Below are 56966 nucleotides of genomic sequence, written 5' to 3' on the forward strand. Positions count from 1 at the left end.
CGGCGGTGGTCGCCTCGTCGCGCGGGCCGGCCAGGACGCCGGCGACGGAGTACCACTGGTCGGCCAGGTCCCAGACGGCGCGTTCGTTGCCCTCCGGCCATTCCACGCCGACCACCCAGTCGAGCGCCTCGTAGATCCAGCCGGGCACGTCCCAGGGGCAGTAGTCGAGCGGGTGCGGGATCGGGCTGGGCAGCATGCTCACGCGCGGATCCTCCGGTGGTCAGCGCCAGGGCCGATGCGGGTTGTGCCGTTGGTGCGGGATCTTCCCGAGGTCACGGGCGTTGCCCAGATCGGTCTCCACGGTCGCGGTGACCGAGCGGACCACGTCCGACCCGAGCCCTTCGAGCGAGCGGCCGAGCAGCTCCCACGCCCGCAGCAGCGTCTCGGCGTACCCCTGGTAGTGCTTGTCGAACGCGGCGCCGATGTCGTCGCGCCCCCACGGTCGTCGACCACCCGCCGCCGCGATCGGATCGCCGGTCTCGCGCCGGGACGCGGTGACTGCCCTGCCGGTCGCGGCCAGGTCGCTGCCCCCACGCCGGGCGCGGTCCGCGTCCAGCCAGATCCCTTCCCCGGCCACGGTCACTCGCCGCGTGACGCCACGGCGTCGGCCCGCCCGAGCAGCGCGCCGAAGTCATGGGTACGCAGGAAATCGACCGACGACGAGCCGGGCGGCAGATAGCCGGAGACCAGCTCACGGGTGGCGACGGACGCGGCGGCGGAGGCACGCAGCACGGTCTCGGTGATCTTCCGGCTCAGCGCCCGGGCATCCCGATCGTGGAACACGGCGGGACTCACCTCGACGGTGATCAGCTCGCCGCGCGCCCCGACCACGACGGTGACCTGGCCGTCGTCGGAGCGTTCGGTCACCCGCAACTCGGCCAGCCTGGTCTGGAGTTCGTCCAGGCCGGACCGCAGTCGCTGGTACTGGCCGTACACCTCGTCGAACCTCGCCCGCAGCGCACGGTTCGCATCCCGATCGGCACTCTCGGCCACCACCGCTCCCCCTCCGTCACCCTGGGTAGGGCCGACCATACCGGGTGCCACGGAATCCGTGGGGTCCGGTAATTTCAGGTGGTGATCGAGCGACAGCAGGCCGAGCAGATCGCCTCCGTCTGGGCCCGGCGCGACTCCGACCGTCTCGGTTTTCCCTGCACGCCGGTGGTCAAGGAGTTCGACCTGGGTTACGTGGTGCTGTCCACCGTGTCCACCGAGGCGCGGGCCCTGCCCGGCGACCTGCCCACCACGGTCATCGACAAGGAGACCGGCGAAATCTCCACCTGGCCCCGGGTGCCGGCGTCGGCGGTCGAGCAGATGTACCGGCAACGCCGGCCGGCCGCGCCGCGCGCCCCCCGCACGGTCGACCCGGCCGGGCAGTTGCTCCGTGAGCTGACCCGACTGCCCACGCCCGGCGCGGCAGCGCACCTCACCCTGGACGGTCGGCTGCACGTCGCGCAGGGCGCGAAGGGCGACGTCGAGCTGCACCACCACCCGCTCGTTCGGTCCTATCTCGACGAGTTGCCCACCGGTCACCTGGCGCGGGGCGGCGATCGGCACGCGGAGATGATCGTCGTCTCCGACGCGTTGCACGAGCACGACCACCGTCGCGCCGCCGAAGGGCTACCACCACTGACGCTCGACGAGGCAAGGCAGTGGTTGAGGGCGAGCCGCATCGAGTTCTTCCGCGTCCGCGAGTCCGGTGATCCGGCGGGCGGTCCGGCCGACCTGCGATGTGAGTCGTGCATCCGCTTCCTGGTGCACTTCGGCGTGCTGCCCTGGCCGGAGCTGGCGTACGCCGAGGAGTGGCGCCCAGATCCGCAGACGCCTCCCGATTCTGAACGGTTCCCGTCTGAAGTGGCCGACGCGCTTGTGGTCGCCGGCTGGCGTCCGCACTTCGGGGACGAGGTCTCGGCTGCCGCCTCGGTCCGCAAAGTCACCGGAGTCCGTGGGGCCCAGCACAGCCATGCTTCCTTCCCCGCCGCACTGGCGACGCTCACCGCCTATCCGGGGCTGGTCAGCGCACGGCAAGGCCCAGGCGAAGCGGTGTGGATATCCCGCTTCGACGTGCGTCCGCGCAAGGTCGCGCACACCGCCGACACCCTCGCGGACTTCGGCGCGGTCCTGGGTGTCCGCCTCTTCCCGTTGGGCAGCGAACGTCAGGAGAGCATCCTCGCGGTCGACGAGCACGGCCGGGTCTTCGCGCTCGACCAGGCCGGCGAGTGGTTCCTCGGCACCGACGTCGATGCCGCTCTCACCACGCTGCTGCTCGGCCGTGCCGCCCTCCGGGTCCGCGATGACGGCACCTGGTGACCAGCTACAACGCCACCCCGGTGAGCACCAGGACGCGCGGCTCGGTGTAGTCGTCCATCGCGCTGCGCAGCCCCTCCCGCCCGACGCCCGAGCCTTTCACCCCGCCGTACGGCATCTGGTCCGCCCGGTACGACGGCACGTCGCCGACGATCACGCCGCCGACCTCCAGTGTCCGGGCGGCGGCGAACGCCACGTCCAGCCGGTGGGTGAAGACGCCGGCCTGCAACCCGTACGCGGAGTCGTTGACCGCGGCGAACGCGGCCTGGTCGTCCGGGACCGGGGCGACCACCAGCACCGGCCCGAACACCTCCTCGGCGCAGACCTTCGCGTCGGCCGGCACGCCGCTCAGCACGGTCGGCGGATAGGTCGCGCCGTCGCGCCGGCCGCCCACCTCGATGGTGGCCCCGGCGGCGACCGCCTCGTCCACCCACGCCTCCACCCGCTGCGCCGCCTCGACGGACACCAGCGGCCCGACGTCGGTCAGCTCGGCGCGGGGGTCGCCGGTGCGCAGTTCCTCGACGGCGGCGACGAGCCGGGGCAGGAAGCCGTCGTGGAGCCGTTCCTGCACGTAGACCCGCTGCACCGCGATGCACGACTGCCCGGCCTGATAGTTGGAGAACGTGGCGATGCGGTGCGCGGCGAACGCGAGATCCTCGTCGGCCGACCAGTCGGCGCAGATCACCGCCGCCGCGTTGCCGCCCAACTCCAGCGTGACGTGCTTGTCCGGGGCGGCGCGGCGGATGGCCGCGCCGACCGGGCCGGAGCCGGTGAACGAGACCACCGGCAGGCGCGGGTCGGCAACCAGTTCGGCGGCGCGTTCGTTGGGCAGCGGCAGCACCGAGAAGATGCCCTCGGGCAGGTCGGTCTCGGCGAGGAGTTCGCCGAGCAGCAGCGCGGTGAGCGGGGTGGCCGGCGCCGGTTTGACCACGATCGGGGCGCCGACGGCGAGCGCCGGGGCGACCTTGTGGGCGACCAGGTTGAGCGGGAAGTTGAACGGGGTGATGCCGAGCACCGGCCCGCGCGGCACGCGCCGGACCAGCGCGATCCGGCCGGTGGCGGCCGGGTCGGTGTCGAGGCGTTGCAGCTCGCCGGAGAAGCGGCGGGCCTCCTCGGCGGCCCAGCGGAACGTCGAGATCGCGCGCCCGACCTCGGCCTTCGCCCACTTGACCGGCTTGCCGTTCTCGGCGGTGATCAGCGCGGCGACCTCGTCGGCCCGTTCGGCGAGCCGCCGGGACACATGATCCAGAGCGGCGGCGCGGGCGTGCGCGGGCAGGGCCGCGGCCTCCGCGGCCACCCGGGCGGCGCCCGCGACGGCGGCTTCGACCTGGTCGGCCGTGGCGAGCGTGGTACGCCCCACCGCTCGCCCGTCGTACGGGTGGGTGACGGTCAGCTCCGCCTCGCCGTGGGCGGGGCGGCCGGCGACGTAGAAGGCTCTCGGCTCCACGTCCGGCAGCGTAGACCAGGAACGCTCGCGCGGAAACAGTTGCCCAAACCCTTGTCTGCCTCGAATTCAGTAGCCAAGATGGCAGTCAGATTGCGAGAACCTCCGCTGACCTTCCTTCCGGCCACCCTCTCGGAGACTTGAGATGAGCGACCAGCAGCAGCTGCGCAACTTCGTCAACGGCGAGTACGTCGACCCGGTGGACGGCGGCTACGCCGATCTGGTCGACCCGTGCACCGGCGAGGTGTTCGCCCGCGCCCCCGTGTCCGGGCCGGCGGACGTGGACGCGGCGATGCGGGCCGCCTCCACCGCGTTCGAGGGCTGGCGGGACGCCACCCCGGCGGAGCGGCAGCGGGCGATGCTGAAGTTCGCCGACGCGGTGGAGGCCCGGGCCGCCGACCTGGTCGACGCGGAGGTGCGCAACACCGGCAAGCCCCGGCAGCTCACCACCGAGGAGGAGCTGCCCCCGGCCGTGGACGAGCTGCGGTTCTTCGCCGGCGCGGCGCGCCTGCTGGAGGGGCGTTCGGCGGGTGAGTACCTGGCCGGCCACACGTCGTACGTGCGGCGCGAGCCGATCGGCGTGTGTGCCCAGGTGACGCCCTGGAACTACCCGCTGATGATGGCGGTCTGGAAGATCGCCCCGGCCCTCGCGGCCGGCAACGCGGTGGTGCTGAAGCCGTCGGACACCACGCCGGTGTCGACGCTGCTGCTGGCCGAGATCGCCGCCGAGCACCTGCCGCCGGGTGTGTTCAACGTGGTCTGTGGCGACCGGGACACCGGCCGTACGCTGGTTTCCCACCCGACCCCGCAGCTCGTGTCGATCACCGGCTCGACCCGGGCGGGCATGGAGGTGGCCGCCGCGGCGGCGCCGGACCTGAAGCGGACCCACCTGGAGCTGGGCGGCAAGGCCCCGGTGGTGATCTTCGACGACGCGGACGTGGCGGCGGCGGCCGAGGCGATCGCGGTGGGCGGCTACTTCAACGCCGGCCAGGACTGCACCGCCGCGACCCGGGTGCTGACCGGCCCGGGCATCCACGACGACTTCGTGGCCGCGCTCACCGAGCAGGCCCGCAACACCCGCACCGGCGGGCCGGACGACGCGGACGTGCTCTACGGCCCGCTGAACAACGCCAACCAGCTCGCCCGGGTCAGCGGCTTCGTGGACCGCCTGCCGGATCACGCGGACGTCACCACCGGCGGCAGCCGGGTCGGCGAGCGGGGCTTCTTCTACGCCCCGACCGTGGTCTCCGGCGTCCGGCAGGCCGACGAGATCGTCCAGGACGAGGTGTTCGGCCCGGTGATCACCGTGCAGCGGTTCTCCGACGAGGACGAGGCGGTGCGCTGGGCCAACGGCGTCGAGTACGGCCTGTCCGCCTCGGTCTGGACCCGCGACCACGGCCGGGCCATGCGGATGACCCGCCGGCTGGATTTCGGCTGCGTCTGGGTGAACACGCACATCCCGTTCGTGTCGGAGATGCCGCACGGCGGCTTCAAGCACTCCGGTCACGGCAAGGACCTGTCGGTCTACAGCCTGGAGGACTACACCCGGATCAAGCACGTCATGCACCACATCGAGGGCTGACCCGTGGCATCCAGCGAAGAGTTGCGCAAGCGCCGCGCGTCGGCGGTGGCCCGGGGCGTGGGCAGCGTCGTCGACGCGTACGTGGACCGGGCGGGCGGCGGGACGCTCACCGACGTGGACGGGCGGGAGTGGATCGACTTCGCGGCCGGCATCGCGGTCACCAACGTGGGCAACTCCGCCCCGAAGGTGGTCGAGGCGGTCCGCGCCCAGGTCGAGCGGTTCACCCACACCTGTTTCATGGTCGCGCCGTACGAGTCGTACGTGGCGGTGTGCGAGCAGCTCAACGCGGTGACGCCGGGCGGCTTCGAGAAGCGGTCGGCGCTGTTCAACTCCGGCGCCGAGGCGGTGGAGAACGCGGTGAAGATCGCCCGCCACGCGACCGGGCGGCCGGCGGTGGTGGTGTTCGACCACGCGTACCACGGCCGGACCAACCTGACCATGGCGTTGACCGCGAAGAACATGCCGTACAAGCACCGGTTCGGGCCGTTCGCCGGGGAGGTCTACCGGGTGCCGATGTCGTATCCGCTGCGCGACGGCGGGCTCGACGGGGCGACCGCGGCGGCCCGGTCGATCGAGATGATCGAGAAGCAGGTGGGCGCGGAGAACGTGGCCGCGCTGCTGATCGAGCCGATCCAGGGCGAGGGCGGCTTCGTCGTACCCGCCGAGGGGTTTCTGCCGGCGTTGCGCGAGTGGGCGACGGCGACCGGGGTGGTCTTCGTCGCCGACGAGATCCAGACCGGGTTCTGCCGCACCGGTGACTGGTTCGCCTGCCACCACGAGGGTGTCGAGCCGGACCTGGTCACGCTCGCCAAGGGCATGGCCGGCGGGCTGCCGCTGGCGGCGGTGACCGGGCGGGCGGAGCTGATGGACGCGGTGCACGTCGGTGGCCTCGGCGGCACGTACGGCGGCAACCCGGTCGCCTGCGCCGCCGCGCTCGCGGCGATGGAGACGATGCGGGAGCTGGATCTGCCCGCCGCCGCCCGGCGGATCGGCGCGGTGATGGGCGAGCGGTTGCGCGCGATCGCCGCCCGTGACCCGCGGGTCGCCGAGGTACGCGGCCGGGGCGCGATGCTCGCCGTGGAGATCGTGCAGCCGGGCGGGACCACCCCGGATCCGGTGGCCACGGCGGCGCTGTCGGCGGCCTGCCACGCGGCCGGGCTGCTCACCCTGACCTGCGGCACCTACGGCAACGTGCTGCGTTTCCTGCCCCCGCTGGTGATCGCCGACGGCGAGTTGGGCCGGGGCCTCGACATTCTCGATGCCGCGTTCGGCTGACCCGGCCGCCCCTGATCGTGGAGCACCACGGGCCTGATCCCCCCAGGTCCCGCCCGTGGTGTTCCACTCCCCTCGTGGTCAGCGCATCCCCTCGTGGTCAGCGCATCCCCTCGTGGTCAGCGCATCCCCTCGTGGTCAGCGCAGCAACTGCACCGTGTTGCGGCGGACGACGTTCTTGCCCGGCTCGCGAACCAGGTCCATGGCCGCGGCGTTGAGCAGCACGCAACTGCCCGACGGCCCGACCACGGTCACGGTGGCACTCCTGTTGTTGTCCAGGTTCGTCACCCGCAGCCGGGTGCCGACCGGGAACTGTCCGCTGGTGGCGGCCGGTGCGCCGGCCTCGGCGGAGAACGTGATCGCTCCGGCGCAGACGCTGCCGCCGATCGGCTGCGCGTTGCCGGGCCGCGTCTCGACCGGCTGCCCGCCGCCGGGGGCGGGCGCGGCGCCGTCGAGGCGTTCCACCACGTTGCGGCGGATGACGTTCTTGCCCGGCTCGCGGACCAGGTCCATGGCCGCGGCGTTGAGCAGCACGCAACTGCCAGACGGTCCGACCACGGTCACGGTGGCGCTCCTGTTGTTGTCCAGGTTCGTCACCCGCAGCCGGGTGCCCGCCGGGAACCGGTCGCTGGTGGCGGCCGGCGCCCCGCCTTCCGCCGAGAACGTCACCGACCCGACGCAGGCGGACCGCCCGGCCGGCGTGGTCTCCGCGAATCCCATTCCGGTGCCGACCGAGAGGCCCACCGAGGCGACCACCGCCACGGTCGCCGCCAGCACGTGCTTGCGCTGCACCCTCACGTTGTCTCCCGTCGTCGGTGTCCTCGACGCCTGATACGGATGCCGGCCCCGGACCGTTCAGCCGGACCGCCGGTCAAGCGGGGCGCCCCGCTGTGCCGGAGGCGTCACCAGGGGCCCGTCCTTCCTCCTGTCCAAGATCTTGCAGCTTGTGGGCTTCGCGGGGGTGGGATGCTGGTGCCGTCCACATTGGAGTCCTTTGCCACCACCGTCCGGCAGGAGCCGCGCATGCACCAGGTCCGATCGTCCCTGCTCGCCGCCGGCCTCACCACGCTGGCCACCGCTGCCGCCCTCGGACTCGCACCGGGCGCCGCGCTCGCCGCCCCGAGCCCGGCCGCCTCGGCCCCGGCGATCTCCGTCAACTGGTTCGGCGTTGCCGACGTCCACGCGCACACCGGCACGGTGCGGGGTCGGTTCGACTGCGGCGACGAACGCGGCCTGGCCTACATCGAGGTGCACCTGGCTCAGCGGGTGCGGGGCACCGACGTCACCGGCTTCGGGTTCGGCGTGATCGGCGCGTGCACCGACGAGCGTACGGCCGGCACCTGGACGGCGACCGTCCCCGCCGACGCGGGCACCTTCCGCCCCGGCCCCGCCACCGCCACGGCCCGCCTGGTCGTCGAGCCCAACTCCCTCACCGAGACCACCGAGCGCCTACGCCTGCTCCCCCACTGCCCGCGCCCCTGACCCCCGGTGGCCCCGGTCAGGCGATCTGTCGAAGGTCGTCGCCGTAGTCGAAGATGATCCGCAGTCGGGCGCCGAGGGCGTTGGCGTACCGGCTCAGCGTGGCCACCTCGTTGACGTCGAGGTCACCGTTCTCGATCTGGCTCACCCGGCCCGGCGTGACCCCCATGAGCTCGGCGACCTGCCGCTGGGTGAGCCCCAACCGCTTGCGCTCCTCGGCCAGGTGGAAGGCGCTCACCCAGGCCTCGGTCCGGGCGCGCTCCTGCGCGTACGCCTCGTCGTCGCCGCCGAGTTCGGCGCGGACCTCGTCCCAGTCGTGGAACTCCGTCACGACTCCCCCCTTCGCTCACGTTCGTTGTCGAGCCAGGTCTTGTAGGCGATCTCCGCCGCCGGGATGTTCCGCTGGTACCAGCGACTCCAGTCGCCCGCCTTGTTGCCGGCGACCAGGAGGACGGCCTGGGACCACGGGTCGAAGACGAACAGCACCCGGATCGCCACGTCGCGACCGGAGCGGGGCCGCAACTCCTTGAGGTTGCGCAGGCTGCTGCCGCGCAGCGTGTCCACGAGGGGACGCCCCAACCCTGGCCCGACCTCGGCCAGCTTGTCCACCGCCACGCGCACGCTCTCGTAGGACGCCGGGTCGACGTGCCGCAGGTCGCGCAGCCAGTGCCGGACCTCGCCGGTGACCCGGACCGACCACCGCTTCCCGTCAGCGACCATGGCACAACTATAGCCCGGGCTAAACCCGGTGGGCCACGTTCAGCGGGAGTCGAGGAGGGGTTGGGTGGGGTTCCAGGTCGTGCCCGTCTCGGCGTCGCGGCGGCGGCGGGCTATCGCGGACAGGGCCTCAAGGACCACGCGGTTGCCGAGGTAGGCGGTGATGTCGGCGTGGTCGTACGGTGGGGCGACCTCGACCACGTCCAGGCCGACCACGGGCAGTTCGTAGCAGACCCGGCGGACCGCGTCGAGCAGCTCGCGGGAGGTGAACCCGCCGGGCTCGGGGGTCCCGGTGCCGGGAGCCATGCCCGGGTCGACCACGTCCACGTCGACGGAGAGGAACACGCCCTCGCACTCGTCGGTGGCGATGCCGAACGCCTCGGTGAGGCAGGTGTCCAGGCCGCGCGCCACGATCTCGGTCATCTCGTACGAGCGCATCCGCTGCTCCGCCATCCAGGCCAACGTGTCCGGGCCGGGCCAGTAGCCGCGCAGGCCGATCTGGAGGAACCGGTCGCCGCGTACCGCGCCGGACTCGATGAGCCGGCGCATCGGCTGGCCGTGCCCGTGCGGCGAGCCGAACTCGACGTCGCCGGTGTCGGCGTGCGCGTCGAAGTGCACCAGCGAGACCCGGCCGAGCCCGTGGTGCCGGGCTACGCCGGTGGCGTCCGGCAACGCGATGGAGTGGTCGCCGCCGAGCACCACCGGGATCGCCCCGGCGGCGGCGACCGCGTGCACGGCGGTCTCCAGCGCGGCCAGCGAGCGTTCGATGTCGCCGCCGAACATCTCCACGTCCCCGGCGTCGTAGACGCACAGGTCCTTGAGCGCGTCCACGCGCAGCGCCAGCGACGGGCGGGAGCCGTCGTGCGGGAGGTAACACGCCTGCCGGATGGCGGACGGCCCGAACCGGGTACCCGGCCGGTGCGAGGTGCCGCCGTCGAACGGCGCGCCGATGACCACCACGTCGGCGTCGGCGTAGGTGACCGGTTCCTCGACCGTGCACGGCGGCACGCCGAGGAACGTGACGTCGGGGCCGTACATCGGGCCGTAGCGGGTCATCGTTCCTCCATCCCCCAGGGAGAACCGTAGTCGGTGAGCAGGTCGAGGAAGGGCGTCGGCGGTAGCGCCTCCGGCCCGAGCACACCCGTGCCGGACCAGGCGCCGGTGGCCAGCAGCTCCAGCGCGACGACCGGGTTGACCGCGGTCTGCCAGACCACCGCCTGGTGCCCGTACTCGGCCATCGACCACTCGTTGTCGACCACGTGGTAGAGGTAGACCCGGCGCGGCCGGCCGTCCGGGCCGGTGCCGGTGACGTACGTGCCGGCGCAGGTCTTGCCGCTCATCCGGTCGCCGAGCGTGGCCGGGTCGGGCAGCGCGGCGGCCACCACGTCGCGCGGCGACACGTCGACGCCGCGCACCCGCACCGGGGCGGTCGAGTCCAGTCCGAGCTTGTGCAGCGTGCGCAGCACCTCGATGAACTCCGCGCCGAGGCCGTACTTGAAGGTGACCCGCCTCGCCTTCACCCAGCGCGGGATGAGCAGCACCTCCTCGTGCTCCACGTTGACGCACTCGACCGGGCCGATGCCGGCCGGGAAGTCGAACACCTCCGGCTCACTGAACGGCTCGGTGGTGAACCAGCCGCGGTCGGCCTCCCAGATCACCGGCGGGTTGAGGCACTCCTCGATGGTGGTCCAGATGGAGAACGACGGCGCGAAGTCGTAGCCGGCGACGGTGAGGTTCGCGCCGTCGCGTACCCCGATCTCGTCGATCTCGGTGAACAACTCGTCGGCGGCGTAGCGGGCGAACACGTCGGACAGGCCCGGTTCGACGCCGATGCCGCAGAGCGCCAGCCGGCCGGCGGCGGCCCAGCGGTCGGCGGCGGCGAACTGCTCGTCGCCGAGCTTGACGCCGGTCTCCGCGTAGGGGTGGTCGGGGTGCGGTCGGGACAGCGACATGGCCATGTCGAGGTAGTCGGCGCCGGCCGCGAACGACCCGTCGAAGATCGGCAGGACGAAGCGCGGGTCGACCGCGTTGAACACGTGGGTGATCCGGTGTTCCCGGCAGAGCGCGGCGACCGCGTCGGCGTCCGAGGCGTCGACGGTGGCGGCCACGAACCGGTCGCCGTGGCCGGCGACCGCCCGGGCGGCGCGCGCCGGGTCGTGGTCGGCGACCACCATGGTCTCGAAGAAGGAACGGCGGGCGGCGATGGATACGGCGGCGGAGCCGACGCCACCGGCGCCGACGAGGAGGATACGCATCAGGAGTCGAACCCCAGTCCAAAGCGGTCGAGAGTACGGAGCCAGAGGTTGCGCCGCCCGTCCCGCGCGTCGGCGTGGGCGAGCGACCATCGGGTGAGGTTGATGCCGGCGGCCCGGATCGGCTCCGGCGGGAACGGCAGCGGCTTGCGGCGGACCAGGTCGAGTCGGGTGAGCGGGGTGTCCGCGCCGGCGAGCAGGTCGAGTGTGACCTGCGCACCGAACCGGGTCGCGCCGACGCCGAGCCCGGTGTACCCGGCCGCGTACGCCAGCCGCCCCTGGTGGGCGGTGCCGAAGAAGGCGCAGAACCGGGTGCAGGTGTCGATGACGCCGCCCCAGCGGTGGCTGAACCGCAGTCCGTCCAGTTGCGGGAACGTGGTGAAGAAGTGCGCGGCCAGCGTGCGGAACGTGGCCTCGCGCCGCTCCAGCGCGGGGGCCACCCGGTTGCCGTAGTGGTAGACCGCGTCGTAGCCGCCGAACAGGATGCGGTTGTCGGCGGTGAGCCGGTAGTAGTGGAACTGGTTGCCGGTGTCCGCCAGCCCCTGCCGGTTGCGCCAGCCGACCGCGTCCCGCTGGGCGGCGGTCAGCGGCTCAGTCATCAGCGCGTAGTCGTAGACCGGCACGGTCCAGGCGCGCAGCCGGCGCAGCAGCGGCGGGAACGCGTTGGTGGCCAGCGCCACCCGGGACGCGCGCACGGTGCCGGGCGCGGCGTCCGCGCCGCCGGCCATGGTGGCGCGCAGCGCCGGGCCGTCGGCGGCCAGCCCGGTGACGCGGGTGTGCTCGTGGATCCGGACGCCGAGGTCGAGCGCGGCCCGGCGCAGCCCCCAGGCGAGCTTCGCCGGGTCGAGCAGCGCCGTCCGGTCGGTGTCCCACATCCCCCCGAGGTACGTCGGAGAGGCCACCTCGGCGCGTACCTCGTCGCGGTCGAGCAGCCGCACGTCGCGGCCGTGCCGGCGGCCCAGCTCGGCGTCGGCGGCGAGCCCGTCGAGCTGGTACGGCGCGACGGCCACCGCCAGTTCGCCGGTGCGTTCGAAGTCGCAGTCGATGCCGTGCCGGTCGATCGTCGCGCCGATCGCGTCCAGGTTCTCCCGGCCGAGCCGTTCCAGCTCGTCGATCTCGTCGGGGAACCGCTCGACGCCGTTGGCCAGCCCGTGCGTGAGCGACGCGGCGCAGAACCCGCCGTTGCGTCCGGACGCCGCCCAGCCGCAGGTACCGGCGTCGACAAGCAGCACGTCCCGGTCCGGATCGGCCTCCTTGGCCAGCAGGGCGGTCCACAGCCCGGCGTATCCGCCGCCGATCACCAGCAGGTCGGCGGTGGCCGGGCCGGTGAGCGGCGGCAGCGGGTCGGGGCGTGCCGGTCGGTCCAGCCAGTACGGCACGGGCGCGGCGTCGGCCAACGCCCGGCCGGTATGCGGGAGCGTCATGGCCGGCCCGCCGGGGTGGCGATCACCGCGAGCGCCGCCTTGCGGGCCCGCCGGCCGCGCAGCGAGCTGGCCCCGACCAACAGCAGCGCGATGCCGAACATGGCCGTGCCGATGACGTTGACCTGCGGCGGGATACCCCGCTGGGCGGCGCCCCAGACGTACATCGGGAACGTGACCGTGGTGCCGGCGTTGAAGTTGGTGATGATGAAGTCGTCGAAGCTGAGGGAGAACGCCAGCAACGCGGCGGCGACGATGCCGGGCAGCACCAGCGGCAGCGTGATCCGGCGGAACGTCTGCCACTCGCTGGCGTACAGGTCCATGGCGGCCTCCTCCAGCCGCCGGTCCATGCCGGCGAGCCGAGCCTTCACGGTGACCACCACGAACGACACGCAGAACATCACGTGCGCGATGACGATGGTCCAGAAGCCCTGCGGCACCCCGGCGGCGACGAAGAGCGCGAGCAGCGAGGTGCCCATCACCAGTTCCGGCGTGGCCATCGGCAGGAAGATCAGGCCGTTGATCCCGGACCGGCCACGGAAGCCGTGCCGGACCAGCGCGAACGCCATCAGCGTGCCGAGCACGGTGGAGACCACGGTGGCGATCAGACCGATCTCCATGCTGCGCACCACCGCGTCGCACATGTCGGCGGTGGCGCAGGGACGGGCCCAGTTGTCGAGCGTGAACTCGTTGAAGTCGTAGGAGACCCGGCTGGACGGGCGGTTGAAGGAGAGCCCGGCGACCACCAGGATCGGCAGCGTGAGGTAGCCGAGCACGAGCAGGGCCACGCCCATCACCCACCGGTCGGCGAGCCAACGCCTGAACCCGCTCACAGCACCTCCTCCGTGCCGGCCCGGCGCAGGTAGGCGAAGACGATCACCAGGATCGCGGCCATCAGCAGAAACGACAGCGCCGCACCCTGCGGATAGTCGAGCCGGACCAGGAACGCCGAGTCGATGACGTTGCCGATCATGTATTCGTTCGGCGTGCCGAGCAGCTCGGCGTTGATGTAGTCGCCGGTGGCCGGGATGAAGAACAGCAGCGTGCCGGCGATCAGGCCGGGCATCGACAGCGGCAACGTGACCCGGGTGAACGCGCGCAGCGGGCTCGCGTACAGGTCGTTCGCCGCCTCCAGCAGCCGGGGATCGAGCCGCTCCAGGCTCGCGTACAGCGGCAGCACCAGGAACGGCAGGAAGTTGTACGTCAGGCCGAGCACCACCGCGATCGGGGTGGCCAGCAGCCGGCCGTCCGGCCCGAGCAGGTGCACGTCGCGCAGCAGCCCGACCACCGCGCCGTTGTCCGACAGGATGGTCTTCCAGGCCAGCGTGCGCACCAGGAAGCTGGTGAACATGGGCGCGACCACGGCCACCAGCAGCAGGTTCTTCCAGCGGCCGGCCTTCTGCGCGATCGCGTACGCCAGCGGGTAGCCCATCAGCAGCGCCAGCACCAGCGCGATCGCCGAGTACAGGAACGATCGCAGGAACTGCGGCCAGTACGCCTGCAAGGCGTCCGGGTAGTTGCCGACCGCCCAGGTCATCGCATACCCGGTGGAGAGCGAGCCGGCCGGGTCGTAGAGGCTGGCGGCGGCGAGTTGCAGCAGCGGCAGCGCGAAGAAGACCAGCAACCAGGCCGCGCCGGGCAGCAACAGCAGGTACGGCAGCAGCCGGTTCCGGCCGCGCCGCGCCGGGGGCGGCGCGGGTGACCCGGCCGAGGTGGGTACGTGGGCCAGTGCGGTCACGGCAACGCCCCGACCGGCGGCTCGTCGAGCAGCGGCGTGGTCTGGTCGGCCGCGCCACCGGCCCGGGGCAGCAGGAACGCGTGCCGGGGGTCCCAGTGCGCGGTCACCGGCGTGCCGGTGGCGAGCCGACCGCCCAGCCCGCTGTTCGCCGCGAACACGGACAGCTCGCTGCCCCACGCGGTGCGCACCAGGTACTGGGTGCTCACCCCGACGTAGGAGGCGTCGGTGACCACGCCGCCGACGTGCTGGTGGCCGGCGGGCACCTCGTCGGGGCCGTCGACCAGGTGCAGCTTCTCCGGGCGTACGCCGAGGAAGGCCGGCCCGTCGACGAGCCGGGCCCGGCCGGCGGGCACCGAGAAGCGCGCGCCGTGCGCGGTGACCAGCACGTCGTCCCCGGCGTGGCCGCCGGCCTCACCGGCGAGCAGGTTGGACTGACCGAGGAAGTTCGCCACGAACGCGGTGGCCGGGTACTCGTAGATGTCGGCCGGCGCGCCGAGCTGCTCGATCCGGCCGGCGTTCATCACCGCAACCGTGTCGGCCATGGTCATGGCCTCCTCCTGGTCGTGGGTGACGTGCACGAACGTGATGCCGACCTCGGTCTGGATGCGCTTCAGCTCAAGCTGCATCTGCCGGCGCAGCTTCAGGTCGAGCGCGCCGAGCGGCTCGTCGAGCAGCAGCACCTGCGGGTGGTTGATGAGCGCCCGGGCCAGCGCCACGCGCTGCTGCTGGCCGCCGGAGAGCTGGGCCGGCCGGCGTCGGCCGTACCCCTGGAGCTGCACCAGCGCGAGCATCCGCTCGACCTGGTCGCGCACCTTGCGGATGCCCCGGCGGCGCAGCCCGAACGCCACGTTCTCGTGGATGTCGAGGTGCGGGAAGAGGGCGTAGCTCTGGAACACGGTGTTGACCGGCCGCTTGTACGGTCGCAGCCCGGTGATGTCCCGGTCGCCGAGCAGCACCTGCCCGCTGGTCGGCGTCTCCAGCCCGGCGATCATCCGCAGGGTGGTGGTCTTGCCGCAGCCGGACGCGCCGAGCAGGGCGAAGAACGAGCCCTGCGGAACGGTGAGGCTGAGGTCGTCGACGGCGGTGAAGACGCCGAACCGCTTGCTCAGGTCGGCCAGTCGCAGGTCGCCGGCCGGTGTTTCCTGCGCCATCTGCCTCACGCCCCGATGACCTGCTGGAACTTGGTCTCGTACTCCTTCTCGCGTTGCTCGTCGAGGGCCATGAAGACCTTCGACTTCGCCAGCATCGCGTCGTCCGGGAAGATCAGCGGGTTTCCTGCCAGGTCCGGGTCGATCTTCTCCATCTCGGCCTGCGCGCCCTGCACGGGGCAGATGTAGTTGACGTACGCGGCCAGCTTCGCCGCCACCGCCGGGTCGTAGTAGTAGTTCATCAGCGCCTCGGCGTTGGCCTTGTGGGTGGCCTTGTTCGGCACCAGCATGTTGTCCGACCAGAGCATCACGCCGGACTCCGGCACCACGAACTTGACTTTCTCATCCTCGAAACCGAGCTGGATCACGTCGCCGGACCAGCCGATGCACGCGGCGATGTCGCCCTTGGCCAGGTCGGGCGCGTAGTCGTTGCCGGTGAAGCGCCGGATCTGCTTGCTGTCCACGGCCTTCTTGAGCTTGTTCAGCGCGTCGTCGAACTGGGCCGGGGTGAAGTTGGCCGGGTCGTGACCGTTCGACTGGAGCAGCAGGCCCATGGTGTCGCGCATCTCCGACAGCGCGGTCACCTTGCCCTTGAGGTCGGGGCGGGTGAGCAGCTCGTCGACGGTGCGGATCTCCTTGGCCACCTTCGCGTTGTAGGCCAGGCCGGCGAGGCCGGACTGCCACGGGATCGCGAGCTGGGTGTCCTTGTCGAAGGACCGGCCGCGCAGCGACGGCAGCAGGTTCGCCTCGACGTTGGGAATCTTCGCCTTGTCCAGCTTCTGGACCCAGCCGAGCCGGATCATCCGGGCGGCCATCCAGTCGGTGAGCACCATGATGTCCCGGCCGGTGCTCTGGCAGCCGGCGAGCTGGTTCTGCACCTTGCCGAAGAACTCGTTGTTGTCGTTGACGTCCTCGGTGTAGGTCACCTGGATGCCGGTGCTGGCGACGAACGCGTCGAGCGTGGGGCGCTTCGACTCGTCCTTCTCGTCGGTGTCCATGTACTGCGGCCAGTTCGAGAACGCCAGCTTCTTCTCGGTGGCGGACACGTCGTCGCTCTTACAGCCGGCCTCGGTCTGCTGGGCGCCCTTCGTGCCGCAGCCGGCGAGCGTGCCCGCGGTGGCGAGCAGCGCGGCCGAGCCGAGCGTTCCGGTGAGCAGACCGCGCCGGGTGAGCGTCCGGAGGGGACTACGCATGTGACGACTCCTTGGGGGGCATCGTCGGCGGCGGGACGGGGGTGGCTCGCCGGCGGGAGGTCAGTGGCGATGGGGGCCTGATCCTGACATGAGAAACCCTCTCTCACAAGGGATTCCGTTGTGGGAATAGCTAAGGGCCACGAATTACGCCAGACTGCGCCGGGGCACTACGCTTCTGCACAGCGAATCGGACATGGGGAGCGGCGATGGCCAACCGGCAACTGGAGCACGGCAACGGCACCCGCCGCGTCACCGTGCGTGAGGGCTCCAATCACGCTCTGTTGGACGACGTGGCCAAGCAGATCATCGAGCAGCTCCAGGAGGACGGCCGCCGCCCGTACGCGAGCATCGGCAAGGCTGTCGGCCTCTCCGAGGCGGCGGTACGCCAGCGGGTGCAGCGCCTGCTCGACGCCGGCGTCATGCAGATCGTGGCGGTGACCGATCCGCTCCAGCTCGGCTTCCCCCGGCAGGCCATGATCGGGCTGCGCACCGACGGCGACCTGGAGCCGGTGGCCGACCGGCTCGCCGAGTTCGAGGAGGTCGACTACGTGGTGATCACCGCCGGCTCGTTCGACCTGCTGGCCGAGGTGGTGTGCCGCAACGACGCGCACCTGCTGGAGATCCTCCAGAAGCTGCGCGGCGTGCCCGGGGTGCTGTCGACCGAGGCGTTCGTCTATCTCAAGCTGCGCAAGCAGACCTACACCTGGGGCACGGCCTGAGCCCTCGTCAGTCGACGGCCGGCGGCGGGACACTCCGCTCGCCGTCGCGTCGCTCGATGCGCTGCGCCGCGCGATAGCCACGCTGCGTGTGCACGTCTGCGGTCCACCGGCGTGTTGCGGTGGGACGGGTTGGCGGACGTCCCGAACGTCCTCGACCGCTGCCCGAGACCGGACGGGCGGCGCTCCGCGCGGCGTGGGGCTGTCGGGCCCTACGAACTTGATGGCGTGGACGGCTCACGACGGTGAACCGTCCACGCGCTCAAGTTGGCAGCCGGTGAGCGCACTCGCCGTCCGGACGCGCCGGGTGCGCCGAGACGACGAGTCACGAGGGTGCGGTTTCCGTTGTGCGGAAGCCCACAGCGCGCCGAATTCGTCGCGTCAATCGCCCTGGGCCACCGATAACACTTGCCCCGGCCGTATCGACTGTGGGATAACCGTGGGCAGAGCGGCCGGTGTCACCCCTGACCGGCCCGAGACCCGATGGGGCTGACATGGCCAACGCCACCGACCACCTCTGGATGCACTTCACCCGGATGGCCAGCTACTCCGCCGGCGAGGTTCCGACCATCGTGCGGGGCGAGGGCGCGTACATCTGGGACGCACAGGGCCGCCGCTACCTCGACGGGCTCGCCGGGCTCTTCGTCGTCAACGCCGGCCACGGCCGGACCGAGCTGGCCGAGGCCGCCGCCAAGCAGGCCGGCGAGCTGGCCTACTTCCCGCTCTGGTCGTACGCCCACCCGACCGCCGTGGAGCTGGCCGAGAAGATCGCCGCGCTGACCCCCGGCGACCTGAACCGGATCTTCTTCACCACCGGCGGCTCCGAGGCGGTCGAGGCGGCCTGGAAGCTGGCCCGCGCCTACTTCAAGCGCACCGGCCAGCCCAACAAGCACAAGGTGGTCAGCCGCTACATCGCCTACCACGGCACCTCGATGGGCGCGCTGTCGATCACCGGGCTGCCCGGCATCAAGAGCGACTTCGAGCCGCTGGTGCCCGGCGGGATCAAGGTGCCGAACACCAACTTCTACCGCGCGCCGGAGCACGGCGACGACGCCGAGGCGTTCGGCCGGTGGGCCGCCGACGAGATCGGCCGGGCGATCGAGCGGGAGGGGCCGGACACCGTCGCCGCGGTCTTCCTGGAGCCGGTGCAGAACTCCGGCGGCTGCTTCCCGCCGCCGCCCGGCTACTTCGCCCGGGTGCGGGAGATCTGCGACGCGTACGACGTGCTGCTGGTCAGCGACGAGGTGATCTGCTCCTGGGGCCGGCTCGGCGAGTACTTCGGCGCCACCCGGTACGGCTACCAGCCGGACATCATCACCACCGCCAAGGGCATCACCTCCGGCTACGCCCCGCTCGGCGCGATGATCGCCAGCGACCGGCTGATGGAGCCGTTCCTCACCGAGACCGGCATGTTCGCCCACGGCGTGACGTTCGGCGGGCACCCGGTCTCCTGCGCGGTGGCGCTGGCCAACCTGGAGGTGTTCGCCCGGGAGGACCTGGTCGGGCACGTCCGGGCCAACGAGAACGCGTTCCGCGCCACCCTGGAGAAGCTGACCGACCTGCCGATCGTCGGCGACGTCCGGGGCGACGGCTACTTCTACGGCATCGAGCTGGTCAAGGACAAGACGACCCGGGAGACGTTCGACGAGGCGGAGTCCGAGCGGTTGCTGCGCGGCTTCCTCTCCACCGCGCTGTTCCAGGCCGGGCTCTACTGCCGGGCCGACGACCGGGGCGACCCGGTGGTGCAGCTCGCCCCGCCGCTGATCGCCGAGCAGCAGCAGTTCGACGAGATCGAGCAGATCCTGCGCACGGTGTTGACCGAGGCGTGGTCCCGGCTGTAGACGGTGCGCTACCAGGAGTTGTCCCACTGGCTGTCCGACCTGGACGAGCCGCTGAGCCCACGGCCCGGCCTGCCCGGCGACATGGACGCCGACGTGGCGATCGTGGGCGCCGGGTACACCGGGCTGTGGACGGCGTACTACCTGGCGCGGGCCGATCCGACGCTGCGGGTCGTCGTGCTGGAGCGGGAGATCGCCGGGTACGGCGCGTCCGGCCGCAACGGCGGCTGGTGCTCGGCGCTGTTCCCCACCTCGCTGCCGGCGCTGGCCCGACGCCACGGGCCGGACCGGGCGCTGGCCATGCAGCGGGCCATGCACGCCACCGTCCACGAGGTGGGCCGGGTGGCCGCCGCCGAGGGCATCGACTGCGACTGGCGAGCCGGCGGCACCGTGGTGCTGGCCCGCACCGGGGCGCAGCTCGACCGGGCCCGCGCCGAGGTCGCCCAGGCCCGTGCGCACGGGCTCACCGACGACGACCTGGTGCTGCTCGACGCCGCCGAGGCCACCGCCCGCTGCGCCGCCGACGGGGTACGCGGCGGCACATACACGCCGCACTGCGCCACCGTGCAGCCGGCGAAGCTGGTCCGGGGTCTGGCCCGGGCGGTGGAGCGCCGGGGCGTACGCGTCTTCGAACGCACCCCGGTCACCGCGCTGCGGCCCGGCGCGGCGGTGACCCCGGCGGGCGTGGTCCGGGCGTCGGTGGTGGTCCGCGCCACCGAGGGCTTCACGCCGGAGCTGCCCGGTCACCGGCGGACGGTCGCGCCGGTCTACTCACTGATGGTGGCCACCGCGCCGCTACCGGCGGCGACCTGGGCCCGGATCGGCCTGGCCGACCGGGAGACGTTCGCCGACTACCGGCACCTCATCGTGTACGGCCAGCGCACCGCCGACGGTCGGCTGGCGTTCGGCGGGCGGGGCGCCCCCTACCACTACGGCTCCCGGGTGCGCCCCGGCTTCGACCGGGAGCCCCGGGTGTTCGCGGCGTTGCGCCGCACGCTCGGCGAGCTGTTCCCCGCGCTCGGGCCGGACGTGCCGGTGACGCACGCCTGGGGCGGCCCGCTCGGTGTGGCCCGGGACTGGGCCGCCTCGGTGGGACTGGACCGCCGCGCCGGGCTGGCCTGGGCCGGCGGGTACGTCGGCGACGGGGTGGGCACCAGCAACCTGGCCGGCCGTACGCTCGCCGCCCTGATCCGGGACGAGGCGAGCGACCTGACCGCGTTGCCCTGGGTCGGGCACCGCTCGCCGCGCTGGGAGCCGGAGCCGCTGCGGTGGCTGGCCATGAACGCCGGCTTGAAGATCATGTCGTCGGCCGACGCCACCGAGAACCGCACCCACCGCCCGGCCCGCCGCGCCACCCTCTTCAACCGTTTCCTGGGCCACTGACTCCTGGTCACTGACCCGACGGTCAGTGGTTGGGCGGGATCACCCGGAGGTGGCCGCGACGGCCCTGCTGGTGCGGCGGCTGGGAGTTCGGCTTGGGGTGGGGGTCCTCGGGGGGCCGCGGCGGCGCCGGGCGGGCGGCCTCGCGGACCGCCTCGGCCAACGCGACCAGGTCGTCGGTGGTGGGCGGCGGCGGCTCGAACTCGCCCTCGTGCCGTACCACGTCCCAGCCGCGTGGGGCGGTCAGGCTGCGGGCGTGCTGTTCACACAGGTCGTACGTGTGCGGTTCGGCGAACGCCGCGAGCGGCCCCACCACCGCTGTCGACTCGTTGTAGACATAGGTCAATGTGGCGACCGCTTGCCGGGGGCAGCCGTTACGGGAGCAGCGCCGTGGTGACCTCACGTGCGGCAGGGTATCCCCATTACCGGGTCCGGCGCACCGCTTCGCGTTACGACACGCCCGTCACGGTGATCACAATTCGTCCGATCGGCGCACCGGCGCGCCGGGCGTGCCGCGCGACGGCGGGACGGCCCGGTCACCGGGCTACCCTGTGCGTCATGACGAGCCCGCAGAACAGCCGCCCCGGCTCGGGCCGGCGCACCCACCGCGACCGGCACGGTCGCGGGTTGCGCGGGCGGCTGGTGCCGGCCACCGTGCCGCTGGCCCGGACCAAGGCCGAGGTCTTCGACGACCTGGTGCTCGACACCGTGGAGACGCTCGAACGCCGGTTCGCCAAGGAGCTGGCCGGGGTGGAGTTCGCCGTCGAGGACGTCCCACCGGATCTGAACGTCTACGACTCGGACGTGCTGGAGGACGGCGAGGTGCCGCTCGCCCGACTGCTGCCGGGTCGCCCCGGCCGGCAGGAGGTGCCGCCGCGCATCGTGCTCTACCGGCGACCACTGGAGTTCCGCGCGATGGACCGGGAGGACCTCGCGGATCTCGTGCACGACGTGATCATCGAGCAGGTGGCGAACCTGCTCGGGGTCGACCCCGACGAACTGGCCTGACCGCCGGCTCCGTCGCACCCCGCACCCCGCGACCCCACGGACCCGGGCGGCCCCCACCGCCCGGTCCATGTCGGGTCAGGCGGCCACCCGCCGCTTGAGCTTGCGCCGCTCCCGTTCGGAGAGCCCGCCCCAGATCCCGAACCGCTCGTCGTGGCCGAGCGCGTACTCCAGACATTCCGTCTTGACTTCACACCGCGAGCAGATGCGCTTCGCCTCGCGGGTCGAGCCGCCCTTCTCGGGAAAGAACGCCTCCGGGTCGGTCTGCGAGCAGAGCGCCCGCTCCTGCCACTCCGGCGCGTTCCCGAGCAGGTCGGCCACCTCGAGCTGGCCGTCCATCGATTGCCTCCTTGTCGCGCACCGGCGTCATTCGCCGCTGCAACCCCCCACGCGAAAGGCGTGCTTGTCCGTACGGACCCAATTGGTGCGTTCCGCGCGAACAACCCCATTCAAATTACACGCGTGTAATGCGTGCGCCGTCAAGCCAAACTTGATAATGGAGTCGCCCTCCCGACACGTCCGGCGCGACCGCTGCGGCCGTCCGTAGCCTCGCAACCTGCCCTATCGATTCAGACCCCGGGCGAGTAACGCCCTCCCCGGCGAGTTGCCCCAAGTTTTCTGCCGTGGCGCAACACCGGCGGGCCGGCCGGACGCCCCCGTCGGCCGCCGCCCAAGATCACTAATGGTGGGGCAAAGGTTAACGCGCTCGGCGCGGTACCGCCCGTCCAGCCCGCCAACGCCGACCGCGCCCCGTCCAACATGTGGACGGGGCGCGTGGGTCGCTGAGCGTTCGGTCAGTCGGTTCGCGGTGGTGAGCTGGTCGGCCAGACGAATTCGGTGATCGCTCCGCCGGTGACGGAGATCGCGCCGGCCGAGGTGTCATCGTCCCACCAGACGGTATACACGCCCGCCTCCAGGTCCGGGTAGACGGCACTGTGGAAGACCCCGTCCAGGACGTGCCGCTCCCGTACCGCCGAGTGGGTACGCGGGCCCTCCCGGTCCGCGCGACTGATCTCGATCTCCCGGCCGCGCAGCTCCCGGCCGGTGTGGATGATCAGCGCGCCGGTGTCGCCGCCGAGGTCGAGCATCACCGTCCCGCGATACGACGGGCCGAGGTCGTGGTGCCGGTGCATGCCGCCCCCTCCCCTCAGGACCGCTTCGCCTGCGGGTTGCCGAACCCGTCGTACGGGGTGCCGAGGAACGGGAAGTCACCGAGGAACGGCGCGGTCACGTCCGTCGCGTCCAGACCCGGCGTGACGGCCGCCGCCGCGGCGTCCGGCTTGAACGTCTTGTCCACCAGTGGCACGGTCAGCCCGGCGATGGCCCGCAGCGCGATGGTCACCACGTCGTCGGTGACCCGGCGACCGTTGGGGAAGCCGGCCAGGTCGCCGCCGAGCACCCCGAACCGGTCCGGCCGGGCACTGGGCCGGATCGCCGTGTTCAGCCGGAGCATGTCGGCCTGGGTGTCGCCGGTGGTGTTCGCGAAGCCGTCGACCAGCCCGGCCGGTACGCCGGTGAGCAGCAGCGCCACCAGGTCGGCGCGCGGCTTCTTCGCCTTGTTCAACGCGTCCAGGTTGGGAAAGACACCCGGATAGAGCACCGGCAGCAGCGCGGCCAGTTCGGGGCGCTCGACGAACCCGGCGAACCGCTTGTCCTCCGACGGCGGCAGCGTGTTCCACAGGTCCTTCTTCGACATCGGCACGATCACCTCGTTGAACAACGGGTTACCGAGCCGGGACACCTGGACGAAGGGGCCGGTGGCGGTGTCCGCGGACACCCGGTCGCCGAGCACCCGCACCTGCTGCCGGGACGCGGTGGTCCAGACGCCGATCGTCGACGCGCGGTCGGCGTAGCCGTACCGGGCGGCCTTCCGACGCACCTTGCCCAACGGCACCTGGACCGCGATGCTGTGCACGTTCAGCCGGTCCAACGCGTTGACCGGCTCGCCCTCGGTCCGGAACAGCTTCTTGCCGGCCACGTGGAGCTGCTGGAACGGCCGCAGCGTACCCAGGTCGAACACCGCGCCCAGGTCGACGAAGAACCCGTCGGCGCGCTGGCCGGCGAACACCTTCTCGCCGGTGGACAGCTTGAACGTCGCCTGCTTCACCAGGTTCTGGTAGTTCGGCGTGGACAGCGGGCCGACATTGCACGGCGGGCAGGGCAGCTTGTTCGCCAGCACGTGCTCCCGGCCGTCCGCGATCCGGGTCAGCCGGTAGAACTGCCGCCGGTTCCAGTTCTTGCTGTCCAGCGACTCGATCGGCCCGGTGTTGTAGAGAAAACTGTTCTGATTCGTGATCTCGGTGGTGAATTCGAAACGATAGGTGACGTCCGGGTAACCGTCGCCGTCGTTGTCGACGTGGATCTCGTACCGGACGTCGTCACCGAACTCGAAGAAGTTGGGGCCGCCGGAGGGAAGCTGCACCGGCACGTAGTTGGCGATCAACGTGACCGTGTCCGGCCGGGTCGGGCTGACGAACGCGTACAGGTCGGAACTGTCGGCGACCGGATCCTTGGCGATCTCCGGGGCCTCGCGGTGAGAGGACATGGCGGACCACACCTTCGTCGGGAAACGTCTGTCGGACCGGCGCCGGGAGCCCGCGCCGGGAGGAGCGGGGTCAGCGGCGGGCGGCGCGCACCAGACGGTCGGCCAGCCCACGGTCGCGCACCTGGACCCGGGTCGTGCCGACGAAGACGTCCATCGTGCCGGTGGCGGCGTCGCGCAGGTGGACCACGATCGGCTCGTCGCGCCGGCCCGCGGTGGGGGCGTTCTGCGCGGCGGACAGGCCCGGCACGGTGAGCGCCGCCGCGCCCAGCGTGGCGCTCGCGGCGGCGGTCAGCGTCTGCCGGCGGGTCAGCCGCGGCCAGGGCCGCCGCTTCGGCGCGTCGGTGGTCTCGTCAGTGCTCATCGGCAACCTTTCCGCAACCGGCGCCGCAGCGCCGCGGGGGCCGGGCACCCGGACGCCGCCGGATCCCCGGGCTGGGGGTCACCGGCGGCGGTCCTCGCCGCAACCGCCGCCGGCACCCACAGGTACGGGACGGCGCGGCGAAAGGTTCGACGTCAGGCGCGAGCGTGACCGTACGCGGTCGTCCGCTTGCGGAACGGCCGGCCGGCCGCCGTGGCGATCGACCGCAACTGCTCCTCGGTACGGGCCGAACCGTTGCCCGAGCCGGCCATCCGGGAGATGGTCTCCTCCATCAGCGTGCCGCCGAGGTCGTTGCAGCCACCACGCAGCATCTCCACCGTGCCGGCGTCACCGAGCTTCACCCAGGAGCACTGGATGTTGTCGATCCGGCCGTGCAGCAGCAGCCGGGCCATCGCGTGCACCACCCGGTTCTCCCGCCAGGTCGGCCCCGGCCGGGCGATGCCGGCCAGGTAGATCGGCGCGTTGGTGTGCACGAACGGCAGCGCGACGAACTCGGTGAACCCGCCGGTACGGTCCTGCACGCCGGCCAGCACCCGCAGGTGGGCCAGCCACTGGCCGGGATGGTCGACATGCCCGTACATCATCGTGGAGCTGGACCGGATGCCCAGCTCGTGGGCCGTGCTGACCACCTCGACCCAGGCGGCGGCCGGCAGTTTGCCCTTGGTGAGCACCCAGCGCACGTCGTCGTCGAGGATCTCCGCGGCGGTGCCCGGGATGGTGTCCAGCCCGGCCTCGCGCAGCATGCCCAGCCACTCCCGCACCGGCACGCCGGCCTTCGCGGCGGCGGTGACGATCTCCATCGGGGAGAACGCGTGCACGTGCATCCCGGGCACCCGCGCCTTGATCGCGCGGACGATGTCGGCGTAGCCGGTGACCGGCATCTTCGGGTCGATGCCGCCCTGGAGGCAGACCTCGGTGGCGCCGGCCGTCCACGCCTCCTCGGCCCGGTCGGCGACCTGGTCGAGGGAGAGCCGGAACGCGTCCGCGTCGCTCTCCCGCTGCGCGAACGCGCAGAACCGGCAGCCCACGTAGCAGACGTTCGTGAAGTTGATGTTCCGGTTGACCACGTAGGTCACGTCGTCGCCGACCGCGTACCGGCGCACGTCGTCGGCGATCCGGCACAGCTCGTCCAGCGCCGGCCCGTCCGCGCCGAACAACGCCAGCGCCGCCGCCTCGTGCGCCGGCGTCAGCAGCGCGGCCGGGTCGTCCGCCGCCAGCCGCAGGCCGGCGCGCAGGTCGGCGTCCCCACCGGTCCCGGGCGCCGGGCGGGTGACCTTGTTCGCCACCTCGGACCAGTCGCCGTAGACGCTGTCGAAGTCGCCGCGCCGGTCCTCCGTCCGCCCGGTCACGTCGATGGTGACGTGCAGGTCGGTCCGGCCCCCGAAGACCTCCTCCGGCTCCTGCCAGGGCCGTCCCACCGGGCGGGCCGCCTCGACCGCCAGCCCGGTCGCCGGGTCGGCGAGCGCGGTGACGTGCGGTAGCAGGCGCGGGTCCAGCCACGGCCCGCCGGCCCGCACGTACTCGGGGTAGACGGTCAACCGCTCGCGCAGCGTGAACCCGGCGGTCGCGGTCCGCGCGGCCAACTCGTCGAGCTGCGGCCAGGGCCGCTCCGGGTTGACGTGGTCCGGCGTCACCGGGGAGACGCCGCCCCAGTCGTCGATGCCGGCGCGCAGCAGCAGGTCGTACTCGCCGGCGATCAGGTTCGGCGGGGCCTGGATGCGCGCCTTCGGGCCGAGCAGCACCCGGGCCACCGCCACGGTCGCGGCCAGGTCGTACAGCTCCGCGTCCGGCATGCCGCGCATCGCGGTGTCCGGCTTGGCGCGGAAGTTCTGCACGATCACCTCCTGGAGGTGGCCGTACTCCCGCATCGCGCGACGGATCGCGAACACCGCGTCGACCCGCTCGGTGAGGTGCTCGCCGATGCCGATCAGGATGCCGGTGGTGAACGGCACGCCGACCCGGCCGGCGTCGTCGAGCACCCGCAGCCGCACCGCGGGTTCCTTGTCCGGCGAGCCGAAGTGCGGCCCGCCCGGCTCCGACCAGAGCCGGGTCGCGGTGGTCTCCAGCATCATGCCCATGCTCGGCGCGACCGGCTTGAGCCGCTGCAACTCCGACCAGGACAACACGCCCGGGTTCAGGTGCGGCAGCAGGCCGGTCTCCTCCAGCACCGCAACCGCGCAGGCGCGCAGGTAGTCGAGCGTGGAGTCGTAGCCCCGCTCGTCCAGCCACTCGCGGGCCGCCGGCCAGCGCTCCTCCGGCCGGTCGCCGAGCGTGAACAGCGCCTCCTTGCAGCCCTGCGCCGCGCCCTCCCGGGCGATGGCGAGGACCTCGTCGCGCTCCAGGTAGGCGGCGGGCAGCCGGTGCGGCACGGTGGCGAACGTGCAGTAGTGGCAACGGTCCCGGCAGAGCCGGGTCAGCGGGATGAAGACCTTCTTGGAGTACGTGACCACGCCCGGCCGGCCGGCCTCACGCAGCCCGGCGTCGCGGATCTCCCCGGCGATGCGGAACAGTTCGTCGAGCGCCGCGCCACGCGCGGTGAGCAGGGCCGCCGCCTCGTCCGCGTCCAACGCCCGGCCGGTGGCGGCCCGGCCCAGCGCCCGCCGGACGCTCGCCTCGGTCGGTTGGAACTCGCTGCGCTCACCCATCCCCCCAGCCTATAGGGGTAAGGAGGGGCCCCCGCTTAACGCTTTCGGTAGCGGCGGGGGTCCCGCTTCACACCTGCCGCCAGGCGGAGTGCCGGCGCGGGCGGCGGAAGTGGTATCCGCCGCCCGCCACCGCACTCACCGGGGCTGGTTCGGGTCCTCGCGGTCGAAGCGCTGGGTGCGCTCGTCGTCGGCCGGGGACGCCGGCTGGCCCGGCTCGGTGCTCTGGCGCGGGATCGCCTGGGTCGGGTCGGCCGACGGCGGCTGACCGAACGGCGGCGCAGACGGCGCCGAACCGGCCGGCGGGGCGCCGAACTGCGGGGCGCCGAACTGCGGACCCCCCGCCTGCGGGCCACCGAACTGCGGGCCGGGCTGCTGGCCGGCGAACGGCGGGGCCGACTGCGGGGCGTGCGGCGGGGCGGTGTTGAACGGCGGCGCCGACTGCGGCTGGCCGTACGGACCGGCCTGCGGCCAACCGGGCTGCGGGGGCGCGCCCGCCGACGGGTAGCCCGCCGGGGCCTGGCCCGGCTGGGGCGGCGCCCCGGCCGGCGGGTAGCCGCCCTGGGCGGGGTAGCCGCCGGGCTGGCCGGGCTGCTGCGGCCAGCCCGGCTGGGCCTGACCGTAGACGCCGGGCTGCGCCTTGGGCTTCGGCACGTAGTAGAGCGTGCGCCAGATCTTGAACACCACGAACCCGGCGATCGCGAAGACGGCCAGCCAGGCCACCCGGGTGAGCAGCCCGAGGAACGCGTCGAGCACCTCACCGTCGGCGAGCCGGTTCACCAGCCAGATCAGGAACGTCAGCGCACCGAAGACGGCGGAGACGGCGAACTCGATCAACGCCACCTGGGTGATCAGTTTCGCCTTCGGCAACACCGGCCGGATGTGCGTGGCGAGCAGCACGGCCAGCAGCGGCAGGACCGTCGACTCCAGCCCGACGAAGGTGAAGTAGGTGCTGCCGGCCCGACCGCCGAACGTGCTGTAGTCGTCGACCGGCACCAGCAGGCGCAGCAGGCCGACGAAGAGCAGCACGGCGTTCGCGCCGAGCAGAACGAGCGCGGCCAGTTCGCGCAGCGGCTTGGTCAGTTGGCTGGCCTGCGCGGCGTCACCGGACGCGGGCTCGGTGGGGCTGGTCACGGACTCCCCCAGGGGACGAAAGCGGACAGTTGGCGACGTGAGCCTAGTCTCTCCGGCCACCGGGCGATCCACGGCGGCATGTGCGGAAGGATGGACGGCATGCGCATCGTGGTACTGACCGGCGGCATCGGGGGCGCCCGGTTCCTGCTCGGCGTCCGGGCGTACGCCCGGGAGACCGGCGCCGACGTGACCGCCGTGGTCAACGTCGGCGACGACCTGCTGCTGCACGGGCTGAAGGTCTGCCCCGACCTGGACAGCGTGCTCTACACGCTGGGCGGCGGCGCCGATCCGGAGCGTGGCTGGGGGCGGGTCGGTGAGACCTGGACGGTGAAGACCGAGCTGGCCGCGTACGGGGCGGAGCCGAGCTGGTTCGGCCTCGGCGACAAGGACCTCGCTACCCATCTGGTGCGCACCTCCATGGTCAACGCCGGTTACCCGCTGTCCCAGGTCACCGAGGCGCTGGCCACCCGCTGGCAGCCCGGCGTACGCCTGCTGCCGGCCACCGACGAGCGGCTGGAGACGCACGCGGTCATCTCCGACGAGCAGGGGCGACGGGCGGTCCACTTCCAGGAGTGGTGGGTGCGGTACCGGGCCGAGGTGCCGACCGAGCAGTTCGTCTTCGTCGGCGCGGAGGCGGCGACGCCCGCGCCCGGTGTGGTCGAGGCGATCGCCGCCGCGGACGTGGTGCTGATCGCGCCGAGCAACCCGGTGGTCAGCGTCGCCCCGGTGCTGGCCGTGCCCGGCCTGCGCGACGCGGTGGTCGGCGGTCCGGCCCCGGTGATCGGAGTGTCGCCGATCATCGGCGGCGCGCCGGTACGCGGCATGGCCGACCGCTGCCTGGCCGTGCTCGGCGTGGAGTGCAGCGCGGCCGGGGTGGGCGCCCTCTACGGCAGCCGGTCCGGCGGCGGGCTGCTCGACGGCTGGCTGGTCGCCCCGGAGGACGAGGACGCCGTGGTGCCGGGCGTGACCGTCCGCGCGGCGCCGCTGCGGATGACCGACGAGGCGGCGACCGCCGCGATGGTGCGCGCCGCGATGGAGTTGATGTGAGGCTGGAGATCCTGCCGGTGCCGGGCATCGGCCACGTGACCGAGGGCGACGACCTGGCGGCGCTGATCGCCGGCGCGGCGCCCTGGCTGCGCGACGGCGACGTGCTGGTGGTCACCAGCAAGATCGTGTCGAAGGCGGAGGGTCGACTGGTCGACGTGCCCGCCGACGGTCCGGAGCGCCTCGCCGCGCGGGACCGGGTGCTGGCCGCCGAGACCGCCCGGGTGGTCGCCACCCGGGGCCCGACCCGGATCGTGCAGACCCACCACGGCTTCGTGATGGCCTCCGCCGGCATCGACGCGTCCAACGTGGACAAGACCCGCCTGGTGCTGCTGCCGGTCGACCCGGACGCGTCCGCCAGGGCGTTGCGGGCCGCGCTGCGCGAGCGGCACGGTCTGGACGTGGCGGTCGTCGTCAGCGACACCATGGGCCGCCCGTGGCGCAACGGCCTGACCGACGTGGCGCTCGGCGTGGCCGGCATGCCGGCGATCCGCGACCACCGGGGCGAGGTCGACCCGTACGGCAACGAGCTCCAGCTCACCCAGATGGCGGTGGTCGACGAACTGGCCGCCGCCGGTGAGCTGGTCAAGGGCAAGTGCGACCAGGTGCCCGTCGCCGTGGTCCGCGGTTACCTCGGCGCGACCCGGGACGACGACGAGGGCGCCCGCGCGCTGGTGCGGGACGCCGCGCTGGACCTCTTCGCGCTGGGCACCGCCGAGGCGCACGCCGCCGGCCTCCGGGCGGCGGCCACGCTTCCCGACGGGACCGGCCCGACGCCCCCCGACCCGGCCGCGGTGGACCGGGCGATCGCCGCGGTCGCCGACGTGGTCGCCCCGGGCACCGTGTTCACCCACGTCACCGACGACGAGGTACGCGCCGGGTTCGCCGCCACGGTGCCCGACTGGCCGGCCACCGCCACCGGTCTGCTGCTCGGCGCCGCGCCGACGCCTGTCGACCGGCCGGACCTGGTCCGGTTCGGCGCGGACCTGCAACGCCTGCGCACCGCGCTGGCCGCCGAGGGCATCGGGTCGGTGCTGCTGCCACCGCCGGCGGGCAGCACCGCCAGCGCCACGCTGGCTCTCTGACCACCCCGGCGCGGTCCAGCGTCGAGGGCAGCGCGCTCAGGTGTCGCGGACGGCGCGGTCCAGCGGCGAGGGCAGCGCGCTCGGGCGTCGCGGACGGCGCGCTCAGGCACGGCGGACAGCGCGCTCAGGCACGGTGGACAGCGCGCTCAGGCGTCGAGGACGGCGCGGCCCAGCGGGGTCAGCGTGTGCAGCACGGTGTTGCGGTCCCGGTGGCTGACCAGCAGCCCGGCGTTGCGCAGCACGGTGGTGTGCTGACTGGCCGCGGCGGCCGAGATGCGCAGCCGCCGGGCCATCTCGCCGGTGGTGCAGCCCTCGTCGGCGACCTGGAGCACCGCCGCGCGGGTGCGGCCGAGCAGCGCGGCGAGCGCCTCGCTCTGCCCGGCGTCCGGGCCGGGCGTGAGGCCGCCGAGCCGGTCGACCGGGTAGACCAGCACCGGGGGCAACGTCGGATCGACGAGCGCCACCGGAGTGCGGGAACAGAAGAAGGACGGGACGAGCAGCAGCCCCCGGCCGTCCAGGTGCAACTCCCGGCTGTCCGGGTAGTCGAGCACCTCGAGCACCCCGCCGCCCCACCGCATGGCCGGTCGCAGGCTGGCGAGCAACCCCTCGGCGCCACCGTCGAGCATGGCTCGGGCACGGCGGGCCCGATCCGCCTCGACGGCGGCCTGGACCCGGGCCCAGTAGGGCGTGACGGCCAGGGACTGGTAGCGCGCCATGGTGTCGGTGAGGTTCTGCAACACCTCGGGTTCGCCCCGGGCCAGCGTGTTCGCCGAGGGCGGCAGCGGGGTCTCCGCGCCCAGCATGGTCAGGTCACGGCGCAGCATGCCACGCGGGGTGCCGCGGACCGCCTCCAACCCCGCCTCGATGCCGTCCTTGCTGGCGGACGGCGTGAGGAAGTCGGGAAAGTAGCCGCGCGGTGGATTGAGCGCCAGGAGCAACCGGTAACGCTCGGCGCTGTTGTCGGCCCGCAGCCCCTGCGCGACGGCGCGCCGCCAGGTGGTCATCATGGGGTCACGACCGCGCCCCTGGAGCAGGTGCAGGCTGAGGACCAGTTCCCAGAGCGGATCCGCGGCCGGGGCGACCCGGGTCCGCAGAATGTCCTCACTCGAGAAAATAATCTTCAGCATGGAGAGCGCTCCCGGGTGGACGGCGGAGGTGCCCGCCACCCCTCGCACTTTACCCGCCGGCAGTAATCTCCATCTTTAAGCGTGACGTGAAAGACCTCGACGGTGGGGCGGCCGGTTCGGCAGACTCTTCCTTGCCCGCCGACGCCGGGGCGCAGTGTCGACCCGGGCGCCGGCTGACGGGCGTGGCCGGGCGGCACCACGAGGGTCTGCGGATTCGTTCCGCAGGGGTGCCGCCCGGCCCTCGCTCATCCGATCCAGAGCGCCACCCGGTGGTCCTCGTCGGTCACGTAATAGCAGCGTCCCGCCTCCTCGGCCAGCCCTTCCACGTGATGGAACGGGGCCAGCTCCGCCACCAGCTCCGCGCCCACCCGGGCGTCGTCCGCGGCACAGTGGCGGAACCGCACGTGGCGGGACGTCACCCTCCCGCCGTGCGGGTGGTCGTCGAGCAGCACCGAACCCTTGCCCAGCGCGTCGATCGACCCGATCACCGCCGCGTAGCCGCCGTCGTCGGTCGGCGTGATCGCGCGGAAGCCGGCCAGCGCGCCGGCCGGCGTCACCCCGGTCAGCGCGTACGCCCCGAGCGCCCGGGGCCAGCTCGGCGCGGCCCGGTCGAACATCCCCGCCACCCCGGCCAGCTCCACGTAGATCGGCTCACCGGCGGCGGTCACCGGGAAGCGCAGCCCGAGCAGCGCCGTCCCGGCCGGTGTGAACGCCGCCGCCTCCACGTTCAGCGGCAGGTCGTCCTCGGCCAGCCGGCTCACCCAGCCCTTGGCCCGGGCGGTGCCCCGCGCCACGGTCTCCGTCACGAACCGCTGCCGGACCCGCTCGCCCGGCGGCAGCGTGGCCAGCGGCGCGGCGACGAGCGCGTCGTTGATCGCCCGGTGCAGCCGGAACCGGTTGCGGACCACGTGCACGGCGAGCGGCCCGGACACCGCGTCGTCCTCCCGGAACCGGGCCACGAACGCGCGCCGGGGCCGCAGCGGCCCGGCTTTGGACCCGAAGTGCGAGCCGAAGACGTACACCCAGCCGTCGTGGTGGGCGAGCGCCTCGCCGTCCTCGGTGCGGCCGTTCTCCGGGCCCGCGTCGGCGGGCACGTGGTGCGCCACCCACTCACCGTCGTCGCGTTCCAGCAGCAACGCCAGGCACTGCTCGACCGGCCCCTCGTCCAGCACGGTCCAGAAGCCGCGCCGTGCGCCGTACGCCCGCAGCAGCGTCGGCGAACGGACCGGCAGCAGGTCGCTGGCCTCGTTGCCGGCCACCAGGAACTCGACGAGTCGAAGGGTCACCGGGTCAGGGTACGGAGGCCGCGCTCGTACAGTGTCCGGGTGCCCGACACCGATCACACCGCGTATGCCGACCTGCACGCCGACGCCACGACGACGCTGAGCCGCTGGACGGCGACCAGCCCGGCCGCCGCCGCCAACCGGGACCGGACGCTGGCGCTGCTGGCCGCCGGGCCGGTGGCGTTGAGCCGCGCGCACCGGCCCGGGCACGTCACCGCCAGCGCGTTGGTCCTCGACCCGACCGGCGCTCGGGTGCTGCTCTGCCTGCACGGCAGGTTCCGCAAGTGGGTGCAGCTCGGCGGGCACTGCGAGCCCGGCGACCGGACGCTGGCGGCGGCGGCGCTGCGCGAGGCGACCGAGGAGTCCGGGATCACCGGCCTGACCCTGGACCCGGAACCGATCGACGTGGACGTCCACCAGGTCGCCTGCCAGGGCGGCTCCCTGCACTACGACGTCCGGTACGCGGTGTTCGCCCCGGCCGGCGCGGTCGAGCGGGTCAGCGACGAGTCCGAGGCGCTGGGCTGGTTCCCGCCGGACCGGCTGCCGGAACCGCTGGCCGGCGGGACCGCCCAACTGGTGACGCCGGCGCTCGCGGCGCTGGCCCGTCGCGCCACCGGGTGACGGGACGGGCCGACGCCGCGGCGGCTCAGACCAGGCCCTCCTCGCCGCGCTCCTTGAGCTGGTCGACGATCTTCTTCACGTCCTGTGCCCGGTCCCGGGGGCAGACCAGCAGCGCGTCCGGGGTGTCCACCACGATCAGGTCACGCACGCCGACGGTGGCGACCAGACGGCCGGAGTGCGGCACCACCACCGTGCCGGCGGTGTCGTGCAGCAGCACGCCCGGCTTCGCGTCGCCGCCGAGCACCACGTTGCCGGCGGCGTCGGTCGGCAGCACCTCGCTGAGCGTGTGGAAGTCGCCGACGTCGTTCCAGCCGAAGTCGCCGGGCACGGTCGCCACCCGGCCGGCGGTCGCCGCGCCCTCCATCACCGCGTAGTCGACCGAGATCTTCGGCAGCGTCGGCCAGACCGTGCCGAGCACGTCGTCCTGCTCGGGGTTGCCCCAGGCCGCCGCGATCGCGGTGATCCCGGCGTGCAGCGCCGGCTGCTGGCGGGCCAGCTCGGCCAAGAAGACGTCCACCCGCCAGACGAACATGCCGGCGTTCCAGAGGTGCCGGCCGGAACGGAGGTACCCCTCGGCCACCTCGGCCGCGGGCTTCTCCTTGAACTCGTGCACCGGGCGCAGCGGCCCGGCGCCGACCGGATCGCCGGTCTCCAGGTAGCCGTAGCCGGTCTCCGGGCGGGTCGGGGTGATGCCCACCGTCATCAGCAGCCCCTGCTCGGCCCCGTGGATCGCCTGCCGCACCACCTCGGCCCAGCCGGCCGGGTCGGCGATCAGGTGGTCGGCGGCGAACGCGCCCATCACCGCGTCCGGGGCGCGGCCGGCGATCACCGCGGCGGCCAGCGCGATGGCCGCGCAGGAGTCCCGTGGCGACGGCTCGACCAGGATGTTCTCCTCCGGCAGGCCAGCCAGTTGCCGGGCCACCGCCGCGGCGTGCGCGGCCCCGGTGACCACCAGTGTGCGTTCCGGTGTGGTCAGCGGCCCCAACCGGTCCACCGTGGCCTGCAACAGCGAGGCGGAGGTGCCGGTCAGCGGGTGGAGGAACTTGGGATGGCCGGCGCGGGACAGCGGCCACAACCTTGTGCCGCTGCCGCCCGCCGGGATGACGGCGTAGAACATCAGCACATCATGCCCGAAGCGGGCGAGCCGCCACGGCGGATGAGGCGGCGCGCCGCCCGCCGGTCAGGCGCGGGCCCGCCGCCAGGCGGCGATGTGCACCTCGGCGCTGGACTCCCAGGTGAACTCCTTGGCCCGGTCGAAGCCCGCCTTGGCCAGCGACAGCCGCCGCTGCTCGTCGTCGAGCAGGGCGCCCAGGTCGGCGGCGATCTGATCCGGGTCCTCGCTGGTGTACGCCACCGCGTCGCCGCCCACCTCGGGCAGGGAGAGCCGCGGCGTGGTGAGCACCGGCGCGGCGCACGCCATCGCCTCCAGGATCGGCAGCCCGAAGCCCTCGCCGTAGGACGGGTAGGCGGCGACCAGCGCGCCACCGAGGAAGCCGGGCAGGTCGGCGTAGCGAAGGTATCCGGGGCGTAGCAGCCGCAGGTGCGACGGAACCTCGGCGACCGCGCGGTCGATGTCGTCGTCGTGCCCCTGGCCGCCGGCCACCACCAGCACCGGCGGGTTCGGCCGGTCGGCCACCGCCCGGGCCCAACCGCGGATCAGGTTGGGCACGTTCTTGCGCGGCTCCTTGGCGCCGAGGAACGCGATGTAGCTGTTGTCACCCAGCCCCAGCCGGGCCCGCACCCGGGCCTTCTCCTCGTCGCCCGGAGCGTGGAAGGCGGCCTGGTCGACACCGTGGTAGGCGACGTCGATCCGGGTCGGGTCGGCGTCCAGCAGCCGGATCAACTCGTCCCGGGTGGCCTTGCTCGGCACGATCACCCGGGCGGCGCGACGCAGCGAGGTCTTGATCGCGCTGCGGAAGAACGTCCGGCGCGACTTGTCGTAGTGCTCCGGCTCGGTGAAGAACGTCGCGTCGTGCACGGTGACCGTCACCGGACACCCGGCCCGAAGCGGACAGGTGTAGAACGGCGAGTGCAGCACCTCCGCGCCGACCTGCTGGGCCAGCAGCGGCAGGCCGGTCTGCTCCCAGGCGAGCCGCGCGGGCCGGTGCGCCACCGCCGCCGGCGCCGGGACGATCTCGGCCCCGGGCAGCATCCGGGTGTAGCGCTCCAGGTCGGTGCGGAGACTCACCACCGCCAGGTCGACGCCGTCGCCGCAGACCCGGCCGAGCGCGCCGAGCAGGCCGTCGACGTATCGACCGACGCCGCCGCGATCGGCGGGGACACTCGTGGCGTCGATGAGAACGCGGGGCGGGCGACCGGCGGTCACGGGGCGACTCCTCAGGTGGCGCGGTTGTGGGGAAGAACACTGTCGGCAAGCCTACGCCGCGCGGGCCGTCCGACGCTGACTGCGACCCGACGGTACGCCGACTTGTCGCCGTCATCGAGTACGCGGTCCGGGCGCGTATCGTTCGCTCCGATGGCCGACAACATTGCCCGGGTCTTCGCCGACGCGATCGCGCCCGACCCCACCCGACCGCTGCTGACCTGGTACGACGATGCCACCGGCGAGCGCACCGAGTTGTCCGGCGCGACGCTGGCGAACTGGGTGGCCAAGACCGCCAACCTGCTCGTGGACGAGGTCGGCACCGCACCGGACGAGATGGCCGGCGTGTTGCTGCCGCCGCACTGGCAGACCGCCGCGGTGCTGCTCGGCTGCTGGTCGGCGGCGTTGACCGTGGTCGACGCGCCGGGCCCGGTGGAGGTGCTGTTCACCGCCGTCGACCGGGTCGACGAGGCGGCCCGCTGGCCGGCCGGCGAGCGTTACGCGCTGGCGCTGGACCCGTTCGCGCTGCCGATGCGGCAGGTGCCGGCCGGCTGCACCGACTTCGTGTCGGCGGTACGCGGGCACGGCGACCACTTCACCGCGTACCCCTCGGGTGGCGCGGGGGACGCGGCGCTGCTGGCCCGCGCGGAGGCCCGCGCCACGGAGCTGGGCCTCACCCCCGGCGACCGCCTGCTGGTCGACGTGACCCGGCATCCCGACCCGGTCGACTGGCTGCTGGCCCCGCTGACCGCAGGCGCCACGGTGGTCGCCTGCGCCCACCCCACCCCGACCCACCTGCCCGCCCGCGCCAACACGGAACGAACCACCCACACCCTGCCCTGACCCCCACCCCTCCCCGCGATCTTGCAGTTGCGGCCCCCAGGTTGAGGCATTCACCCCGTTTGCCGGGGCAGAGAGTGCAAGATCGACGAGGTGGGGTGGGTGGGGTGGGGTGGGGTGGGTCAGGAGGCGCGTTGCTGGGCCAGGGTGGCGAATGCGTTGAGGGACTCGGGGTTGGCCAGGGCGCCCTTGGCCGCTGCCGCGTCGACCGGGGTGCCGGTCAGGATCTTCTTGACCGGGACCTCCAGCTTCTTCGCGCTCAGGGTGCGCGGGACCGCGCGGACCTGGTGGATCTCGTCGGGCACGTGCCGGGGCGACAGCGCGGTCCGCAGTTCGCGGCAGATCTTCTTCCGCATCGCGTCGTCCAGCTCCAGGCCGTCCGCGAGCACCACGAACAGCAGCAGTTCCCCCGCGCCGCCCTCGTCGTCCTCCAGGTGCACCACCACCGAGTCGACCACCTCGTCGAGCCCCTCCACCACGGAGTAGAACTCGGCCGTGCCCAGGCGCACGCCGCCCCGGTTCAGCGTGGCGTCCGAGCGGCCGGTGATGACGCAGCCGCCGCGCTCGTTCACCGTGATCCAGTCGCCGTGCCGCCACACCCCCGGATAGACCTCGAAGTACGCCTCCCGGTAGCGGGCCCCGTCCGGGTCGTTCCAGAACCCGACCGGCATGCTCGGCATCGGCTCGGTGATCACCAGCTCGCCGAGCTGGCCGACCACCGCCGAGCCGTCGGCGGAGCGGGCCTCCACCTTCGCGCCGAGCGCCCGGCAGGCGATCTCACCGGCGTACACCGGCAGCAGCGGCACGCCGCCGACGAACCCGGTGCAGACGTCCGTGCCGCCGGAGAGCGACTGGAGCTGGAGGCGGTCGCTGACGTTCTCGTACACCCAGGTGAAGCCCTCGGCGGGCAGCGGCGCGCCGGTCGAGCCGAGGCCGCGCAACGCGGACAGGTCGGCGATCTCCCGCGGCACCAGCCCGGCCTTGCGGGAGGCCAGCAGGAACGGGGCCGAGGTGCCGAAGTAGGTGGTGCCCGTCTCCGCCGCCAGCCGCCACAGCGCGCCCAGGTCTGGATGGCCCGGATTGCCGTCGAACAGCACGATCGCCGCGCCCACCGCCGGCCCGGAGACCAGGAAGTTCCACATCATCCAGCCGGTGGTGGTGAACCAGAAGAACCGGTCGGACGGGCCCAGGTCGTGGTGCAGCGCCAGCATCTTCAGGTGTTCCAGCAGGATGCCGCCGTGGCCGTGCACGATCGGCTTCGGCAGGCCGGTGGTGCCGGAGGAGTACAGCACGTACAGCGGGTGGTCGAAGGCGACCGGGGTGAAGGACAGCGGCTCGTCGGTCTCCGCCGCCAGCTCCGCCCAGGTGATCGCGCCGTCCGGGGCCGGGCCGGCCGGATCGAGGTACCCGACGGCGACGGTGTGCCGCAACGAGGGCAGCGCGGCCCGGATCGCGGCCACCTCGGCGCGCCTGTCGATCGGCTTGTCGCCGTACCGGTAGCCGTCCACCGCGACCAGCACCGTGGGCTCGATCTGCTGCCAGCGGTCGGTGACGCTGCGGGTGCCGAACTCCGGCGCGCAGGAGGAGAAGATCGCGCCCAGGCTGGCGGTGGCGAGCAGCAGGACGTACGTCTCCGGGATGTTCGGCGCGTACGCGGCCACCCGGTCGCCGGGGCCGACGCCGAGCCGGCGCAGGCCGGCGGCCACCCGGCGGACCCGCTCGCGCAACTGCGCCGCGGTCAGCGTCTCCGCCGCGCGGGTCTGCCCGTGCGCGATCACCGCCGGGTCGTCGTCGCCGAGCCCCGGCATGCGCAGCACGTTCTCCGCGTAGTTGAGCGTCGCGCCGGGGAACCAACGGGCGCCGGGCATGGACCTCCCGGCCAGTGTTGCGGTCGGGGGCGTGTGCGCGAGCACGTCGAAGTAGTCCCAGATCGAGGACCAGAACCCGGTCAGCTCGGTCACCGACCACTGCCACAGCGCGTCGTAGTCGGCGAACTCCAGCCCGCGGTGCTCGGCCAGCCAGCGCAGGTAGTCACCGATCCGGGACCGCTCGCGCACGTCGGCCGGGGGCGTCCACAGCACGTCAGACACGTTCCACCCTCCCCTGGGGCCCGGCACGACACTGTGCATGGGCCGTGGCGCCATCTTGCCCTACCTCGTACCGCCATTCTCCGCACCCGGTGCCGCCCACGGGGCGTGCCCACCCCACACCCCATCCCCCGCCCCCATGTGGGCCCCGCGCTCAAGCGGGGCGCGTATCTCTACCGGAGGCGTTGAAAGGGGCCCTCCTTGCGCCTCAGGTGGCGCGGTGGGCCTGGATGGCACGCCGGCGGGCCAGCCGGTGGGCGCGCCGGATCTCCGCCTCCCGGAAGCGGCGTTCGTCGTCGGGCGTCTCGGGCAGCACCGGGCGGACCGGGCGGGGCGCGCCGCCGACGTCCACGCCCACGAAGACCAGGTACGCGGTGGCGACCCGGACCGGCTCGTCCTCGGCCGAGTCCCAGCGTTCGGCGACCACCCGCACCCCCACCTCCATCGAGGTGCTGCCGGTCCAGTTGACCTGGGCGTGGGCGTGCACGAGGTCACCCACCCGGACCGGCTCGGAGAAGACGATCTCGTCGATGGAGGCGGTGACCGCGGTGCCGCCGCTGTGTCGGGCCGCCGCCGCGCCGGCCACGTCGTCGACGAACTTCATCAGTACCCCACCGTGCACGGTCCCGTACAGATTGACATCGACGGCGGTCATGATGCGACTCAGCGTGACGCGGGAGTACGAGGTCGGCTTACCCGACGGGACCGCGGGATGATCTGTCATGCCGAAAACGGTACGGTGCGCGGATGCGACATCTCTGGAGCTTCCTCGCCGGGTTGGTGGTGGCACCCGTCACCTGGGTGCTCGTCACCCTCGGTCAGGACGGATCTGGGCGGACCGTCAACCGCTGGGTGGAGATCGGTACGTACAGCACCCCCAACCTGATCGAACCGGCCGTCTACCTGGGCGTCGCCGGCATCCTGCTCGGCCTGCTCGGCACGCTGCGTTTCTCGCCGCTCGGCCCGCTGGTGGCGGGGCTGCTGCTCGCGGCCCCGTACGTGGGGCTGTTCGTCGCGCCCTTCACCGTGCGGGACCGGATCCCCGGCGACCTGAAGCTGCTCGGCGACCCGCTGCCGCTGCGCCAGCCGCTGGACAACGGCACGCTGTTCCTCATCGGCCTGCTGCTGCTGATGGCCGTGTTCAGCGGTGGACGCTGGCGTCGCCGGCCCGCGCCGGAGGGAGCCGGGGCGGAGCTGACCCCGGCCGGCGCTCCGGCCGAGCCCGAGCCCGCGCTCACCGGCTGGTCCGCGCCGGGCCCGGCGAAGGACCCGGACACCGCCCCGCTCACGCTGGCCTATCCCGAATCCCCCACCGAACCCCTGCCCCGCCGCACCGGCGGCGAGTCGCCCTGGTCGGCGCCGCCGCGCGCCGGCACCCGACCGGACAGCCCCGACAACCTCCGCTGACCACCCCGGGTGGGCCGCCGGTCCCCGGTCGGCCCACCCCTCCGGGGACCGGCGACGCATCGGCCGAGTCGGATCTCGGACCCCGACCGCGGTACCCACGAACAAGTGACTGTCACTACAGTCAGCCGTTATGCCGATGCCTTCCGTCAGGACGCGACGGGCCGTCGGCGTGGCCACCGTCGTCCTGGCGTCGGCGCTCCTGGTCACCGGCGTCCGCCTGGCCACCCGGGGCGACCCCCCGGTCGACGACGCCACCCGCGTCTGGTGCCTGTCGGCGGCCCACCGGCCGGGCCTGGTGGACGCCGCCCGCGCGCTCGGCCTCGCCACCCCCGGTCCCGCCGAGGGGCAACTGAGCTGGTCCGGCCGTCAGGGCAGCCCGGAGCAGTGGCAGGCCGACCGGCGGGCCGACTTCGACCGCACCTGCCGGGCGCTGACGGCCGCCGCCCGGTTGGACCGGGCCGGCGCCGGCACGCCGCCGCCGTCGCCCTGGGCCACCCTCCTCCCGTCGATCCTGCTGGCCGCCGCCAGCGCCACGCTGGCCGCCTGGTTCAGCCGCCGGTCGGCCACCGCCGGCACCCGGCGGACGGAGGCGGACGCGCTGCGCGCGGCGACCCGGGAGTACGCGCTGGCCGTCGAGTCCCTGCTGTCGCACGTGGAACGGGTCACCCCGGGCCCGTTCCCGGGGGTGGACGACCTCCGGGCCCGGCGTCGCGAGCTGGCCAGCCGACTGCACACGGTGACCGGCGCGCGTCCGCGTTGGCGGCTGGCCCACCGACTGGGTGACGCGCTCGACTCGTCCGCGGGCCCGCTGCACGACGTGCCGCGCGGTGGCGCGGCGGACGATCCCCGGCGCGCCGAGTGGGTGCGCGGGCAACGCACGGAACTGAGCCGGCTGGAGGCGCAGGTGGCCCAGGTGGCCCAGGCGGTGGAGAATCCCGGGCTGGTCCCGGGCCGCACCCCGGCGGCCGTACGGTGAACCCCCAGCCGCCCGACGCGCCGCCACCCGACGCGCCGCCGCCGCCCGACGCGCCGCCGCCGGGTCATCCGCCGAACCCGTTCGCGGTGCCCAGGTTGGGCAGCACCGACCCGCTCAACCCGCTCTGGTACGCCGAACACGTCAACTACTACGTCCCGGTGGACAACACCGAGGCGTCCTTCGAGCAGTGTCAGGGACGGTTCGCCGACGTCGCCCACCTGCACCACGAGGGGCGGCTGGTGCTGGTCCGGGGCGAGCGGGGGTGCGGGAAGACCGCGCTGGTCAACCGCTGCGCGCACTGGCTGCGCGATCGGCTCGGCCGGGACGGGCTGCGCGCGGAGGTGGTCAACCTGCGCCAGGAGGCCCACGAGAACGACCCGATCCCCACCCGGCGGGAGCACACCTGCCGGGCGCTGCTCGACAAGCTGAACGAGCTGCAACTGCTGCGCCACAACCTGGCGTACGAGATGCGCGACCGGCCCGACGACGCGTACCGCAACCTGCCCGGCTGCCTGGACACCCACCAGGCGCTGATCGTGCTGCTGCCGCCGGTGGAGCTGATCGAGGAGCTGCACTACTACGCCGCGCGGGCGCCCCGGCGAATGGTCTTCTTCGCCGAGACCACAAGCGCGCTTGATCGCCGGGACCGGGACGTGCTGGGGCGCAACACCGTGCACCTGGAGGTCGACGGCTTCGACCACCAGCACGCGGCCCGTTTCGCCGCCGACCGGCTCGGCCGGCTGACACCCGGGCTGCTGCCTCCGCTGGCGGATACCGCACTGGAGGAGTACATAGACGACGGCAGATTGGCAACGATCCGCGAGATGCAATGGTTACTCTTCGGCGTGTACGAGACACTACGTGTGCAAGATGAGCGACCCAACCAGGTGACCTGGCAGGATCTGGCCCGACACTTCATGAGAGAAGCCCGCCGCCTCAGGGAGCAGCCTTGATGGACGCGTACGACCCGGCCCCGATCGGCGAGGCGAACCCCTATCCGTCGAGCGCCGTGGCGCAGGTCGCCGACACCGGGTCGACCGTCTACACCATTCCCACCGCGGCGGTCCGCCGGGCCACCGACGCGATGAACGGCTACCTCGACGCGCTGCACGACGCGCCGCAGACGCCGGCCGGTCGGGTGGTCGCCGTGGTGGGCGACTACGGCACCGGCAAGACCCACCTGGCGTCCTACCTGGTCCGACACGCCACCGAGCGCCTCGACGGCGATCTCCAGTCGATCTACCTGACCGCCCCGCCGGACACGTTCGTCTCGCTGTACCGCACCTTCGCCGACAAGCTCGCCGACCGCCGGGAGGTGGTGCACCGGCGCGTCCGCGGCCTGTACGCCGACATCCTCGCCGTCGAGTTGCGCCGGTCCCGGGTCACCGAACCGCTGGCGGAACAACTGCTCGCCGGCACCCTGGACCCGGTCGCCGTGGTGGACACGTTCAACATGATGGAGAGCCAACTGCTCGGGCAGTTGCGCGACCGGCTGCGGAAGGTCACCGAGAACGCCGAGTTCGCCCGCGCGCTGACGCTGCTGCTGCGCGGCGGGTTCGAGGACCCGGTCTGGGAGTGGATCGCCGGCCGGCCGCCGGCCGACGTGCTCCGCGAGCGGGGGATCACCGGCACGCTCACCGGCAGCGAGGCCACCGCGCTCCAGGCGATGGGCGTCTTCGCGCTGCTGATCGGGTACGGCCCGAACCCGTTCGTCCTGGTCATCGACGAGTTGGACCAGCTACTCACCGCCGCCGGCCGGCGGGAGGACGAAGCCCTCGACGCGTTCAAGGAGATGCTGCGGGTCTTCGCCGCCTCCAACACGTTCCTCCTGCTCGCCGGGCTGCCCGACCTGCTCAGCACGCTGCGCCGCGACGTGCGGGACCGCAGCGGCGAGCAGATCACGATGACCCCGCTCAGCGCGGCCGACGTGCTCGACTACGTGCTGCGGCGGCAGCGGGGCCGGCTGGAGCCGTTCAGCGAGGCGACCGTCGGGCAGCTCGTCGAGCTGGCCAACGGCGTCCCCCGGGGCATCATCTCGCTCTGTCACCGGCTCTGGCGTCGGGCCCGCGACCAGGGCCGCCAGGTCACCTCCGGCATGGTCCGAGAGGCGGCCCGCGAGCTGTACGGGGGCGTCGGCGCGCAGCACATCCTCGCCGAGATCCGGCGGGTGCTGGTCAGCACCGGCCACGAGAACTTCCAGCCGGACTACTTCCCCATCGACCACCCGGACAGCCGCGTCGACTACTGGATCCCGGCCGGTCGGGACGACGCCGGGTGCGGCATCCTGTTCTCCGGTCCGCTGCTGGAGGAGAGCGACGCCGCCCGGGTGGAGACCCGGGCCCGGATCAGCCACGCGCACCACGACTGCGAACTGCTGCTCGTCGTGCTGGAGCCGGTGCCCGAGCGCTTCCTCCCCCGGATCCGCGAGGCCGTCGGCCGGGAGCCGCTGCTCTACCGCCCCCGGTCGTTCGCCGACCAGCTCGCCGCCGAGGTGACGTCGATGACCGGGCGGCTCAAGGAGCGTTACCCGGCCGACGGGCCGCTGGTGCCGTTGGCACCGCACATGGCCCGGCTGGACCGCCGCCAGTCGGCCACCCAGCACCTGCTCGGCCTGCTCAACGGTTCGCTCAGCGACCTGCGGGCCCAGAACGACGAGCACCTGGCGGCGATCCGCCGGGAGCTGCGCGAGCTGCAACGCTGGCCGGTCCCGCCCGGCGACCACCGCAACGGCGACGACCTCGCCGACCTGCCGACGTCGGTGACCGAGCTGTTCGACCGCGCCTTCGCCGTGGTGGACCTGCGGACGCCGGTCGGCGTGCTGTTCCGGCGGGCGTTCGTCGAGGACGAGGGCGGCCGGGGCGCGCGGCAGGCGGTCCGGGCCCGGGTCCGGACCCCGGAGGTCCAGTCGGCGGTCGGCGTCGCCGCGCTGCTGAACGCGCTCGTCGAGGCGTTCGGGCTGGCCGTGGCGGAGTGGTACCGTGCGGCCCGCCAGCGTCCCGGCGGTCCCGCCCCCTTCCAGTGGGACCGGTTGAACGAGATGTGCCAGATCTTCGACGCCGTGCACGAATACCTGCCCGTGCGGCAGCTCCGCGGCGCGCGGGACCTCGTGGACGACGACATCCGCCGGGCGGAGACGGCGAGCGACGTGCTGACCGACTTCAGTGCGCGGGTACGTCGGGAGCTGGTGACCGCCCTGACCGACGACGCGGCCTGACCGCCGGCGCCGGCCCGGCCGGGGCCGTCCGCGGACCGTCCCGGCCGGACGCCTCCCGCAGGCCGTTCGTCAACGCGTGCACCAGGTTGACGACGAGGATCGCCGGCGCCACCACGGCGACCGTGCCGACGAACTGCCGTTCCAGCACCAGCGCCAGGATCACGGCGGTGATGCCGTTCTGCTGGCCGAGCAGCACGTCGAGGCGATCGGCGGCCGGGAGCCGGGCACAGATCACGGACGCCACCACCACGTGCGCCGCCACGGCGGCCAGCCCCAGCACCACGCCCGGCACCGGGTCCACGCCACCGACCAGCACCAGCCCGAGCGCGAACGTGGCGGCCAGGAACGCCCAGCGGGTCAGCAGGTCGAGCACCCGCCCGATCGGCGGGCGGTAGAACAGCCCGGCCACGGCGAGCCCGAGCAGCAGGAACTGGGTGACCGCCAGCGCCGCGAGCCCGAGCAGGACCACGAGCTGACCGACGGTCACCGCCCGGCCGACCCACCGGGCGCGGGTGGCCGCCCACCGGTGCAGGGCCCGGGTACCCCACCAGGCCACCGCGGCCCCGGCGGCGAGCAGCGCGTTCCGCGCCAGGGAGAGCGTGAACCCGCCCAGCTCCGCCGTCGTCGGGCCGGCCGGATCGCCGGGCAGCGCGGGGACCACCCAGGCGGCGGCGTACACGGTCAGCAGCACGGTGACCGGGTCGTCGAACGACGCCCACGCGGACAGGATCGACTGTGCCTGCCCGGACATCCGGGAGCGCAGCCGGGTCGCCGCGAACGACAACGGGTCGATCTGGGCGACCGCCACCCCCAGGACCAGGAACGCCGGCCGACCGAACGCGAGGTACATCACCGCCGAGATCAGCGCCGCCTTGACCAGCACGCCGACGGTGACCGCCAGCAGCACCAGCCGCAGGTTCCGCCGGGCCGCCGCGAGGTCGATGCCGTGGGTGCTGGCGAAGAGGCCGACCGCCAGCAGCGCGGTGGCCACCGTCAGGTAACCGGCGGACCGGTGGACGTCGGTCCAGCCCCGCCCGGCCGCCAACGCCCAACCGGCGGCGGCGACCAGCACGAACAGGGCGCTGCGGCGCAGCGAGGGCAGCACCGCCTCGACCACCCGGGCCCGGCGGTCGGCGGGAGCCGGCCCCGCCCCGCCCGGCGGCGCGCTCACCCGGCCAGCTCGGCGCCGAACACCGCCGCCTTCTCGTCCCCCTCCGCCACCCGGTCCTGGTCGAGCGTGACGGCGAGCAGGTAGCGGTCCAGCCCCACCGGATAGCAGTAGAACGCGCCCTGGTCGACGTCGAGCACCAGCCGGCGCACCCGGGAGCCGATCGCCGGGTGCGCGGACCGCACCACGGCGCGCAGCAGCTCGTCCACCCGCTGGGCGAGGTGGTCGTAGAAGGCCCGCCGCCGGGCCGGGGACGCGTCCGCGAAGAAACCGTCCAGCCGCGGGTCGTCGAGCACGTCCGCGGTGGCCTCCAGCCGGCCCGGCCGGCACACCGCCACGTAGTGCAGGCCCTCGGCGTGGACCTGCCCGGCGCAGCGGGCCGCCAACCCGGCGTACGACTCGTCGCGTACCCGGGTCCGGGGCCGCAGCTCGGCGGCCGGCGGACCGGACGGGCCGGGCGGTCCCGACGCGGTGCTGGCCGGGGTGAGCCAACCGCCGTAGTTGGTGGGCTGCTCGCCAGCGGCCGTGTGCTCCGCGTTGGCCAGCCGGGACAGGCCGATGTCGGTGGCCCGGATCGTCGGCTGCCGGGGCGGCGGCTCGTCCGCCGCATCCTCCACCCGGACCACCCCGACGAGGTGCTGTTCCCGGCTCAGTTGCAGGGCGAAGAGCGCGCCCCGCGCGGTGTGCAGCACCACCCGGATCAGGTCGCCGCTGCGCGCCGGGCGCAACACCCCGCCCAGGGTGGTCATCGCGTGCACCACGTCCCGGTCGACGAGCTGCCGCTCGTCGGCGTCCAGCTCGTGGGCGCCGCCCACCGGCGCCGGGGCGTCCAGGGCGAAGTCGCAGACCCCGGTGCGGTACCGGGCGAGGTGGAGCAGCCCGGGCAGGCTGCGCATCAGTCGCTCGCACGCGTCCACCATGGCCGGCCGCCCCCGGACGTGGTCGGCGAGCATCACATCGATCCGCCCGTCGACACCGGACGGCTGGGCCGCCTCGTCGGCGGGGATGGGGGCGCTCATGTCGCCGGGACCTCCATGTCGACGAAGTCGAGCTTCGCGGGGCCGTACGGGATGCCACCGCTGATCTCGCCGTCGGTCACCAACGCGGCCAGGAGCCGCCGGGTGGCGCGCAGGTACGGGTGTTGGAGCCCGAGGAAGTGGCGGCCCTCGTCGAGGACACCGCGCAGCAACCGCTCCGCCTCGGTGGTCCGCTGCGCCGCCGCCAGGCTGCCGGCCAGGTTGACCTGACCGCCGAGCGTCCACGGGTGCGACTCGCCGAGGGTGGCCGCCAGTCCGGTGGCGGCCTGACGCCCGGCGGACACCGCCTCTTCGAGGTCGCCGACGCCGCGCAGCAGCACCCCGCGCAGGCTCAGGCAGACCTGGGTGAACGGATGCTCGGGCGGGAGGTCGCGCCGGTAGCCGGCCAGGCTCTCGTCCGCCAGCCGCACCGCGTGTTCGCTCTCCCCACCCAGGTGGTAGTCGACGGCGAGACTGAGCCGGCAGGACTGGGTACGCGGATTGTCCTCGCTGAGCAGCCGTCGCAACGCCAGGTAGGCGCGGCTGTTCAGTTCCTTGGCCCGGGTGAGTTCCTCCTGCCGGCGGGCGATGACCGCCAGGTGGCGGATGATCCGCAGCAGCAGCGTGTCCTCCTCGCCGTTACGGCCGGCCGGCAACCGCTCCTGGTACGCCTCCTGGAGCAGCTTCCGCGCGCTGGCGAGGTCGCCCAGGTCGCCCAGGTAGCGACCGAGGTCGCTGGCGAGTTCCAGGGTGTCGGGATGGTCCTCGGCGAAGAGCCGCCGACGGCGGGCCAGCGTCTCCCGGGCCACCCGGACCGCCTCGTCGGTGCGCCCGGCCAGGTAGTACGACTGGGCCAGGTTGTGCGCCGCGACAAGCGTCTCCGGGTGGGAGTTGCCGAACTGGTCCCGGAAGCCCCGCCAGGTGGCCTGGTCCTCGATGAGCGCCGGCCGGAACCGGCCGAGCCCGCGCAGGTCACCGGCGAGACCCCGGCGGGTGACGAGGACACGCGGATGGTCGTGACCGAGCAGGACCGTGCTCTCCCGCAGCACCTGCCGGCTCAGCGTCAACGACTCGTCGCTGTGGCCCAGGGACCGGGTGACGTCGGCGAGGCGGGTGGCCAACCGCAGCGTGATCCGGTCCTGCCAGCCGTACGCGGCCAGCCAGCGGTCCAGCACCGGCCGCCAGAGCCGGTGCGCCTCGGCGGCCTCGTCCTCGCCCCGGGCGATGAGGTGTTCGAGCTGCTCGACCACCAGCCGGCGGACGTCGTCCGGGCCGTCCGCGTCCAGCGCGCCGGAGCTGAGCAGGTGCTGGTGCAGCTCGTGCCGCAGCTCGGAGGCCGCCGCGATGGTCCGGGGCGCCGCCCCGGCCAGGGCGAGCAGGAACCGCCTGCGGCGCGCGGCGTGCTTCCCGGCGGTCATGTCGGCCAGCACGGTGGCCTGCACGGCGGGGTGCATCCGGACCCTCCCGTCGCGCCCCCAGCCGACCTCGAACAGCCGGAACCGCATCCCCAGCGCCAGCGCCCGGTCCATCTCCCACCCGTCGGCGCGCAGCAGGGCAGCGTCCTCGTCGGCCAGGTCGGCGGCGACCTGACCGCGCATCCGCCGGGACTGGACCAGCGCGAGCGACATGCCGATCGGCGCGGCGAAGGCGTACATCTCCGTCAGCATCACCGCGACCCGACCGCTGAACTCCTCGTCCATCAGCCGCAACGCCACCCGGACGATCCGTCGGGTGGGGGACGCCCCGTCGCCGGTGGGCCGGATCGCCTCCAGGAAGGCCGGCACCGCCGCGTCCGGGCCACGCGACCCGGTGACCGCCTCCCGCTTGTCGAGCAGGATGCCGGCCTGGCCCAGCAGCCCCGACGCCAGCCGCAGGTCCAGTGGGAACGTGCCCACCGCGTCGACGACCGCGGCGGCCGGGGCGGCGGACAACCCGGGCACCTGCCGGATGAGCAGCCCGGTCGCGTCGTCGTGGCGCAGCCCGTCGACGGCCACCGAGGGGCCGTAGACCGGCTGGTCGCCAGTGCCGCCGGTGACCACGACGTGCCCGCGGCCGGAGGGCAGCAGCCCGACCAGGTCCGCCGGGTCACCGACCCCGTCGTAGACCAGCAGCCACTGGTCGCCGCGCTTGCGCAGCTCGGCGAGCATCTCGTGGACGGCGTTGCCGCTCGGCTCGACCCCGAGCGTGTCGGCGAGCGCCGCCAGCGCGGTACGCACCGCGTGCCGGCTGCCGGCCGGGATCCAGACGACCAGGCGGTAGTCGCGGTGGAACCGGGCCACGTACTCGCGGGCCAGCGTGCTCTTGCCGGCGGCCAGCGGGCCGCGTACCCACACCGGTTGGCCGCCCGGGTTCGCCAGCAACGCGTCGCGCAGCTCGCCCAGCTCCCGGTCCCGGCCGACGAACAGCCGCGGCCGGTCGGGCAGGCCGAACGTCTTGCGGGACTGGTCGTCCCGGCCCGGGAAGCCCACCCGCCAGGGCCGGTCCAGCGGCGAGGGCTTGAGCGCGGCCAGGCCCAGCGCGGCGCGCAGGCGTCGGCGTGCCTCCGGCTCGTCGCAGTCGAAGAGGTCCACCGGTCGACCGGCCGGGGGTGGACCGGCCGGGACGGTACGCAGCACCAGCAGTTCCGTGCCGGGCCGCGCCGCCACCTCCCGGGTCAGCGCGTCGAGCCACGCCTCGTCGTCGTCCTCGACGCCGGGCCCGCCCGCCCGAAGCGCGGTGGGGTCCGGGGCGACCGCCAGCACGGTGGCCGGCCCGTCGAGGGCCGGACCGCGTGGGCGCCAGGGTCGGACCCGGATGTCGAGTTCGGTCAGCTCCGCGCTCAGCCAGTCGGCCCACGGCCGTTGCCGTTCCGGGGTGGCCACGAACAGCTCGCCGACGTTCTCGGCGAGCGGCCGGCCGAGCCCGAACCGGTAGCGCGCCCGGACCGGCTCCGCCTCCGGCTCGGCCCGGTCCAGCTCACCCTGCGTCAGCAGGCTCAGCAACTGGCCGTACGCCGCCAGCACCGACGCGCGGTGCGGGGACTCCTCCAGCAGCGGGGCGAGCGGCTGGCCCTCCGGGCCGCCGGGAATGGCGACCTGCCAGAAGTCGACGCCCACCGCCGGCTCGTCCAGGGCGCCGCGGAAGCTCGACGCCACGTCGTCGGCGTGCCGGCGGGCGGCCACCGCGTCGGCGGGGGCCGACTGCGTGGTGGCGGCGATGATCCGGATCCCGGCGGGAGCGCCGCGGTGCACCTGGCGGGCCACGGCGGCGGCGTCGGCGAGCCGGGGCGCCCGATAGGGGAAGCAGACGACGAGCGCGTCGCAGAGGACGGCCAGCCACTGGGCGACCGTCTCGGAGAAGTCGGCGGGGTCGAGCAGGACGTCGTCGTACTCGATGAACCGCAACTGCCGGCGCAGTTCGCTGCGGATCGTGCCGCCCAGCCCACCGCCGATCTCGGTCACCGGCGGCCAGGTCGCCGACTCGGGCACCCACACCACGTCGAGGTGACCGGCGGGGGCGGCGTAGCGCCGCAGGGTGGGCTGCCCGGCGGTGAACCCGGGCAGCGCGAACATCAGGTCGGTCAGCCCGCGCGGCAGGTGGTCGGTGAGGGGCGACTCCCCGCTGTAGAAGGGGCTGAGGTGCTCGTGCACCCGGACCGCCCCCCGGCCGGCGTCCACCACGAGCACCCGACGGCCGGCGCGCGCCAGCAGCCAGGCCACGTTGCTTGTCACGTTGGTGCGCCCGGTCAGGCTCTCCGCGGCGACGAAGGCGGTCACTCTGGTCTCGGCCGCCCCCGGCTCGGGCCGGGACGCGGGCGTGCCGCGCGCCGGGGCGTCCGGAAACCCGTCGATCGTCATGCCGTCCCCCCGTCGGACCCGGTGTCGGACGTCGTCCACCGCCGCCGCGCGCCCGGATTGTCGGCCTGGTTGCCGAACCAGAGGAACTCCGCGGTCGGGTCGCCGCTCTCGTCGATCAGCCGCCGCAGGGACCGGTGCAACTGCCGGCGCGGAATGGCGTCGAGGTCGGCCGGGTCGAGTTCCGCCACATCGAGCAGTTGGGATATCAGTGGCCGGTCGCCACCGCTCACCCGTTCCGACATCTCCGGCCCAACCTTCGATCCATCGACACCACCACTCCGCACGGCACAGCCAGCGTTCCGGCAGTAACATATCGTAGCCTTCATCGATGTCCACCGCCGTCGCGGTGGGCCGCCGACTGGTCTGGGGAGGCCGCGGGTGCGGACGGGCCGGTACGAGATGCCCGTCGGCACGTTCCGGGCGCTCGCCCGGGGCGGTGGCGGCCGGGAGGTGGTCCGGCGGTTGCTCGCGGTGCCGGTGAGTCGGAATCTGCTCGCGCTGCGCTCGACCGTGGTGCTCGCCACGGACCTCGGCCACCCGCACGCGCCGCTGGTCAACGACGCCTGGCAGCTCCTCGGCGAGCTGCGGCGGTCGGCTCCCGGGCCCACCCGCGTGGTGCTCGGCTACCCCACCGTGAGCGTCTGGGCGGCAGGCACGCTGCGGGCCCTGGGGCACGGCGACCGGGGGTCCGCCGACGACCCGGCGACGCTGGGCGCGGTGGTGGCCGCGGCGGCGATGCGGGCCGGCGGGCGGGCCCGTGTCAGCTTCCCGACAAGCCCCTCCGGTGCGGTGACGGTGGCCCTGCCCGGCCTGGGCCGGGTCCACCGCGGCCCCGGCGGCGGGGCCGGGCTGGCGGAGCTGACCGTGGACGGGGCGCGTCGCACGCTGACGCTCGACGGCGTGCCGGTGACCGGCCCGGGACTGTCCGCGCGGACGACCGGGACGGCGGGCGGCAGCCCGGCGCCGGCCTGGCACCCGGTGCCCCGGCTACGGGCCGACGGGCACGGCCCCCGGCTGCACCTGGACGATCTCCGGTCGCTGGCCCGTCCGGCCGCCGTCACACCCGTCGACGCGGTCCGGGCCGCCCACTGGGCGGCCCGGCTGTCCCCGGGCTGGCGGCTGCTGGCCACCCGGCACCGGCGGGCCGCCACCGAGCTGACCGAGGCGATCTCCATGGTGATGCCGCTGACCCGGGACGCGGCCGGCCGGCCGTGGGCGGCGGTGACCAGCGGGGGCACGCCCGACGAGCTGACCGCCCCGCTGATCAGCGGCACGTTCCCCGCCGCGGTCGGCTGCCTCGCCCTGTCCGACGGCCCCGGGGCGGCCGGCCCGATCGCCGCGGCCCTCGTGCACGAGCTGGCGCACAACAAGCTGGCCGCCCTGGACCACCTCTTCCCGCTCGTCGAGGCGGCGGAGCCGGCCCGTCACCCGGCGCCGTGGCGGGCCGGCGCCCGGCCCCTGCCGGCGCTCGTGCAGGGCCTCTACGCCCACGTGGCGGTCGGCGAGTTCTGGCGTCGGGAACGGCGCTTCGGTACGACCACCGGCCGCCACCTGGCGCACGCCGAGTTCACCCGGCTCCGGGGGGCCTGCCGAGAGGTGGCTGACCTGCTCCGGACCGCCGACGGGCTGACCGGGTACGGACGGCTGCTCGTCGACCAGCTCGACGACGTGGTCGACGGCTGGTCCGGCGGACGGGCCGGGTCGACCGGCACGGGCCGGGCCGGGCGACGCCGACGGCCCCGCCCGGCCCCGCCGGTCAGCCCTTGAGGAGCTGGCGGGCCATGACGATGCGTTGCACCTGGTTGGTGCCCTCGTAGATCTGGGTGATCTTGGCGTCCCGCATCATCCGCTCGAGCGGGTAGTCCCGGGTGTAGCCGTAGCCGCCGAGCAACTGCACCGCGTCGGTGGTGATCTCCATCGCGGCGTCCGAGGCGAAGCACTTGGCGGCGGCGCCGAAGTAGGTCAGGTCCGCGTCGCCCCGCTCGGACTTGCCGGCGGCGGCGTACGTGAGTTGCCGGGCCGCCTCCAGCTTCATGCCCATGTCGGCGAGCATGAACTGGATGCCCTGGAACTCGGCGATCGCCTTGCCGAACTGCTTGCGCTCCTGGATGTAGCCCCTGGCGTAGTCGAGCGCGCCCTGGGCGATGCCGATCGCCTGGGCGGCGATGGTGACCCGGGTGTGGTCAAGCGTCCTCATCGCGGTGGCGAAGCCGGTGCCCTCGGCGCCGATCATCCGGTCGGCCGGGATCCGGACGTTGTCGAAGTAGACCTCGCGGGTCGGCGAGCCCTTGATGCCGAGCTTCTTCTCCGGAGCGCCGAAGCTCACCCCCGGGTCGGACTTCTCCACCACGAACGCCGAGATGCCCCGCGACCGGGCCGTGGCGTCGGTCACCGCGAAGACGGTGTAGTACTCGGAGACGCCCGCGTTGGTGATCCACCGCTTCACGCCGTTGAGCACCCAGTGGTCACCGTCACGCACCGCCCGGGTGGTCATCGACGCGGCGTCACTGCCCGCCTCCGGCTCGGAGAGGCAGTAGGAGAACATCGCGTCACCCGAGGCCACCGGCGTCAGGTACCGGCGCTTCAGCTCCTCGGAGCCGGCCAGCAGCAGCGGCATGGTGCCCAGCTTGTTGACGGCCGGGATCAGCGAGGACGAGGCGCACGCCCGCGCCACCTCCTCGATCACGATGGCCGTGGCCAGCGCGTCCGCACCGGCGCCGCCGTACTCCACCGGGACGTGCGGGGCGTGGAAGTCGGCCGCCCGCAGCGCGTCGTAGGACGCCTTCGGGAACTCACCTGTCTCGTCCGCCTCAGCGGCGTGCGGCGCCACCTTGGCCGCACAGACCTCACGGACCGCCTCCCGGATCGCCTCGTGCTCCTCCGGCAACCGGTAGACGTCGAACGACTGCTCTGCGGCCATGTCGGCCCTCCCCTTTCACCGCTATCATGCGCAGTCCGGGCCGCCCGAGGGCCGCCGACTGCCGCAGACTGAAGAATAGCCACCGGGCCCCGACCGGACCTTACCGGCGGGTAGGCTCGCGCCCGGGTGGCGGCAACCCGACCCACTACCCTCACACCAGAATCAGTTTCCCTCGGTGCCCGGCCTAGGCGCCCCTGCAGAATGCGACGCGAGGATGCGCCGCCAGTGCGAGCGGAGAAGACAGGCGTGACGATCCCGTACCCGAACTCCCAGCCGATGCCCGCCATCGCCGCGGTGACCCCGCCCTCCGGCGCGGCCCGGCCCCGGGTGACCTTCCTCGGCACCGGTTACCTCGGTGCGACGTACGCCATCTGCTACGCCGAGCTGGGCTACGAGGTGCTCGGCTTCGACGTCGACGCGGACAAGATCGCCAAGCTGAACGCCGGTGAGGTGCCGATCCACGAGCCCGGCCTCGACGAGCTGCTCCGGCGCAACCTGGCCGCCGGCCGACTGCGGTTCAGCACCGACATCGCCGAGACCGCCGACTTCGGCGACGTGCACTTCATCTGCGTCGGCACCCCGCAGCGCGCCGACGGCATGGGCGCCGACCTGTCGTACGTCGAGGCGTCGGTGACCAGCCTGGCCCAGCACCTGACCCGCAAGGCGCTGATCGTCGGCAAGTCCACCGTGCCGGTGGGCACCGCCGAGTGGGTGGAGCAGCTCGTCGGCAAGCACACGCCGGCCGACCTGGGCGTCGAGGTGGCGTGGAGCCCGGAGTTCCTCCAGGAGGGCTTCGCCGTCGACGACGTGCTGCGCCCCAACCGGATCGTGGTCGGCGTCAAGAGCGAGTGGGCCAACGGCATGCTCTTCGCCGCCCACAAGGGCGTCTTCGACCTGGCCGCAACCGAGGACCGGGAGGTCCCGCTGGTGGTCACCGACTTCGCCACCGCCGAGCTGGTCAAGGTCGCTGCCAACGCGTTCCTGGCCACCAAGATCTCCTTCATCAACGCGATGGCCGAGGTCTGCGAGGCCGCCGGCGGTGACGTCACCCAGCTCGCCCGCTCCATCGGGTACGACCCCCGGATCGGCAACCGCTTCCTCCAGGCCGGCCTCGGCTTCGGCGGCGCGTGCCTGCCCAAGGACATCCGCGCCTTCCAGGCCCGCGCCCAGGAGCTCGGCGCCGGCGAGGCGCTCCGCTTCCTGCACGAGGTCGACCTGATCAACCTGCGTCGGCGTACCCGGGTGGTGCAGCTCGCCGCCGAGCTGCTCCACCGCCGTTCCGGCCCGGCCGGCCCGGACCTCTCCGGCACCCGGATCGCGGTGCTCGGCGCGACCTTCAAGCCCAACACCGACGACGTCCGCGACGCCCCCGCCCTCGCGGTGGCCGCGCTGCTCGGCAAGGCCGGCGCCGACGTGCACGTCTTCGACCCGCAGGGGATCGAGAACGCGCGCCGCGCGGTGCCCGGCCTGGCCTACGAGGAGACCATGAACGACGCCGTCCAGGGCGCCGACCTGGTCTGCGTGCTCACCGAGTGGGCCGAGTTCCGCAACGCCGACCCGGTGGCCCTGGGCGAGCTGGCCAACGGCCGGCGGGTCGTCGACGGGCGCAACTGCCTCGATTCGACACTGTGGACGCAGGCCGGCTGGGAGTACCGCGGCCTGGGCCGTCCCTGACCGATCGACGCCGGGCCGGCCGGCCGGGGAGCAGCCTCCCCGGCCGGCCGGTCTTTTTGTTGTCCGGAACGCGCCGGCAACTGTCGAAATCCCGGCCCGCTCAAGGCATGCTGCCTCTGGGAGGTCCACAGTGCGAGGGCACAGGCGGACGGGAGACGGTCGTGGAGAGCTTCAGGTGCGCCTCGTGCGGGCGGGAGATCAAGCCCGCCCCCGTCTGTCCGCACTGCGGCACGGAGCAACCGCAGTGGGCCGAGCACCTGGCCGACATCGAGCGGTCGATCGCCGAGATGAAGGCCCGGGACGCCGAGATCGCCCGTGAGCAACGGCAGATCGCCGCCAAGATGCAGGCCGCGCTCTTCCAGCGGGACATCCTGGCGCACGCCGGTGAGGAACGGGTCAAGCAGGCCACCCGGCCCCGCCGGGTGCTGCGGCGACGCCCGGGACGCCGGCCGCCCACCGCCGCCACCGGCGCGCCACCGCGGGTGCCCCGGCAGGGCACCCCGCCGCCCGGACCGGACGACCTTCCCCCGTCACCGCCCCGCGGCCGGCCGCAGTGGCTCGACGCGGACGACCCGGAGCACCCGCCGGAGGCGTCCTCGCGCGAGGTGCAGAACATCCCGCTCGGGCTGGGCGCGCTGCTGCTCGGCGTCGCGGCGGTGGTGTTCGCGGCGGTCGCCACCAGCTCGATGGACGCGCTCGCCCGGCTCGGCGTGCTGCTGGTCGCGACCGTGCTGATGCTGCTCGCCCCGCCGGTGCTGGCCCGCCGCGGGCTCACCTCGACCGCCGAGACGATCGCCGCGGTCGGACTGCTGCTGGTGCCGTTGGCCGGGTACGCGGTCTGGGCCGTGGACCGGATCGGCGGCGGCACCTCGGGCGCCGCGTTCGCGGGCGCGATCTTCCTGGTCACCACCGTGGTCGCGGTCGGGTACGCGTACGGCACCGGGCTTCGCGCGCCCCGCTTCGCGACCGTGCTGGCCGCCCAGCCGGTGCTGCCGCTGCTGGCGTACGAGCGGGTGACCGGCCCGACCGGCTGGGCGCTGGTGCTCACCCTGGTGGCGGTGCTGAACCTGGCGCTGGTCCGCTCCCCGGTGGTGCGCGAACGGCCGGTCCGGGCGGACCTGCCCCGCACCGCACCGCCTGCACCCGCCGCGTCCCGGCAGCGCGCCGACGACGACCGGCCCGAGTCGGCGCCGGAGGAGTCCGGCGAGGTGCTCGGCGGCGAGCCGCCGGCCGGTCCGGCCGCCGCCGCGCCGGCCCGCCCGGTGCCGTGGCTGCGCGAGCTGACCTGGCTGCTGCACGGCGCGGCGGTGGCGCTCGCCCTGGCGTACGCGGTCACCGCCCTGCTGCGCGCCGCCACCGTGCCGGTCGCCGCCGGCGCGGGCGCGGTGCTGCTGCTCGCCGCGCTGACCGCGCTGGCCGGCACGTTGGCGCTGCGCCGGCCGCCGCTGCCCGACGTGGGCGCCGGCATTCTCACGCTCGCGGTCATCGGCGCGCTCGGGCGGGTCGCCTCGGTGGCGTTGCCCGGCCGGTCCCTGCTGCTGATCGCCGCGGTCATCGCGCTCACCGGCCTCGCCGTCCGGGCCATGCCGGAGACGGCCCGCCGGGGCCCGCAGCTCGCCTCCGCGGCGGCGTTGACGGTCAGCGGCCTGGTGGTCGCCGGCGGCGCGTTGCGCGCCGGGCTGGCCCCGGCCCGGGCGTCGCTGCCCGCCTGGTCCGCCGACCTGGGCGGCTGGCACGCCGAGCTGGCCCGGGCGGTCGGCCCGACCGGCTGGCAGCTCGCCGCCGCCGCCCTGCTGCTCACCGTCGCCGCCGTGGTCGCGCTGCCCACCACGATCCGGCGCGAGTTCGCGGTGGTCGGCGCCGCGCTCACCGCGCTCGCCGTGCCGGCCTCGCTCGGTCTGGGCTGGGCGGCGGCCTGCTGGCCGATGCTGGTGACCGCCGTCGCCATCGGGGTGCTCGGGCTCACCGCCGGCACGGAGCGGGCCGCGGTGGCGCACGCGGTGACCGCGGCCGGGCTGGGGCTGACCGGCGCCGGCGCCGCGCTCGCCCGGCCCGCGCTCACCGCCGCCGCGCTGACCCTGCTCTTCCTGGCCGGGGCGTTGGTCTCGCTCGCGCCCCGGGTCCGGATCGCCGCCGCCGCGACGGATGCCGTCTGC

Annotated in this window: 51 protein-coding genes (2 of these 51 cut by a window edge); 19 read left to right on the forward strand and 32 right to left on the reverse strand. The window is 73.6% G+C overall.

Going from position 1 to position 56966, the window contains the following annotated elements; translation table 11 throughout:
• The 3 genes in view from ACIA6B_RS25790 to ACIA6B_RS25800 are tightly spaced (at most 24 nt apart) and all read right to left on the reverse strand, a layout consistent with a single transcriptional unit that may run on beyond the window.
• A protein-coding gene (locus ACIA6B_RS25790; protein ID WP_396777240.1) for a toxin glutamine deamidase domain-containing protein crosses the window boundary here: on the reverse strand, positions 1-196 show its 5' portion. The gene continues 4031 nt to the left of window position 1, outside the view; the window shows 196 of its 4227 coding nt (coding positions 1-196); the start codon lies at positions 194-196; its stop codon lies off the left edge, out of view.
• A gap of 24 nt (positions 197-220) precedes the next feature.
• The gene (locus ACIA6B_RS25795) at positions 221-577 is read right to left on the reverse strand and encodes a hypothetical protein (RefSeq protein WP_396777105.1); all 357 of its coding nucleotides are present in this window, start codon (positions 575-577) and stop codon (positions 221-223) included.
• Between the two features lie 2 nt (positions 578-579).
• On the reverse strand, positions 580-993 hold the full coding sequence (locus tag ACIA6B_RS25800; RefSeq protein WP_396777107.1) for a YbaB/EbfC family nucleoid-associated protein: 414 nt from the start codon (positions 991-993) through the stop codon (positions 580-582).
• Between the two features lie 78 nt (positions 994-1071).
• On the opposite strand from ACIA6B_RS25800, the gene ACIA6B_RS25805 reads away from it, so the two are divergent.
• Entirely contained in the window at positions 1072-2307 is a 1236-nt protein-coding gene (locus tag ACIA6B_RS25805) for an SUKH-3 domain-containing protein (RefSeq protein ID WP_396777109.1), read from the forward strand.
• Between the two features lie 4 nt (positions 2308-2311).
• Here the strand turns inward: ACIA6B_RS25805 and ACIA6B_RS25810 are convergent, their stop codons facing one another.
• Positions 2312-3751 (reverse strand): aldehyde dehydrogenase family protein, encoded by a 1440-nt coding sequence (locus ACIA6B_RS25810; RefSeq protein ID WP_396777111.1) that lies wholly within the window; start codon positions 3749-3751, stop codon positions 2312-2314.
• A 142-nt stretch (positions 3752-3893) separates the two neighbouring features.
• On the opposite strand from ACIA6B_RS25810, the gene ACIA6B_RS25815 reads away from it, so the two are divergent.
• Positions 3894-5330: a gamma-aminobutyraldehyde dehydrogenase gene (locus ACIA6B_RS25815; protein WP_396777112.1), complete on the forward strand. Its 1437-nt coding sequence runs from the start codon at positions 3894-3896 to the stop codon at positions 5328-5330.
• Between the two features lie 3 nt (positions 5331-5333).
• Positions 5334-6605 (forward strand): 4-aminobutyrate--2-oxoglutarate transaminase, encoded by a 1272-nt coding sequence (gene gabT / locus ACIA6B_RS25820; RefSeq protein WP_396777114.1) that lies wholly within the window; start codon positions 5334-5336, stop codon positions 6603-6605.
• 135 nt (positions 6606-6740) lie between these two features.
• On the opposite strand, the gene ACIA6B_RS25825 is transcribed toward gabT, so the two are convergent.
• Positions 6741-7400, reverse strand: a complete 660-nt coding sequence (locus tag ACIA6B_RS25825; protein ID WP_396777116.1) for a hypothetical protein — start codon at positions 7398-7400, stop codon at positions 6741-6743.
• Positions 7401-7625: 225 nt separating this feature from the next.
• Between ACIA6B_RS25825 and ACIA6B_RS25830 the strand changes: the two genes are divergently transcribed.
• A complete protein-coding gene (locus ACIA6B_RS25830; RefSeq protein ID WP_396777118.1) occupies positions 7626-8084 on the forward strand; it encodes a hypothetical protein in 459 nt (152 codons plus the stop codon).
• A 16-nt stretch (positions 8085-8100) separates the two neighbouring features.
• Here ACIA6B_RS25830 and ACIA6B_RS25835 read toward each other — a convergent pair whose 3' ends face one another.
• From ACIA6B_RS25835 to ACIA6B_RS25875, 9 genes are read right to left on the reverse strand one after another with little or no spacing between them, the layout of a single operon-like run.
• The gene (locus ACIA6B_RS25835; RefSeq protein ID WP_396777120.1) at positions 8101-8412 is read right to left on the reverse strand and encodes a helix-turn-helix domain-containing protein; all 312 of its coding nucleotides are present in this window, start codon (positions 8410-8412) and stop codon (positions 8101-8103) included.
• Positions 8409-8801, reverse strand: a complete 393-nt coding sequence (locus ACIA6B_RS25840; RefSeq protein ID WP_396777122.1) for a type II toxin-antitoxin system RelE/ParE family toxin — start codon at positions 8799-8801, stop codon at positions 8409-8411. The genes ACIA6B_RS25835 and ACIA6B_RS25840 overlap by 4 nt, the downstream gene beginning before the upstream one ends.
• A 39-nt stretch (positions 8802-8840) precedes the next feature.
• Positions 8841-9854 (reverse strand): agmatinase, encoded by a 1014-nt coding sequence (gene speB / locus ACIA6B_RS25845; RefSeq protein WP_396777124.1) that lies wholly within the window; start codon positions 9852-9854, stop codon positions 8841-8843.
• Entirely contained in the window at positions 9851-11053 is a 1203-nt protein-coding gene (locus ACIA6B_RS25850) for a saccharopine dehydrogenase family protein (protein WP_396777125.1), read from the reverse strand. The genes speB and ACIA6B_RS25850 overlap by 4 nt, the downstream gene beginning before the upstream one ends.
• Positions 11053-12474 carry an NAD(P)/FAD-dependent oxidoreductase gene (locus tag ACIA6B_RS25855; RefSeq protein WP_396777127.1) on the reverse strand — a complete coding sequence of 474 codons (1422 nt, stop codon included), beginning with the start codon at positions 12472-12474 and terminating at the stop codon, positions 11053-11055. Before ACIA6B_RS25855 ends, ACIA6B_RS25850 begins: the two co-directional genes overlap by 1 nt.
• A complete protein-coding gene (locus tag ACIA6B_RS25860) occupies positions 12471-13304 on the reverse strand; it encodes an ABC transporter permease (protein WP_396777128.1) in 834 nt (277 codons plus the stop codon). The genes ACIA6B_RS25855 and ACIA6B_RS25860 overlap by 4 nt, the downstream gene beginning before the upstream one ends.
• A complete protein-coding gene (locus ACIA6B_RS25865) occupies positions 13301-14209 on the reverse strand; it encodes an ABC transporter permease (protein ID WP_396777130.1) in 909 nt (302 codons plus the stop codon). The genes ACIA6B_RS25860 and ACIA6B_RS25865 overlap by 4 nt, the downstream gene beginning before the upstream one ends.
• Positions 14206-15360, reverse strand: a complete 1155-nt coding sequence (locus ACIA6B_RS25870; RefSeq protein WP_396777132.1) for an ABC transporter ATP-binding protein — start codon at positions 15358-15360, stop codon at positions 14206-14208. Before ACIA6B_RS25870 ends, ACIA6B_RS25865 begins: the two co-directional genes overlap by 4 nt.
• A gap of 5 nt (positions 15361-15365) precedes the next feature.
• Complete coding sequence (locus ACIA6B_RS25875; protein WP_396777134.1) at positions 15366-16550, reverse strand: extracellular solute-binding protein; 1185 nt, start codon at positions 16548-16550, stop codon at positions 15366-15368.
• Between the two features lie 206 nt (positions 16551-16756).
• Between ACIA6B_RS25875 and ACIA6B_RS25880 the strand changes: the two genes are divergently transcribed.
• The 3 genes from ACIA6B_RS25880 (at position 16757) to ACIA6B_RS25890 (ending at position 20487) form a co-directional block, all read left to right on the forward strand.
• The gene (locus tag ACIA6B_RS25880) at positions 16757-17269 is read left to right on the forward strand and encodes an Lrp/AsnC family transcriptional regulator (RefSeq protein WP_396777136.1); all 513 of its coding nucleotides are present in this window, start codon (positions 16757-16759) and stop codon (positions 17267-17269) included.
• Positions 17270-17760: 491 nt separating this feature from the next.
• The gene (locus ACIA6B_RS25885; RefSeq protein ID WP_396777138.1) at positions 17761-19107 is read left to right on the forward strand and encodes an aspartate aminotransferase family protein; all 1347 of its coding nucleotides are present in this window, start codon (positions 17761-17763) and stop codon (positions 19105-19107) included.
• 3 nt (positions 19108-19110) lie between these two features.
• Positions 19111-20487 carry an NAD(P)/FAD-dependent oxidoreductase gene (locus ACIA6B_RS25890; protein WP_396777139.1) on the forward strand — a complete coding sequence of 459 codons (1377 nt, stop codon included), beginning with the start codon at positions 19111-19113 and terminating at the stop codon, positions 20485-20487.
• A gap of 22 nt (positions 20488-20509) precedes the next feature.
• On the opposite strand, the gene ACIA6B_RS25895 is transcribed toward ACIA6B_RS25890, so the two are convergent.
• A complete protein-coding gene (locus tag ACIA6B_RS25895) occupies positions 20510-20887 on the reverse strand; it encodes a DUF3499 domain-containing protein (protein WP_107157757.1) in 378 nt (125 codons plus the stop codon).
• 155 nt (positions 20888-21042) lie between these two features.
• Between ACIA6B_RS25895 and ACIA6B_RS25900 the strand changes: the two genes are divergently transcribed.
• Complete coding sequence (locus tag ACIA6B_RS25900; protein ID WP_107157758.1) at positions 21043-21492, forward strand: metallopeptidase family protein; 450 nt, start codon at positions 21043-21045, stop codon at positions 21490-21492.
• A 75-nt stretch (positions 21493-21567) separates the two neighbouring features.
• On the opposite strand, the gene ACIA6B_RS25905 is transcribed toward ACIA6B_RS25900, so the two are convergent.
• The 6 genes from ACIA6B_RS25905 to ACIA6B_RS25930 form a co-directional block, all read right to left on the reverse strand.
• Complete coding sequence (locus ACIA6B_RS25905) at positions 21568-21828, reverse strand: WhiB family transcriptional regulator (protein WP_013284161.1); 261 nt, start codon at positions 21826-21828, stop codon at positions 21568-21570.
• Positions 21829-22283: 455 nt separating this feature from the next.
• On the reverse strand, positions 22284-22622 hold the full coding sequence (locus tag ACIA6B_RS25910) for a phospholipase (protein WP_396777141.1): 339 nt from the start codon (positions 22620-22622) through the stop codon (positions 22284-22286).
• A 14-nt stretch (positions 22623-22636) separates the two neighbouring features.
• Positions 22637-24034 (reverse strand): DUF4331 domain-containing protein, encoded by a 1398-nt coding sequence (locus ACIA6B_RS25915; RefSeq protein ID WP_396777142.1) that lies wholly within the window; start codon positions 24032-24034, stop codon positions 22637-22639.
• 70 nt (positions 24035-24104) lie between these two features.
• Positions 24105-24395, reverse strand: coding sequence for a hypothetical protein (locus ACIA6B_RS25920; RefSeq protein WP_107157760.1), 291 nt, complete (start codon positions 24393-24395; stop codon positions 24105-24107).
• 152 nt (positions 24396-24547) lie between these two features.
• The gene (locus tag ACIA6B_RS25925) at positions 24548-27058 is read right to left on the reverse strand and encodes a bifunctional FO biosynthesis protein CofGH (protein WP_396777144.1); all 2511 of its coding nucleotides are present in this window, start codon (positions 27056-27058) and stop codon (positions 24548-24550) included.
• Between the two features lie 135 nt (positions 27059-27193).
• Positions 27194-28189, reverse strand: a complete 996-nt coding sequence (locus ACIA6B_RS25930; protein WP_396777146.1) for a hypothetical protein — start codon at positions 28187-28189, stop codon at positions 27194-27196.
• Positions 28190-28288: 99 nt separating this feature from the next.
• Here ACIA6B_RS25930 and cofD point away from each other — a divergent pair, with 99 nt between their 5' ends.
• A complete protein-coding gene (cofD, locus tag ACIA6B_RS25935) occupies positions 28289-29236 on the forward strand; it encodes a 2-phospho-L-lactate transferase (protein WP_396777148.1) in 948 nt (315 codons plus the stop codon).
• Positions 29233-30318, forward strand: coding sequence for a coenzyme F420-0:L-glutamate ligase (locus tag ACIA6B_RS25940; protein ID WP_396777150.1), 1086 nt, complete (start codon positions 29233-29235; stop codon positions 30316-30318). The genes cofD and ACIA6B_RS25940 overlap by 4 nt, the downstream gene beginning before the upstream one ends.
• Positions 30319-30464: 146 nt before the next feature.
• On the opposite strand, the gene ACIA6B_RS25945 is transcribed toward ACIA6B_RS25940, so the two are convergent.
• Entirely contained in the window at positions 30465-31484 is a 1020-nt protein-coding gene (locus tag ACIA6B_RS25945) for an ArsR/SmtB family transcription factor (protein WP_396777152.1), read from the reverse strand.
• Between the two features lie 206 nt (positions 31485-31690).
• Positions 31691-32731, reverse strand: coding sequence for a hypothetical protein (locus ACIA6B_RS25950; RefSeq protein WP_396777154.1), 1041 nt, complete (start codon positions 32729-32731; stop codon positions 31691-31693).
• Positions 32732-32770: 39 nt separating this feature from the next.
• Between ACIA6B_RS25950 and ACIA6B_RS25955 the strand changes: the two genes are divergently transcribed.
• A complete protein-coding gene (locus ACIA6B_RS25955) occupies positions 32771-33349 on the forward strand; it encodes an NUDIX hydrolase (RefSeq protein ID WP_396777156.1) in 579 nt (192 codons plus the stop codon).
• Between the two features lie 25 nt (positions 33350-33374).
• Here ACIA6B_RS25955 and ACIA6B_RS25960 read toward each other — a convergent pair whose 3' ends face one another.
• Positions 33375-34466, reverse strand: a complete 1092-nt coding sequence (locus ACIA6B_RS25960; protein WP_396777158.1) for a mannose-1-phosphate guanylyltransferase — start codon at positions 34464-34466, stop codon at positions 33375-33377.
• A gap of 63 nt (positions 34467-34529) precedes the next feature.
• Positions 34530-35675, reverse strand: coding sequence for a glycosyltransferase family 1 protein (locus ACIA6B_RS25965; RefSeq protein ID WP_107157768.1), 1146 nt, complete (start codon positions 35673-35675; stop codon positions 34530-34532).
• A gap of 150 nt (positions 35676-35825) precedes the next feature.
• Between ACIA6B_RS25965 and ACIA6B_RS25970 the strand changes: the two genes are divergently transcribed.
• Entirely contained in the window at positions 35826-36515 is a 690-nt protein-coding gene (locus ACIA6B_RS25970) for a TIGR03089 family protein (RefSeq protein WP_396777160.1), read from the forward strand.
• 119 nt (positions 36516-36634) lie between these two features.
• Here the strand turns inward: ACIA6B_RS25970 and ACIA6B_RS25975 are convergent, their stop codons facing one another.
• Complete coding sequence (locus ACIA6B_RS25975) at positions 36635-38602, reverse strand: acetoacetate--CoA ligase (RefSeq protein WP_396777162.1); 1968 nt, start codon at positions 38600-38602, stop codon at positions 36635-36637.
• A gap of 205 nt (positions 38603-38807) precedes the next feature.
• Entirely contained in the window at positions 38808-39323 is a 516-nt protein-coding gene (locus tag ACIA6B_RS25980) for an acyl-CoA thioesterase (protein WP_107157771.1), read from the reverse strand.
• A gap of 23 nt (positions 39324-39346) precedes the next feature.
• On the opposite strand from ACIA6B_RS25980, the gene ACIA6B_RS25985 reads away from it, so the two are divergent.
• From ACIA6B_RS25985 to ACIA6B_RS26000, 4 genes are all read left to right on the forward strand, one after another.
• A complete protein-coding gene (locus ACIA6B_RS25985) occupies positions 39347-40006 on the forward strand; it encodes a hypothetical protein (protein WP_396777163.1) in 660 nt (219 codons plus the stop codon).
• Between the two features lie 136 nt (positions 40007-40142).
• Positions 40143-40982, forward strand: a complete 840-nt coding sequence (locus tag ACIA6B_RS25990; protein WP_396777165.1) for a hypothetical protein — start codon at positions 40143-40145, stop codon at positions 40980-40982.
• Positions 40979-41935 (forward strand): hypothetical protein, encoded by a 957-nt coding sequence (locus ACIA6B_RS25995; RefSeq protein ID WP_396777167.1) that lies wholly within the window; start codon positions 40979-40981, stop codon positions 41933-41935. The genes ACIA6B_RS25990 and ACIA6B_RS25995 overlap by 4 nt, the downstream gene beginning before the upstream one ends.
• Entirely contained in the window at positions 41935-44196 is a 2262-nt protein-coding gene (locus tag ACIA6B_RS26000) for an AAA family ATPase (RefSeq protein ID WP_396777169.1), read from the forward strand. The genes ACIA6B_RS25995 and ACIA6B_RS26000 overlap by 1 nt, the downstream gene beginning before the upstream one ends.
• Here the strand turns inward: ACIA6B_RS26000 and ACIA6B_RS26005 are convergent.
• From ACIA6B_RS26005 to ACIA6B_RS26020, 4 genes are read right to left on the reverse strand one after another with little or no spacing between them, the layout of a single operon-like run.
• Positions 44141-45367, reverse strand: coding sequence for a hypothetical protein (locus ACIA6B_RS26005; RefSeq protein WP_396777171.1), 1227 nt, complete (start codon positions 45365-45367; stop codon positions 44141-44143). The two genes, ACIA6B_RS26000 and ACIA6B_RS26005, sit on opposite strands and share 56 nt — an antisense overlap.
• Entirely contained in the window at positions 45364-46383 is a 1020-nt protein-coding gene (locus ACIA6B_RS26010; RefSeq protein WP_396777173.1) for a hypothetical protein, read from the reverse strand. The genes ACIA6B_RS26005 and ACIA6B_RS26010 overlap by 4 nt, the downstream gene beginning before the upstream one ends.
• Entirely contained in the window at positions 46380-50216 is a 3837-nt protein-coding gene (gene fxsT / locus ACIA6B_RS26015) for an FxSxx-COOH system tetratricopeptide repeat protein (RefSeq protein WP_396777175.1), read from the reverse strand. Before fxsT ends, ACIA6B_RS26010 begins: the two co-directional genes overlap by 4 nt.
• Positions 50213-50458, reverse strand: coding sequence for a hypothetical protein (locus ACIA6B_RS26020; RefSeq protein WP_396777176.1), 246 nt, complete (start codon positions 50456-50458; stop codon positions 50213-50215). The genes fxsT and ACIA6B_RS26020 overlap by 4 nt, the downstream gene beginning before the upstream one ends.
• 136 nt (positions 50459-50594) lie before the next feature.
• Between ACIA6B_RS26020 and ACIA6B_RS26025 the strand changes: the two genes are divergently transcribed.
• The gene (locus ACIA6B_RS26025) at positions 50595-51983 is read left to right on the forward strand and encodes an aKG-HExxH-type peptide beta-hydroxylase (RefSeq protein ID WP_396777178.1); all 1389 of its coding nucleotides are present in this window, start codon (positions 50595-50597) and stop codon (positions 51981-51983) included.
• Here the strand turns inward: ACIA6B_RS26025 and ACIA6B_RS26030 are convergent.
• A complete protein-coding gene (locus ACIA6B_RS26030; RefSeq protein WP_396777180.1) occupies positions 51973-53136 on the reverse strand; it encodes an acyl-CoA dehydrogenase family protein in 1164 nt (387 codons plus the stop codon). The two genes, ACIA6B_RS26025 and ACIA6B_RS26030, sit on opposite strands and share 11 nt — an antisense overlap.
• Positions 53137-53382: 246 nt before the next feature.
• Here ACIA6B_RS26030 and ACIA6B_RS26035 point away from each other — a divergent pair, with 246 nt between their 5' ends.
• Complete coding sequence (locus ACIA6B_RS26035) at positions 53383-54810, forward strand: UDP-glucose dehydrogenase family protein (RefSeq protein WP_396777182.1); 1428 nt, start codon at positions 53383-53385, stop codon at positions 54808-54810.
• A gap of 161 nt (positions 54811-54971) precedes the next feature.
• On the forward strand, positions 54972-56966 hold the 5' end (the start) of the coding sequence (locus tag ACIA6B_RS26040) for an SCO7613 C-terminal domain-containing membrane protein (protein WP_396777184.1). The gene runs 2919 nt beyond the window's last position; only the first 1995 of its 4914 coding nucleotides appear in the window; it begins with the start codon at positions 54972-54974; the stop codon falls past the right edge of the window.

The sequence above is a fragment of the Micromonospora sp. NPDC051141 genome, from assembly GCF_044455765.1.
Classification (GTDB): domain Bacteria; phylum Actinomycetota; class Actinomycetes; order Mycobacteriales; family Micromonosporaceae; genus Micromonospora.

Excerpts from the sequence above, each read along its gene's own strand:
- ACIA6B_RS25815 (WP_396777112.1), top strand. The coding sequence starts at position 3,894 with ATGAGCGACCAGCAGCAGCTGCGCAACTTCGTCAACGGCGAGTACGTC.
- ACIA6B_RS25830 (WP_396777118.1), top strand. The coding sequence starts at position 7,626 with ATGCACCAGGTCCGATCGTCCCTGCTCGCCGCCGGCCTCACCACGCTG.
- ACIA6B_RS25840 (WP_396777122.1), bottom strand. The coding sequence starts at position 8,801 with ATGGTCGCTGACGGGAAGCGGTGGTCGGTCCGGGTCACCGGCGAGGTC.
- speB (WP_396777124.1), bottom strand. The coding sequence starts at position 9,854 with ATGACCCGCTACGGCCCGATGTACGGCCCCGACGTCACGTTCCTCGGC.
- ACIA6B_RS25850 (WP_396777125.1), bottom strand. The coding sequence starts at position 11,053 with ATGCGTATCCTCCTCGTCGGCGCCGGTGGCGTCGGCTCCGCCGCCGTA.
- ACIA6B_RS25855 (WP_396777127.1), bottom strand. The coding sequence starts at position 12,474 with ATGACGCTCCCGCATACCGGCCGGGCGTTGGCCGACGCCGCGCCCGTG.
- ACIA6B_RS25870 (WP_396777132.1), bottom strand. The coding sequence starts at position 15,360 with ATGGCGCAGGAAACACCGGCCGGCGACCTGCGACTGGCCGACCTGAGC.
- ACIA6B_RS25875 (WP_396777134.1), bottom strand. The coding sequence starts at position 16,550 with ATGCGTAGTCCCCTCCGGACGCTCACCCGGCGCGGTCTGCTCACCGGA.
- ACIA6B_RS25880 (WP_396777136.1), top strand. The coding sequence starts at position 16,757 with ATGGCCAACCGGCAACTGGAGCACGGCAACGGCACCCGCCGCGTCACC.
- ACIA6B_RS25885 (WP_396777138.1), top strand. The coding sequence starts at position 17,761 with ATGGCCAACGCCACCGACCACCTCTGGATGCACTTCACCCGGATGGCC.
- ACIA6B_RS25900 (WP_107157758.1), top strand. The coding sequence starts at position 21,043 with ATGACGAGCCCGCAGAACAGCCGCCCCGGCTCGGGCCGGCGCACCCAC.
- ACIA6B_RS25905 (WP_013284161.1), bottom strand. The coding sequence starts at position 21,828 with ATGGACGGCCAGCTCGAGGTGGCCGACCTGCTCGGGAACGCGCCGGAG.
- ACIA6B_RS25910 (WP_396777141.1), bottom strand. The coding sequence starts at position 22,622 with ATGCACCGGCACCACGACCTCGGCCCGTCGTATCGCGGGACGGTGATG.
- ACIA6B_RS25915 (WP_396777142.1), bottom strand. The coding sequence starts at position 24,034 with ATGTCCTCTCACCGCGAGGCCCCGGAGATCGCCAAGGATCCGGTCGCC.
- ACIA6B_RS25920 (WP_107157760.1), bottom strand. The coding sequence starts at position 24,395 with ATGAGCACTGACGAGACCACCGACGCGCCGAAGCGGCGGCCCTGGCCG.
- ACIA6B_RS25925 (WP_396777144.1), bottom strand. The coding sequence starts at position 27,058 with ATGGGTGAGCGCAGCGAGTTCCAACCGACCGAGGCGAGCGTCCGGCGG.
- cofD (WP_396777148.1), top strand. The coding sequence starts at position 28,289 with ATGCGCATCGTGGTACTGACCGGCGGCATCGGGGGCGCCCGGTTCCTG.
- ACIA6B_RS25960 (WP_396777158.1), bottom strand. The coding sequence starts at position 34,466 with ATGTTCTACGCCGTCATCCCGGCGGGCGGCAGCGGCACAAGGTTGTGG.
- ACIA6B_RS25970 (WP_396777160.1), top strand. The coding sequence starts at position 35,826 with ATGGCCGACAACATTGCCCGGGTCTTCGCCGACGCGATCGCGCCCGAC.
- ACIA6B_RS25980 (WP_107157771.1), bottom strand. The coding sequence starts at position 39,323 with ATGACAGATCATCCCGCGGTCCCGTCGGGTAAGCCGACCTCGTACTCC.
- ACIA6B_RS25985 (WP_396777163.1), top strand. The coding sequence starts at position 39,347 with ATGCGACATCTCTGGAGCTTCCTCGCCGGGTTGGTGGTGGCACCCGTC.
- ACIA6B_RS25990 (WP_396777165.1), top strand. The coding sequence starts at position 40,143 with ATGCCTTCCGTCAGGACGCGACGGGCCGTCGGCGTGGCCACCGTCGTC.
- ACIA6B_RS26000 (WP_396777169.1), top strand. The coding sequence starts at position 41,935 with ATGGACGCGTACGACCCGGCCCCGATCGGCGAGGCGAACCCCTATCCG.
- ACIA6B_RS26010 (WP_396777173.1), bottom strand. The coding sequence starts at position 46,383 with ATGAGCGCCCCCATCCCCGCCGACGAGGCGGCCCAGCCGTCCGGTGTC.
- fxsT (WP_396777175.1), bottom strand. The coding sequence starts at position 50,216 with ATGACGATCGACGGGTTTCCGGACGCCCCGGCGCGCGGCACGCCCGCG.
- ACIA6B_RS26020 (WP_396777176.1), bottom strand. The coding sequence starts at position 50,458 with ATGTCGGAACGGGTGAGCGGTGGCGACCGGCCACTGATATCCCAACTG.
- ACIA6B_RS26030 (WP_396777180.1), bottom strand. The coding sequence starts at position 53,136 with ATGGCCGCAGAGCAGTCGTTCGACGTCTACCGGTTGCCGGAGGAGCAC.